Genomic DNA, 57,122 nt, shown 5'->3' with positions numbered 1-57,122 from the left:
TAGTAGTCCTCATGATTTTTATTTCATCATGATAATTTATTAAGCAAAAAAAAGAGCAAGTCAATCATATCTTATTCTTATCTCTATGGTTTTTTCATTGATAACATTGATAACACATTGATAAAACGAGCGTTGACAAACAGGGCTGATTTTAATAAGTGAGAGACGAAAAGAGATTTATGAAGCTGGAGAGTAAGTTAATGGAAGAGTGCATATTCTGCAAGATATTAAAAAAAGAATGCCCGGGACATTTTATATTTGAAGATGATAGTGTCGCCGGATTTCTTGACAATCATCCTCTTAACAGGGGACATACTTTGATTGTGCCGAAAAAGCATTATGACAGCATGATAGATGTTCCTGACGAGGTGCTTTCACAGTTGATTGTCACGACTAAAAAAGTCGGCATACAGGTTTGTAATGCACTTGATGCTGCGGGATTCAATCTTTTTCAGAATAACGGCACTCATGCGGGGCAGGTAGTCCCGCATATTCATTTTCACATAATCCCGCGATTCAAGGATGATCCTTTGCGCTTCAGGCCCGACAGGAAGCAGGCAGACGCAGAAGAGCTTTCTGCGTTAAAGGAAAAAATAATTGCGGGGAACGGGATGGGTTTACTGTGAAATTAATAGACAGCCACGGAAGAAGCATCAATTATCTTCGTGTATCAGTGACTGACCGCTGTAACCTTCGCTGTATCTACTGCATGAAACAGGGGGGGCTTGAGCAGAAAGAGAAGGCAGAGATACTTACCTTCGAGGAGATCGAGCGTATTGTGTCTTCCGCTGTGAAGCTCGGGATATCAAAGGTGCGTCTTACAGGAGGAGAGCCTTTAGTCAGGAAGGGATTTATCTCCTTTGTTGAAAAAATATCGAAGATTCCTGGAATAAAAGATTTAAGCCTCACCACGAATGGAAGCCTCCTTGAGGATTATGCAGAGAGACTAAAGTCAGCGGGTATCATGCGCGTGAACGTGAGTCTTGATTCATTGAAGCCTAAAAAATACAGCGAGATAACCTATGGCGGTGATATTGAAAAGGTATTTAAAGGGATTGAGGCTGCCAGAAGAGTTGGTCTTTTACCTGTAAAGATTAACGTAGTTGTAATAAAAGAATTAAATGATGATGAGATCGCAGATTTTGCAATGATGACAATGAAGGAAGATTTGAATATTAGATTCATCGAGTATATGCCAATCGGTTCAACAGACCTTTGGAATGACAGCAGGTATATGCCGACTGATAAAATGCTTGAAATTTTAAATTCTCTTGGAACGCTGGAGAAAATAGGCTCAACGGGACATGGCCCTGCTGTTTATTACAGGCTTAAGGGGGCTAAAGGAAAAATAGGGCTTATCAGCCCCATATCAAATCATTTCTGTTCAAGCTGCAACAAGCTTCGCCTAACCTCTGACGGAAGGCTCCGCAAATGTCTTTTCTCCGATGATGAGGTGGATGTGAGGACTGTTCTTCGCATTGCCAACGGAAACAGCGAAGAGGAGTTGGAGAAACTTCTGCTCCATGCCGTGCAGTCGAAGCCGGAGAAGTTGAATCTGGATGCGCTGGGGAGGCCCATTGCGCGGGCTATGTCGGAAATCGGCGGCTAAGCAGACAAATTCAATTTTTGGTGTTATACTTCGTCAGTGACCAGCTCGCAAATCCTCATGTACAGAAGAGTACACTCCGGTATTGCTCGCTGTCCACTTCCTCGTCTTCCACACAAAACTTGAATTTGCCAAAAAAATTTGCCATTGATTTTGTTTTGTCATTCCCTCGAAAGAGGGAATCCATTTTTCCTTATTTATAATAGTCTTTTGATAAAAAAGTAATTGATAAGTGCAATATTTCAGGCTAAATTAGTATTAAAATAAAGAGAAAAGTTGATATGAAATCGATTAAACAAATATCTGAAATCCTTGAGATGGATACTAAGGATTTGGAGAGAGAAAGCATTAAATCCTTTTTAAGCCAGAAGCTGAGGAGCATTGAAGTAGAGATATTCAAAATAGCAATGAAGCATGGCGTTAAATCCGTAGAAGAGTTAGATGAAAAATTAAAAGAAGGTTTGGTTGAAGAAGATGAAGTGCTCTCTGATTATCAGGAGCTTGATTACTACGAGTCTCAAAAAGATCATATACTTAAAGCGTTAAATTCACTTTAGTGCCTGATATCCAATCAATTGAAAGAATTATATCAATAGAATTTTCTGATATTGTTGAAGGGACTGAGATAGTCCATAACAAACTCAGAATTTTCCTAAAAGAAAATTCCTTTGTAGATATCTGGTTTTCCGAAAAAATCAAAGGAAGATATGCTTATCACTGGGACAGAAGAAACATAGATGATAAATTTTATCGTTATGACAATATTCCTCATAAAAAGTGGAGAAGCATAAAAACTTATCCGCACCATTTCCATAATGGCAGCAGCAGGAAAGAAGATACGAAGGAAAGTGATATTAGCAATGATATTGCTGGTGTGCGAAGATTTTTTTCTTTTATTAAAAAGAAAATTGAGATTGATTGAAATACGGTGTGCAGACTTAAAACCAAGAGGCTGGCAATAAGACATTGAAAAGAAGCAATATGAAAAAAGTGAGTAGAGATAAAGACACGTTGCCTGAGTATGATTTTAGCAAAGGTGTCCGCGGAAAATATGCAAAAAGATATGCCGCAGGAACAAATATTGTTCTGATTGATGCAGATGTTCTTGAATATTTTCCGGACCAGAAGTCTGTCAACGACGCTTTGCGCAGTCTTGCGACAATACTCCGCAGAAAAAAGAAAACCGAACAGGCTGTTCCACACGGACGCACTGCTGCACGCCGGTGAGAACTGTTTTATATAGAAATTGCTATTTATCTTTCAACCATTCTTTCTTACCTATAATAGTTTTTTGATAATCAAGATTTACTTTTTTCCTTTAGATTGCTTCCCATCCTTTGCTGTGATAACTTATAATTCATTGAAAAATATTGTACCAAGCAGTAGGATTGAGATGGTTCTGTTTAGGATCTTTCTAAGACAAATGAAAATTGAAAATAAAATAGAATATTGGTTAGATATAGCAGAATATGACATGGAAACAGCACGTCATATGCAAGCGAGAGGAAGATATCTTTATACGGTTTTCCTCTGCCAACAGGCATTGGAAAAAATCCTGAAATCTCTTCATATTAAAAAATTTGGTAAAGAATCTTCTTACTCGCACAACCTTGTTTATCTTCAAAGTAATTTAGAATTAGATTTATCAGAGTCTCAGAGAAAACTTCTTGCTGTTTTAACTGCATTTTATATAGAGGGGAGATATCCTTCTTATAAAAAGAAATTGTCATCTTTGGTTGATAAAGCACAGAGTGCAACACTATTAAATAAAACGGAAAAACTTTACCAATGTCTAAAGTCAAAACTAATATCATAAAGCTTTTAAAAGAATATATTACTGAGGTAAATAAAATCTGCCCGGTTGAAAAAGCTGTCCTGTTTGGTTCTTATGCCAAAGGGCTTAATAATAAGGATAGCGATATTGACGTTGCTATTTTTTCCAAGAAAGTAAATGAGAAAAACAGACTGGAAATAATGAGTAAACTAATAATGTTAATCAATAAATTTAAAGTGGACATTCAGCCTGTTGTTTTTCCCTATCGTGATTATCTGAATGATGACAATGATTTTATTTCAGGCGAAATAAAAAAGAGGGGAATGGAAATAAAGATTTAATCCCTTTCATTGTGTTATGAAAAAAGTGAGTAACGATAAAGACATGTTGCCTGAGTATGATTTTAGCAAAGGCGTTCGCGGAAAATATGCAAAAAGATATGCCGCAGGAACAAATATTGTGTTGATCGACGCAGATGTTCTTGAATATTTCCCGGATCAGAAGTCTGTCAACGACGCTTTGCGCAGCCTTGCTGCCATACTACGCAGAAAAAAGAAAACCGAACAAAAAAAGCTCTCTGTTTAAACCCCGTAATTTGTTCAGCATCATTTTAGCCAAATGAATCCTATTATGTCGGGGTTTTGGACATTCACCCCTCGCTTTGTCGGGGAATTGAACAGTTTCTCAGCAACCTCAAGGGAACAATATTTTCCTGTTTACATTTAAATCAATAGCTTATAGCGTGCATTGTCAATTGGCACTTATTTTGCATTTAATTATTAAATTTTCTTAAATTCAGTTTTTCTTATGGGGGTAGAACATGGGTAAATATTGTTTAGCACTTGTTTTTTTGTTATACGCAACAACCGTTTTTGCTCAAGTAATAGTTAATGACCCTAATTTTGAAGTGAAAATATACGCAGAATTTAATGGTTCTGGTACTGGAACCCTTGCTTTTGGAGAAGGGATGTTTGGAAATAAGTTATACAGTGGTTCATTTGATACAATATTAAAAATCCCTATAAATGAGCCAGCATCAACTTTTGTATCAAACTTACACGATTCAGTGGGTGGGCTAACTTTTGGTCCCGATGCAAATGGTGACATTAAGCTTTATCTCCTAAATGCAATTAGTGGCCCAGGAGGAGATGACATTTTAGAAATCGACCATAATGGAAATATTACCAATTTGATTTCAAATGTTGATATAGGTGCAATTGGAATTTCATTTACAAGAGATCATAATGGAGCTTTCATATCTCAAGGTTCTTTTTTTGTTGGGTCTTCATGGTCAAAAAATATTTTGAAGGTAGAGCCTTCAGGGACTGTTTCAAATTTGACGACACCAGGCAGTTTGAAATATCCAATGGGAATGACTTTCGGATACGATGAAGCGGGTAATTCATTTGGGAATGACAGTTTATTTGTAGCAGATTTAAAAAATCCTCCTGAATCTTCTGTCCCTCTTGGAACAAATACGATTGTAAGGATTTCCGCAGTTGGTGCAATAGAAACTTTCGCAACTGATGTTGATAATCCATATTCTTTAACATTTGGCCCAAATAGCTTTTTTGGCAGATTCTTGTTTGTTGGTTCAAGAGGATTAGACGACTCTTCTGGAAGCGGTTCAATATTTAAAGTAGATGAATATGGCAACTCAAGTATCTTTGCTTCGGGGTTCAATACACCAATATCTCTTGCTTTTAATAATGATGGAACAAGTTTGTTTGTAGGAGATGTATTATTTTCAACAGGTTATTTTAAAATATATGAAATCAAGTATGTGGGAGATCCCACTGTAATTGAACTCTCTTCATTTGAAGTTAGCCAGAAAAATAAAAAAGTCATCATCAAATGGCAAACTGGAACTGAAATTGACAACCTCGGTTTCAACATCTTGCGGAGTGAGTCTGAGGACGGAGAATATCAGAAGATTAACAAGAATCTCATAAAGGCTAAGGGCACTTCTACTAAGGGTGCATCATATCAATTCAAAGACAAGAAGGTTAAGGCAGGGAAGACCTACTGGTACAAACTTGAGGATATAGACAGTAATACAGTACCGACTCAGCACGATGCAGTGAAGGTGAAAGTGACGGCAAAGAAGGTTAAGACAAAGAAGAAGTAAAACAAGAAAGATTCTGGATCCCGCATCAAGTGCGGGATGACAGCTTTAGGTGTGTAGGGTCACAGATTTAGTTGTTCTGAATGACAAAGACTAAAGGAGAAAATTATGGATAACATAAAGAACGCTTACAAGAAACCAACCATCAAACAAGTAAAACTCGTACCTGAAGAAGCAGTGCTCGGCGTATGCAAAAGCGACACTGGTTCAGGGCCGAATCAGTCTGTCTGCATAATACCACAGTGCTTCAATCCGGGGAGTTGATGGAGAGCACACTGATTGACTTTTTGCAAAATGCTACTTTAAATGCGAAATAATAACTTGGGGCAGGTCAATATGAAAAGAATTTGGGAAAAATACGACTTAACAATCGAGCAAGTTGACAGGGGATTGCTCATAAGTCAAGGCGGTGATGCTTATGTTGCAAAAGAATGGCGACTTACACAGCAGGTAATAAAAATAATAGAAATTGCTCTACAAAATGGATTAGTCAGCCTCATACAGAATGGTCATCCCCAGCCAAGCAAGCGTGAACCAATGGGAGATGGTGCGGAATATTTATCCTTTGGGCGAGTACCTAATGAATTATGTTTGATGGTACTAAATAAAAATTCACCAACAAATCCAAACTCTCGCACTGATGTAAAAAAAGTTTTATTCAGAAAACACTATCGCCACGTATTAAAGCAATCAGATATTCCGTTTGAAGTAGAAAAATACAGAAATGCAAGCAATATAGAAGTGCCTGTAGACTATGTTGAGAAAGCAATCAAAGCATGTTTGCCATATCTTGATATTCACGCACCACGGAAAGGTCGTAGAGGTCATCCAGAAAAATATCCGGGTTTTAGTGAAGAAGCTGATATAGAAAGATGGCTTATGGAAAACTTAGATGAGCATTCTTTAGGAAGAAAGATTCGCGTGATAGACCGCCAAGTTCGAGTGGAAACAGGATTAATAGATATTCTGCTTCAAGATAAAGTATCAGAAGGTTTAATAATATTTGAGGTGAAACAAGGACGTGCGCAACCAATCCACGTAGAAGAACAGATTGCACGCTACCTCACAAGTCCTTATATACAAAACCTTGCAAACGGAAAGCCAGTGATTGGCTGTCTTGTGGCTGAATTAGTGGAATCAACTGTAAAGAAAGCGGTAGAAAACTCACAACACCCTATAGTTGCATTTGAGATAAAATGGGATTCGCCTAAAAATGTAACTTTGAAGCGAGTTGCAGGTTCTTGGCCTGACATACATTGAAATTAATTTTGAAAATTCTATGCATCTAATTGTTTTTCCAGTTAGTAGGAGGTAATATTTCTGGTTAAGATAATGAATTACCCCGCAGCAAGCTCCGAGGTACCCGAAAACAAAAATTCAATCGAATAGATTGAGTTGAGCACGATAAATTTGGCAATATTCACGTCCCTGATCTTTAACATATTTCTTTATCATTTTCCAATTACCTCTTTTCTGTTTCTGTATGCTTCACCTCGTTCCTGAAGAAGCTGTGCTTGGAGTTTGCAAGAGTGATACAGGGGCAGGACCGAATCAGTCAACTTGCATAATACCACAGTGCTTTAATCCGGGGAGCTGAAAGAACAATCTCTTGCAAAATTAACTGTTCAATCTTGACTATAGGACTGCTAAGAGCGATGATACCCAGATGTTTGTATCAACGACGGCTTTCACGATTTCGCTTTGCCTTGCGAACTTCTTTTATAGCTTCTTCTATATCAGCTTCAATTTCTTCAGGAGAGAATTTTGAAGTTTTACTGTGGATTGCTCTAAGTATCCGGTCAAAATTTTTCAGCCAGTCATCTTCAGAAATTATTTGTAATTGAACCTGTTTTTTATTTTTTAAATTTATTTTCTTTGTTGGCTTAAAAACTCCATTTTCATAAACAGCATCTATCACTTTAAGCATGACAGTACCTCCTTACAGAATAAGATTTACCACATGACTAAACTAACTGTCAAAGCTTAAAAAATTTCTTGAGATTCTTCACTGCATCAAGGGCGTCTTTGGCGTAGACATCGGCGCCGATTTTGTCGGCAAAGCTCTGGGTTACGACTGCGCCGCCTACGGCTACTGGTATGTTGATGGATAAATCCTTCAATGACTTTATCACCTTTTCCATTTCCATGACGGTTGTGGTCATGAGGGCTGAGAGACCGATGATGTCGGCTTTTTCCTTTACTGCTCTTTCTATTATTGTTTTAGTGGGGACATTTTTTCCAAGGTCAATCACATTAAAACCATGGTTTTGAAGAAGCGTTGAAACTATATTTTTCCCTATGTCGTGGACATCACCTTTAACAGTGGCAAGGATTATTTTTTTCCCTGTTACCGTTTCTGAAGCTTTAATTTCCTTTTTTATTCTTTTAAATCCTGCTTCGATTACCTCTGCTGACATAAGTACCTGTGGAAGGAACATTTCATTGTCCTGAAATTTTGTGCCAACTTTTTCAAGTGCAGGGATGAGATAGCGGTTGCTCACATCAACAGGAGCTACACCTTCGCTCAATGCCTGCTCTACAAGAGGGATGATATCGCTTTTGTTCCCTTCCATAACTGCCCTTGCTATCTTTTCTTCAAGGGTGTCTTTGCAAACTTCTAAGGCCTCAAGGGTTTTCTTTTCCGGTGTCTCTGTTTTTAAAACTGTCTTGTTCGCCATTGCATAGGTAATGTATTCCTTCGCACCCCTGTCGAATCCTGAGAGAAGCTTTGAAACTGCCATTCCTTCTTTCATCCTCAAATCAAGAGGGTTTGCAATCGCTGCATCAAGCCCCTGAGCTACGGCCATTGCAAGGAATGTGGCATTGATAGTGGTCCTTGACGGCAATCCGTGGGAAACATTGCTTACGCCAAGTATCGTGGCAACACCAAGCTTTTTCTTTATAAGCCCTATGGCTCTTAGTGTTTCCATTGCAGCTTCAGGCTCTGCCGCAACAGTGGAGACAACGCAGTCAACGATTATGTCTTCACGTCTTATCCCTGCTTTTACTGCTAAATTTACAATCTTGCTTGCGATTGCGAGTTTTCCCTCTGCTGTTTTAGGCACTCCAGTTTCATCAACTGTAAGAGCCAGTATTGCAGCGCCATATTTTCTTGCGATTGGGATAAGTGTATTTAGCTTTTTCTTTTCTCCGCTTATGGAGTTTATTATTGCCTTGCCTGAAAATGCCTTTAACCCTGCTTCCACAGCCTCAGGGTTGGATGAATCTATCATAAGAGGCACATCTACGGCTGACTGGGCTTCAAGCACCGCCATTCTCATAAGATAAGCCTCATCAGCTCCTGGAATCCCCATGTTGATATCAAGGATAGATGCGCCTGCCTCGACCTGCCTTATGGCATCTTCCCTTACAATGGAAAAATCTCCAGCAAGAACTTTTTCAGAAAGGTCTTTGCGGCGCGTGGGATTTATCCGTTCTCCAATTATTGCAACAGGATTGCCGCTCCCAATTGCGACAAGCTTTGTCCTGCTTGCTACAAGGAGATTGTTAATTACCGTTGCTTGCTTGGGTTTCACTCCTTTTACAGCTTTTTTCATTGCTTTTAAGTGCACCGGCGTTGTCCCGCAGCATCCGCCAATAATGTTTGCTCCCACTGATACAAGCTTCTTTGCCCCCTTTGCCATTTCTGATGGAGTCGCAGGGAAAACGGTTTTTCCATCTATCAACTGTGGTAAGCCTGCATTAGGCTGGCAAATGAGAGGTGTCACTGAAACGCTCTTCATCTGTTTTGCGATTTCGACCATTCCATCTATGCCGAGACTGCAGTTTGCTCCTATTGCGGATAGCCCCATAGAGCTAAGAACAACTGCCGCAATCTCTGGCGTTACACCAACGAGTGAGCGAAGATTGGTCTGGAAGGTCATTGTCGCGATTATGGGTTTATTTTGTTTATTGATGAGCAAAGACTTTGCTGCGATTATTGCGGCCTTGATCTCTGAGAGCTCTGACATTGTCTCTATGATGATTATGTCTGCTCCGGCATCAACGCATGGCTTTATCTGTTCTTTGAAAGCCGCCACTGCTTCATCGAAGGTAAGCTCCCCCATAGGATACATGAGTTTGCCCGTAGGTCCTATGGAAGCCGCAATCAGAGCTTTATTCTTTGCAACCTTTTTTAAGAGTTTTACCCCATCAAAATTCACTTTATGGATTTTGTCTTTGATTTTATCTTCAGCGAAAAACTCGGAGAACTTTATCCTGCTTGAGCCGAATGTATTTGTTTCAAGGGCTTCACAGCCTGCATCAATGTATTTTTGCCCGATCTCCTGAAGCCATTCAGGGTGCTCTATGTTTACCATCTCCGGCGGTTTGCTTTTATCAACATCTTTGCCCTGGAGCATTGTCCCTGTGGCGCCGTCAAAAATGAAGATTCTTTTCTTTAATATCTTTTCCAGTTGAGTCATGTTTGATTTCCCGGTGATTATTTTTTCTTTTGATTTTTATTTGTCGTTTTATTTTTTGGGACTGTTTCTATTATGGAGGCAACCTTTAATTTAAAAATAAGGATGAATAGGACAATGGGGACTATTATGAGCGCTACCCCCTGTGATGTGGAGATGACGCTGTCAAAGATGAATCCTCTTTCATCTCCCCTGAAGAATTCTATTATGAATCGTGCTGTGCCGTATAATGCAATGTAGAGAAGGGCGTTCTGTCCGTCAAACTTCTTTCTTTTAAGCGTAAGATTTAAGATTACAAAAATCATGAGATTTGATGCTGATTCGTATAGTTGTGTCGGGTGAATATGCTCGCCTAATACCGGATAGGCAAGGGATTCAGGGTTGGTAAATGTGATTGCCCATGGGACATCGGTTGGTTTCCCGTAACAGCATCCGGCAAAGAAACACCCTATTCTTCCAAAAGCATGTCCAAGCGGAAGAGCTGTTGCGAAAATATCAAGGAATTTCCAGACAGGCATCTTGTTTTTAGTAAGCATGAAATAGCCGACTGCAAGGGCTGCGAGAAATCCTCCGTAAAAAACCAGTCCCCCTTCCCATATCTTGAATATGGCAGATGGGTTATTTTTGTAATAACCGAAGTTTAGGAGAACATAGAGAAGGCGGGCTCCGATTACACCGCTAAGAACAAGATAAAGCGTTATGTCCAGTGATTTTTCGACATCGAGCCCTTCACGCTTTGTCTGTCTTGATATATAAAGAAGGGCAAAACCAATACCTATGGCAATCATTGTGCCGTAGGTTTTTACGCCAAAGCCGAATATTTCAAAAAGTGTTGGATACATAGAATTCCTGCCTTTCTTTAATATTATACAATTGCATTTTTCAAAAACCAAATCAATCAATTTCAGGTTTTTTTATTAATTTAGCCATTCCTCAATCACGTTGACAGTCATGGTTTTTCCTGTTAAAATGACTATGATAAAAGCTATAAATAGTCCAAATAAATATAAAAAAGTAAGGAGAAGTAATGGCTTCAGATTTACCTATTAATCTTATACCTGTAAACATTGAAGATGAGATGCGCAACTCTTACATAGATTATGCAATGAGCGTAATAGTGGGTAGGGCGCTTCCTGATGTGAGGGATGGGTTAAAGCCTGTACACCGCCGTATTCTCTATGCAATGGACGGGCTGGGCCTTGAATATAACAAACCATATAAAAAATCTGCAAGGATTGTCGGAGAAGTTCTCGGTAAATATCACCCTCATGGAGACAATGCTGTCTATGATGCCATGATCAGAATGGTGCAGGATTTTTCTCTTCGCTATCCCCTTGTTGATGGTCAGGGAAACTTCGGTTCCGTAGACGGGGATTCGGCGGCAGCCATGCGTTATACGGAAGTCCGTATGGCGAAGATCGCCCACGATATACTCCTCGATATTGATAAGGAGACGGTGGAATTTGTACCAAACTTTGACGACACTCTCGTTGAACCAGTGGTTCTTCCTTCACGTATACCAAACCTTCTGATCAATGGTTCAGCAGGTATTGCAGTTGGAATGGCAACAAATATCCCTCCGCACAATCTTGGTGAGATTATTGATGCGACTTTGGCAGTCCTTGAGAATCCTGATACAACTATTGATGAGCTGTTAAAATATGTTGCAGGTCCTGATTTTCCGACAGGCGCCTATATCTATGGCAGGGATGGGATTATAGAAGCATACAGGACGGGAAGGGGAAAGGTCCTGATGCGTGGGGTAATAAGTGTTGAGGAACAGAAAAAGTCTGGCAGATCGAGCATAATTATCACTGAAATACCCTATCAGGTCAACAAGGCAAGGCTCATCGAAGCTATAGCAGGGCTTGTAAGGGAAAAGAAGATTGAAGGAATATCAGACATAAGGGATGAATCAGACCGCGAAGGGATGAGGATAGTTATTGAACTTAAACGTGACGAATTCCCTGAGGTCGTTATTAATAACCTCTATAAACACACCCAGCTTCAATCTACATTCGGCATAATCATGCTTGCCATGGTTAACGGTGAGCCCAAGGTTTTAAACCTCAAAGAAGTCATCAAGTGCTTTATTGATTTCAGGAAAGAGGTGGTTGTAAAGAGGACGCGCTATGACTTAAGGAAAGCTGAAGAAAGAGCGCACATATTGGAAGGGTTGAAGACTGCTGTAGAGAACATAGATGAGGTTGTTGCAATCATAAAGAAAGCTGCAAACCCTCAGCAGGCTAAAGAGAACCTTATAAAAAGATTCCCCCTCTCTGAGATACAGGCAAAAGAAATACTCGAGATGAGGCTTTCGAGGCTCACAGGTCTTGAACGTGAAAAGATAATAGAGGAATACAAGGCTCTTTTAAAAACCATATCCGAATACATAGCCATTCTTTCAAGCGAGGCGCTTGTAAGAGATATTGTGCGTAAGGAGCTTAATGAGGTTAAGGACGAATATGCAGACGCAAGACGTACGCAGATAATCGAGCAGACAAGCGACATAAACATTGAGGATCTCATTAAAGAAGAAGAAATGGTAGTTACGATTTCACATAATGGCTACATCAAGAGGAATGCACTCAGCGTTTACAGAAGTCAGAGAAGGGGTGGCAAGGGAAAAACAGGAATGGCAACGAGAGAGGAGGACTTTGTTGAGTACCTCTTCATCGCAAGCACACATGATTATATCCTTTTCTTCTCAACCAAGGGGAAAGTTTACTGGATAAAGGTTCATGAGCTTCCTGAACTGGGTTTAAGCGCCAAGGGAAGGGCGATCGTAAACCTCCTTAACCTTGAGGCGAACGAGAAAGTCTGCGCTTCGCTTCCGGTTAAAACATTTGATTCTGAGCATTACATAATAATGCTTACCCGCCATGGGATTTGCAAGAAAACTACCCTTGATGCATTCAGTCATCCTCGCTCAGGGGGCATTATTGCCCTTTCCCTTGATGAAGGGGACGAACTTGTCTCGGTCGGTCTTACAGACGGCAAGAAGGACATCTTCATAGGGCTTAAAGACGGCAATAGCATCAGGTTTAACGAGGAAGATGTAAGGTCTATGGGAAGAAATGCCATGGGCGTTAAGGCAGTCACACTCAGTAAAGGTGATGCTGTCATTGCCATGGAGGTCCTTGATAATGCGAACACAATACTCACAGTTACTGAAAATGGCTTTGGCAAGCGGACTCCTGTGGAAGAATACAGAGTGCAGTCAAGAGGTGGAAAAGGGATAATCACCATCAAGACCTCAGACAGGAACGGCAGTGTAGTAGGTGTTAAACAGGTAAGCAACAACGATGACTTAATCATCATTACTGCCGACGGAAAAGTTATAAGGATGGCAGTGAGCGATATTTCAGTAATAGGCAGAAACACGCAGGGAATAAAACTTATTGATGCTGATAAGAGCTCCCATGTTGCCGGCATTGCAAAGATAGGTAAGGAAGATTAAGAGCAGTTCAGAGAATCTTCTTGATGTCTTTTTCAGTTTTAAATGTTACGGGAAAGCTTATAAAAAAGGTTTCTAACACGGCTTTGCCTGTAACTAAAACTTTCTCATTGTCCCGAAATAGGGATTTTAAATCATTCAGTGAAAGATTTGCATAGCTCGCCTTGAAAGGAATCTCTATATCTGTTTTCGTGCGTGCCGGAAGATTTATGCTGTCAGTTGTGTTCCCTTTTACAAGAGTGTTGTCTCCCATATTAACTTTGCATTTTAAGGATTTTACATTCAAAGAGAGCCAGTTAGGATTATTTACTGATAGCGTGATTGTACCTTTGACTTTGTTGCTGCCGAAATCCATCCCGTTTATTTCAATATGCTTGAACTGGAATGTGCATTTTTTTAATAAATCTTTAGATGAATAAGAAGTCGCAAAGACAACTATAAGGATTATAAGAACTGCTGCAAGAACATAAACCAGCGGTTTTTTCTTCTGTTTGCTTTCCGGATTAATTGCTGGTGAACCATCGTTTAAACTAGCATCGTTCATCTTGCTTCCTGTGCAGTATCTTCGTCGGTACCAGTATTGGTTTCCGATTTTTTTTGAAGTAACACTTTTATGCGTGGAGGTATGAATACATTGTCGAGATTGACTTTTGAGAGTTCCACTGAGAGGACTTCAACTTTTTCATCAGTATCAAGCTTCTTGTCAACAATGAGTCTTTCTTCGCTTCCTACCCTGCAAAGTCCGCCCCTTGTCTTCACTCCAGCTTTTTTCAGATCATCATACTGGAGTCTGATTGAAAGCTTGGAAACTATATCCTCAAGTTCCTTGAGTATCATTTCTTTTTTCATAGTTTCAGATTTTCGCCTTTCTTGTTTTTTTGTATCTTTGTCTCAACCGGGCGGCCACTGCATCTGTCTTCCGCCGAGCAGATGAAAATGAATATGGAAAACGCTCTGTCCCGCTCCTTCCATGCAGTTAAGCACTGTGCGGAACCCGGAGCTGTCAATCTTCCTTTCCTTTGCCACATGCTTTGCCGCCTGAAAGACTGCTGATAAAATATCCTTGTCATTATCCTCAATTTCCATTGGAGTAGCTATATGTTTCCTTGGTATGATGAGAATATGGACAGGCGCCTGCGGATTTATGTCCTCAATGACTACTACCTTGTCGTTTTCGTATACGAATTTTGCTTTTAACTCTCCCTTTATTATTTTGCAGAATATACAGTCCATTGACATTTCATAATCCTTTTTTCAGGTTTCTGTATTTCTCTTTCAGGCACTTCGATACAACAGTCGGGACCATACCGTCCATTTTGCCGCCGTATTGCGCTACTTCTTTCACAATGCTTGAACTCAAATAAGAATATTTCACAGTGGACATTAGAAAAACAGTATCAACATCTTCATAGAGTTTCCTGTTTGTTATGGCCATCTGGAACTCATATTCAAAATCGCTTACGGCGCGCAGTCCTCTGATAATTACCTTGGCCCCTGCGTTTCTTACGTAGGAGATAAGAAGGCCTTCGAAGGATTCTACCCTGAGATTCTTAAATTTCTTTGTTGCTGCATTAATCATCTTCATTCTTTCATCAACTGAAAAAAGAGGGTTTTTATCGGCACTCTTTGCAATTGCGACTATTACTTCGTCGAAGATCTGATGACCCCGTTCTATTATGTCAATATGTCCGTTGGTTATGGGGTCGAATGTTCCGGGATACACAGCGATTCGTCTCATGATTGTTTTCTCACAATATCAGGGTTTAATTCCTTTGTATTGATATAATACGATATTCTTGTTTCCCCATAAAGTTTTTCCCGTGTCAATTCAATATACCCGAATTTGTGCAGTAAATCCATTTTTTTGAATGATTCTGCTATTAATATTCCATGTGAAATAAGAAGCTCTCCTTCATCAATCAGTCTGATACATCTGTCATAGAAGCCTGACTGATAGGGAGGGTCAACATATATAATGGTAAATTTTATTTTCTGGGAGGAGAGTTTCTTTAATGCATGCACATAGTCAGCCGCCATTATAAGAGACTGTCCTTGAAAGCCTGTAATCACGAGGTTCTTCTTTATTACCTCAACAGCCCTGCGCTCACTTTCTATAAAAGTGGAATGGGATGCCCCGCGGCTTAAAGCCTCGATGCCTGTGCTTCCTGTGCCTGCGAATATATCAAGGAAGCTTGCGTCATGAATAGTGTCTCCAAGAGTGTTGAACACTGCCTCCCTTACCATATCGCGCGTGGGGCGAATGATATTCTTGGGAAATGTGCTGAGTCTTAGGCCGGACTTTTCTCCGCCTGTTATTCTCATAGTCATGGTAATTTACTAACCAGTCGCTTCATCCAAAAGCTCAACCCAGTGCTTTACACTCTGCTTTCCGCCTGCTCTTGCCAGGCCTCTGTTAATCTGCATTATGCACCCTGGACAGCCAGTGAGCACCATGTCTGCTCCGGTTGCCATGATTTTTTCTGTCTTGCGGCGGTTTATCTCGGAGCTTAGTTTCTCATTTTCAAGGCTGAACATTCCGCCAAATCCGCAGCAGTCAGCACTTCCTTCCATCTCAACAAGAGTTACGTTTGAAAGCATCTTGATTAACTTTCTCGGCTCATTTACAACTTCCTGCGATTTTCTCAGATGGCATGGATCATGATAAGTGACTTTCAGTTTTCTCTCTCTGTTATTTTTATTCAGCAGTTCTGTAATTTGTTTTCTTCCGGGTCCTTCTGTAAATTGTGATATGTCAATCACTCTTTCTTTGAATTTGTCCCACTGGGATTTCATAGCGTTGTTTTTTTCAAAGAGTATTGGATATATATTTTTAAAAGCCGCTCCGCAGCTTGCACAGGCTACGACGATATACTCAAAATCATATTTTGAGAAAAGCTCAAGATTCGACATTGCAAGAGTTAGAGCAGTTTCCCTGTCGCCTGAAAAATATGAAGGCAAACCGCAGCAGAATTGTTCCGGAAGAATTAGAGGTGTAAACCCTCCTTTTCGTATGACGCTTACTGTCGCTTCCCCGATATGAGGATATATATAATTTATGGTACATCCCTGAAAAAAAATTGCTGAACACGCACTTCGGCTTTTGTCGCTCTCATGGTTTTCAAATCTTTGATGAAAAGTTTTTGCCGCAATTTCGGGTATGAGCTTTTCTTCTCCTGGCAGAAAAATTCCTCTGTATAAGAGTCCACTTGTTGTCGGGATTTTTTTCAAGAGAACCTTCTGAATAAGTCCTGCTGTTTTAAAAACCGGATTCTTGGATGAGGTTTTTGCTGACAGGATTTTCAGCACTGCCTTTTTTAATGGAGGCATTCCCTTTTTGTTGAGCGCGATCTCCCTTGCTCCGGCTATTATCCTTTCAATCTCGACATTCGCCGAGCATGTTTCCCTGCATGACGTACAAAGGATGCACTGCGACAGGGCCTCGTAAAGGCTGTCAGAAAGCTCTAGATCAGATTTAGATAATGCCTCAATAAGGGCAATTTTCCCGCGGGCTACGGAGCGTTCTGTTTTTAAGATATCATATACAGGACAGACAGCCTGGCAGGCTCCGCATTTTACACAGGTTGAAAGTGCGTCTTTGAGTATCCCGTCAACCGACAAGTTTGCCCTCTTTGATGATTATTTCCCTGTTTCCGTCAGCATATTCAAGCTCGACAGTAGGAGAGAAAAGAACGAAATCCTGATGAAAACTTGTCCTGATTTTTCCTCCGAATGACATGTTATCACCAAAAGCTATATGAATGGTCCCAAGTATTTTTTCTGATTCAAGGATATTGTCCGGTTTTGACGCTTTAGGGTTTGTTCCAATGCCAAGCTCTGCAAGGACAGCGCATTTGGGTTCAATGTCTATCTGCTGACGCATTGCCGAGGCAAATTTATCAAGTCCCTGCAGAATAAAAATAGTGCCTTTTTTTATTTCAAATTTCACAGGGAATTTGAATTTTCTCGTCGGTCCCCACTCTGCTACAAATAATCCTTCGGCGGTATATTCAGGCGGCGCTATGAATGCCTCTCCTGCAGGGAGATTGCCGAATGCCCCTTCTTCCGTAAGTATCCCGGTATCTGCGATTCCCTGTCTCCCATTTAATCCTATGGAGAGGTTAGTGCCGTTCGGTGCAGTAATACTTACCGAAACAGCGTCTGTAAGCTTTTCTGCGATTCTTATTGTGTTTTTTTGAACCTCATTCCAGTCAACATCCATTGGTCCCAAAAACATGTCAGGGTCAAATAATGGCATGCTTGCATATCGTGCACCGGCACAGGTGGTCACAAGGTCGCGGAATTTAGTATGGCTCGTCGAGAAGTTTGAAAGGGCAATTACTACGTCAACTGCTTCATCGCTCCTCTCCATTACAATCTGTTCAGCTTCAAGAATCTGTTTCTTTCCTGCCTTTTTTTTGAGCAATGCTTCAAGGACCCCTGAGTCGCGCAGTGAACCGTAAACATGACTTCCAAAAGCTTCCTTCCATATATAGTCCGGAGGTTCGACTCCATGAGTACCTGTGGCTTCGTATTTCAGGAATACAGTTTCGTTTGTCTTGGAAATGTATTTGAAAATGCTATGGGCAGTCTCTGCCAGCTGCGCACGTCTGCTCCGGTCATCGTCATTAGGGGTTTCATGTTCTGATATTATGTCGCAGAAAATAAGTACCCTCTCTTCTTTTTTTATTCCAAGGTTTTCCTGAACTAATTTTTTTATTGCCTTTACAGTTTTATCCATTTCCCCGTGCCTTGTATGTTGTTTTGAAAATAACGAGTTGCTGTCTTTTACTAATAAATAAGTTTTCCATATTTATCAAGCTGCTATATCATCATACCTTATACCTTGACAGTTAAAAGAATATTCTGTTAAAAAATGATATAGGGAAATGATAAAATGATTACTAAAAATACTATTCCAGTTAAGAATCCATCTATCCTTTGCACTGAATTAGATGAAGAGGCTGTTCTTCTTGATCTCAATACAAAATGTTATTACGGACTCAATGAAGTAGCGCTTGTCATATGGGGTCTTATTGATGGAGTGATTAAAGTGGATGGTATAGTCGAAAATATATGCAGCAAGTTTGATGTAACTCCCCAGAATGCGATGAAAAGTGTCGTAAGGCTGCTGGAAGAGCTTAATGGAAATAAACTTATCAATTTTAAAGCCTCCGTTTGATTTTTTTAGAAATTTTTTAACTTCATTTTATAACTCATAATATGCCTATGATTGAAAAGTCCTATCTGATCTATGGCAATCCGGTTACAGTCACTACTGACCAGGAAGATGTGATTGGTCTTGTTGATGATATAATAGGTTTTTTCTCTGCAACAGCGGCTGATGAGAAGGCAGGCTCTATAAGGATTTCAATCTTAAAATCTGATGGTGAGTCTATTGAAAAAGTCATGAAAGAATTGGATGGGATAGAGCAGCTTTTTGCTTTTGACAGATTAACGGGCTATAGAGTTGGAGAAAGGCTTATTCTTGTTGACGGCCATTCCGCTGCGGTTTGCTATCCGGACAGGGGAATTGCTGATATTTACCTCAACCTCAAGACGATAGAGATAAGAAGATTTTTTTCTTTTATATTTTTTTATATTATGCTTGTTGAGATGTTAAGATACAGAGGGCTATACTATGTCCATGCCTCATGTGTATCTGTTGGAGACAGGGGCGTGCTGATTTCCGGAGATACAGGGGTGGGCAAGTCGACTTTGTGCATAACGCTCCTTCGCGAAGGATGCAAGTATCTCTCAGACGATGGAGTGCTTTTAAAGGATGAAGGGGAAAATGTGAGGATATTGTCTCTGCCAGGGGATTTTCATATAGATCCTGCAATCTCCGAAAGATTTGAGGAGCTTGAGAGGGTAAAGAATGCAAGGAAATACGGGGATGGGCCAAAGCGTTCTTTCAGGGCGGAGGATGTTTATCCGGAACAGTTCGTCCTTGAAGCAAAGCAGGGATTCATTCTTTTCCCGGAAATAACAGGAGAAGAAAAGTCAGCTCTAATTCCGCTTGGCAGGGCCGAGGCTCTGGCAAGATTGATACCCAGCAGTCTGCTTGTGATGATGGACAAAGATATTGCTCCGATGCATCTTGCTGCATTAAAAAAAATTGTGGAGAAATCGAAATCTTACAGGATGAGAAGCGGAGCTGATCTTATAAAGAGCCCGCACTCTGTAGTCTCTATGATAAAAAAAGAACTTTTTGGGGAGTGCTGATATGCCGGATGACATGGCTTTTCTCACGGAACTTGGGATTGAACTTACAAACCGCTGCAATTTTGTTTGTAAACATTGTTTAAGGGACGAGAGGCTTCCCCGCAGGAACATATCATTTAAACTTATAAAAAAGATACTAAAGGAAGCGAAAGTCTACGGTATAAAGCACATAGCCTTCACAGGCGGAGAGCCTACTCTGCATCCTGAGTTTGAGAAAATCATAAAAGAAGTTGTGACTCACGGATTCACTTACCATGTTGTTACAAATGCATGGAATTTCCTCGACGTGCTCCCTATCCTCGAAAGGAACGGTTTAGGAAAATTGAAAGGACTTTCGTTCAGCATTGACAGTCCCCGCGAGGAAGTGCACGACGAAATAAGGGCCAAAGGCTCATATAAACGGGTCATGTCTGCCATCAGCGCGTGTTTCCTTAAAAAAATCCCTTTCAGCCTTCAGATGACTATTTGTAACAAGAATATTGACCAGCTCGATGAGATGGCTTTGCTTGCATCGAAGCTAAAGGCAGAAAGGCTCTTTTTTGCTTTTATACAGCCTACTCCCGGCAATGTAAGGGAAGGTCTTGTTCCGACCCCTGAGGAGCAAACCCGTGTAGCTGCCGAAATTGTAAGAATGGCAGGCGTTTTTTCAATCGGCATTTTCCTCTCGCCGGGCTTTGATGTTCCCGAGCTTATGTTCCAGTGCAGAGCTTTAAGGATGTCTTCTCTGACAGTGGATTTCATGGGAAACCTCATGTTCTGCTGCCAGCTTTCAGGATATGCAGGAGGGGAAGCGAACAAAGATGTAATTGCAAATCTTTCCAAGGTGAGCCTTTTTGATGCGCACAAGATGCTGATAGACAAGATTGCTGAATTTCAGAAAGACAGGGTGTCCCTGATAAGCAGTAAATCCGTAGGCTCACTCGACAGGTTCCCCTGTTTTTATTGTGCAAAGTATTTTGGAAAGCTGAATTGGCTGAAGAAAGACCCCAAGAACCCCTGGAACAGGGATTAAGAGCGAATTGAACCGCCTCTCATTACTGATAACAAATGTAATTCTTTTCTTTAAAATATTCCTGCTTGTGCTTGCTCTTCCGTTATTGTTGAAGAGTCTTAGCCTGCCGCGCTTGCTGAAACTGCTTACCCCTCGAAAAAAAAAGAAGATGGATGACAGGGTTATAGAGAGGATATTGAAGATTACTGATTCCATACTTGGAATTCGGTTTTTTGTTTTTACTCCGTCATGCCTTAGAAAATCTCTTCTTCTTTACCATTTGCTCAACAGATACGGGATGAAAGTGAAAATACATTTTGCCGTGAAGAAAGATGACGGAAAGCTTGATGGTCACAGCTGGCTTACAAAAAATGGAAAAAGAGTCTATGATTACCTCGAATCAGTTGATGATTTCAGCATTACCTATACATATCCTGAGGAAGACTGAAAGAGATAAACTCACCTTTTGAATACTTTCAATCTTTCTGTTGTGCTTTGACTTTTTGCCGTATTGTCGTGGCTATCTATGTAGTATGGTTTTCCGAAGGGATCCGAAGGAATGCCTCTTATCAAGCCTGCTTTGAGAAGGTCATCAATACTTTCAGGATATTTTTTATAAGTAGAATGAAAGTCAGATATCAAATTATTTAGAATGCTCAAATCCCGTTCTATGTATAAAAGATTGAGACGTTTATCGAGTTTTGCCTTCATATCTTCGTCTTCAGTTGTTTCAAGGAGTTTTTTCACGAAGATTATCCCATTTTCAGGCTTTCCAGCACTGCTGTAAAGGCGTGAAGCAAAAAGCTTAAGAAACACAGGAGAGCCGGGAAGCGTTGATGCCCTGTCGATATAATATGCTGCTTTCCCGTAATCCTGCTGTAACTCGAAATAATTATATCCAATCAGGAAATAGAGGAACCAATTATTAGAGGTATTTTTTATTCCTTTTTCCAGTATTTTCACACTCTCCTCTGATTTTCCGGCTACCACTGTAAACATTAACCCTGCGAACTGATAAGCGAGTGTAAAGTCCGGGTCAAGGTCTGTTATAACATCGATTGTATGGCTAAACCATGACCACCCTTTTTCTGTCTGTTTTTTATCGCCCATATACTGTACGACTCTCAGCCAGAGAATATCGCTTATGAAAGCAGTCTGGTTCAAAGATATGGTTTTAATGACATAGGCAGGAGGAAGCATTTCAAGCTCCTCAGATTTCTTGAAATTACCCTTCACTTCGTCAATGCGGCACTGGACGAAGAAAACGATAAATAAGATTGAGACTATTAATGATGCTGCAACTAATGATTTTATTGGTTTATCCATCTCACAGTTTTTGCTTCAACTCAGTTGAGAGTTTTAAAAAAGATTTTTCATAGTCTGACAGATTTTGCTGGTTTTTCAAATCATTAAACTTTTCTTTGATGTCAGCAAGTATTTTTCCGCTTTTATCTTTTTCAGAAGATTTCTCATAAAGCCAGTATAATGATTCCAGCGCAGGAAGAAAATCAGGTTCTATCTTTAGAAGTTTTTGAGCCTCTGCTTCAGCACGTTCTGTTTCACCAACTTTTGCAAATAGTGAGACTATCTCAATACTGTAAAAGGGGTTATAGGGGCTAAGCTCTTTAGCCGCTTCGAAAAAAGTGAGAGCCTTCATCAGATAATAACTGGAATTCTTTTCAGAGGGAAAAGCGGAGATTATTTTGCCTGAATAATAGTAAAAAGAACTGTTCATTTTGTTAAGCGAAATAGCGGTGCTTTCATCAACAAGCGATTTATCGAGATAGTGTACATCTTTAGAATCCAGAAATTTATTGAACCATAAATTCGCCCGTGCATTGAATGTTTCAGAATCAAAGGGCATCATTAATAAGGATTTAGTAAATTGTTCTTCTGAGATTTTGTACTGAGATTTTTTATTATAAGTAATGCCCTGATCCTTATAAAATTGCCCTCCGCAAAACAAAAGGGAAAGCAATATTAAAATAACCAAAGGGAATGAGATTATCCACCGGAAGAGAAAAGATACTTTCAGGTTGAATGTCTTTGGAGGGCTTAGCGTTTCAGCTTCATTAATCAACATTGCAGCGAGTATTGAAAGCATTATACCTGCTGTATAGTCATGAAGTGATGAATCGACCATGCAATGGATAACGATGACCAAGAACCCTCCCAATATACCTGTTTCCAACCCATAGCCTTTTCCCCCTAAACATGTGCTAAAGAATGGTCTTAATTTTTTAATAAAAAGCAGAAAAAGTATGATCAAAATTAAAAGGCCCTGAATTCCCATTTCTGCCAGAAACTGAAGATATTCATTATGGGCAGTAACAGCATGGCGGCCAAACCTTGCAACAGCTCCTTCGACAGGGAAATTGTACTTTGGAAAATAGTATTTATACATTCCGGCACCTATTCCCCATGGATTTTCGGCGAACATTCTGTATGTGCTCTCCCATATTCCTGTCCGGCTGAATCCGAACAAATCATGGGAATAGGATGTTTCAATCCTGGTTTTCAGAGGGTTGGGTACAAAAAAAAGAATAGCTAATATGAGAGGTAGTACTATTAATGCTTTGAATCTAAATCGCAGAAAAGTAAGCAGAATAAGAGTTATCAATAGTGCCATTGCCGCCCCTCTTGAAGCAGAAAATATAATCCCAGAAACAAGGAATAAAAGTATAATTACTGATGATGAGGTTGAGAATATTGTTTTTAACGCTCTATGGCTTATTTGACAGTTATTACTATTCTTAAAAAAAAGGATGCTGATTATAATTGCAGAAGATACTCCGAGATAGAGCGAAAAGAAATTGGGATTGAAGAAACTTCCAACTGCTCTTGGTTCATTCAAAGCTAAATACTTTATGATTCCATAAACAGCTTCTAAGGATGCACTGACTATGATAAGTAAGGCTATCCAGTATTTTCTCACATGGTAGTTTTGCATGTTTCTGCAAATTATGTAAACGCCTCCGTAATTAACAATGCACATTGTCAATTGCAGCGAATCATAAAAAGAGGGAGAAAGAAAAAAAGTTGAAATTATAAATAGGGAAAAAAAAGTCATTATGCAAAAGCTCAATGCTGAAAGATTAAGACTTATAGATTCTTTTTTATTGTCTTCGTTAAAAGCAATAATGATTAGCGCAATGAGCGTAAGAGCTCTTATTCCGGTAACAGATGCGTAAGTAGTTCCACCTGCAATGAATGGTGAGATTAATATTGTAGAAGCTAGTAGATAGAATGTGCAATTTTGAGAAGAAAGATATTTTTTCATCTATGACACTCACAAAATAAAAAGGGAGGATATCTGAGATATCCTCCCTTTTTAAACTTTATTTTTCAACTAATGTCAGACGTCATTATTGGAATTATTGAGATTTTTTACATCATTGATAGTCCACTGATCTTCTGTGGCATCAGAGTCTATGTTTCCTGATGCTCCTGCTGTGAAAGCATTTGTTGCCACTGCCACACCTGTCGGCATAGTCATACCTGTTGCACTGCCAGTACCGGTACCTATCGCTGTTTCTCCACTGGCCAGGAAATATTCATATCTTGTTGTTCCTTCTGGTGCCCAGTTAAGGGTTGCAAAAGTGGCTGCAAATGCATTTCTCTCACCAAAATAACTTACCTGTGCAGTAAATATGGCTGAGAGGTTGTTCTTTGCTTCTGATTGCTTTGCCTTTGCCTGGAACTTCAGGAAGTTAGGTATTGCTATAGCAGCAAGTATACCTATAATGGCTACAACAATCATTAACTCAATAAGTGTAAACCCCTTTTTCTCTCTAAGTTTGCTGAACATATCAGCACCTCCTTTCTTCTTTTAAAGTTATATTTACTATCGCAAATATCATGCCAGTAACACGAAAGATTTCGTGAGAATAGTATAATATTAAATATCAGATAGTTATATGATGAAAAGGCTTTAAAACTGATGACCTATAGGATTGTGACGTTAACAAATTGACAGAAAAAGTCCATAAAAGTGACTTTATTTGTCATGTCTATAATATTCCTGAAGGGAAGTTACATCGAGGCTTCCTGAAAAAAATGATTCAATTCCTGTAACTGCTGCGACTGCACCTGCTATTGTAGTACAATAGGGAATATTTTTTATTAAAGTTGTCCTTCTTAAGGTATATGAATCTTCTACAGTTTCTTTCCCGAATGATGTATTTATTACCATATCAATTTTCCCATCCTTTAGGATATCAACGATATGAGGCCTTCCCTCTTTTACTTTATTGACCAGTGTTGATTTTACACCATTGGCAGCCAGAGTATTATGAGTACCGGTAGTTGCTATTATATTGAATCCAAGAAGTGACAATTTTTGAGCAATGGGAATAACAAGTTCCTTGTCTTTGTCTTTTACACTTATAAAGACAGTCCCTGTTTTTGGCAGTTTTGTGCCTGCTGCAAGCTGAGACTTATAGAATGCTCTCCCGAAGTTCTGATCTATTCCCATTACCTCTCCGGTGGATTTCATTTCTGGTCCCAGTATTGTATCAACACCTGGGAACTTGATGAATGGGAATACAGCCTCTTTCACAGAAATATGGGAGACATGAGTCTCCGATATCAGCCCCATTTCCTGAAGTGTTTTTCCTGCCATAGCCCTTGCTGCAAGTTTTGCAAAGGGGATTCCTATTGCTTTACTTACAAATGGGATTGTCCTCGATGCCCGTGGATTTACTTCAAGTATGTAAACATTCTGGTCTTTAATCGCAAACTGAATATTTATAAGCCCTATTACATTAAGCTCAAAGGCTAACGCTCTTGTCTGTACCTTTATTTCTTCAATAAGTTCTTTGCTAATTGAATAGGGGGGAAGGGAGCAGGCGCTGTCCCCGGAATGAATACCTGCTTCTTCTATATGCTCCATGACACCTGCTATTATACATACCTTGCCGTCGCAAATTGCATCTACATCAACTTCTATGGCGTCTTCAAGGAATTTGTCTATAAGTATGGGATGTTCAGGGGAGACCCGCAAAGCAAACTTCATATATCTTTCAAGGTGTCCCTTGTCATAAACAATTTCCATGGCTCTTCCGCCAAGAACATAAGATGGCCTTAACAGGACAGGGTATCCTATTTTTTCTGCTTCATTTATAGCCTGTTCTAGGGTCATTGCAGTCCCGTTTGGAGGCTGGAGAAGATTAAGTCTTGTGATAAGTACTTTGAATTTCTCCCTATTCTCAGCGATGTCTATGTTTTCAGGAGAAGTTCCGAGGATTCTCACTCCATTTTTTTTAAGCTGTGTCGAGAGTTTAAGCGGTGTCTGTCCTCCGAATTGCACTATAACTCCAAGAGGATTTTCTTTTTCGATTATATTAAGTACTTCTTCAAGCGTGAGAGGTTCAAAATAAAGCCTGTCTGAGGTATCATAGTCTGTGCTCACGGTTTCCGGGTTGCAGTTTACCATGATTGTTTCAAAACCATCCTCTTTTAAAGCAAGGGCTGCATGGACACAGCAGTAATCAAACTCTATTCCCTGTCCTATCCGGTTTGGACCTCCGCCAAGTATTATTATTTTTTCCCTGTTGGTAGGGTTTGCTTCACATTCGCTCTCGTAAGTGGAATAAAGATAAGGAGTGTATGCCTCAAACTCTGCGGCACAGGTATCAACCATCTTGTAAGTTGCTTCCACACCGAGATGCTTTCTTAACTTTCTAAACATGATCTGTTCTACCTTAAGAATTGAAGCAATGTATTCATCGGAGAATCCAAGTTGTTTTGCCTTTCTCAGCAGTGAAGAGATTTCATCTATTGTGTTTTTGGCAGGTTTTTCCTGAGAACATCCTTTTGAAGAATCTTCACAACATGAAAGCAATATATTAACTTCGTTCCTGTATGCAGAAAGAGATTTTTTTAAGAGTGATTCAAATTCTATTATCTCTTTAATGTTGTTTATAAACCAGGGGTCTATACTTGAAAGGGTGTTTATCTCTTTTACTGAAATATTCCTTCTAAGAGCTTCAGCAATAAACCATAGTCTCTGCCAGTTTGTAGACTGGATTCTTTTTTTAATCATTTCATCTGATAAAGACTTTGCTTCATCGTAGATTTCAAGTGATTTAATATCAATCTCAAGAGAGCGCACTGCTTTCTGGAGAGCTTCCTTGAAGTTCCGTCCGATTGACATTACTTCTCCAACTGATTTCATCTGGGTAGTGAGTGTCTGATCTGCCTGTGGAAATTTCTCAAAGGTAAATCTAGGGATCTTTACAACGCAATAGTCTATTGTTGGCTCGAAGGATGCAGGGGTTTTTTTTGTAATGTCGTTTGCGATCTCATCAAGAGTAAACCCAACGGCGAGTTTTGCAGCTATCTTTGCAATCGGGAATCCCGTTGCCTTGGACGCAAGCGCAGACGACCTTGAGACCCGTGGATTCATCTCTATTACCATCATCCTGCCATCTTTGGGATTCACCGCAAATTGAATGTTGGAACCTCCCGTATCCACACCTATTTCCCTTATTATCTTTATAGAGGCATCCCTGAGGATCTGATATTCCTTGTCTGTAAGAGTTTGTGCCGGTGCCACAGTTATGCTGTCGCCTGTATGTATTCCCATGGGGTCGAAATTTTCTATGGGGCATATTATGACAACATTGTCTTTTGAATCACGCATTACTTCGAGCTCAAATTCTTTCCATCCTATGAGCGACTCTTCAATCAGAATCTGGCTGAAAGGGCTTGCTGCCAGGCCCCACCGCACATGCTCAACGTACTCTTCCATATTGTAGGCTACATTCCCCCCGGTGCCTCCCAGAGTGAAAGACGGTCTTATTATGGCAGGAAATCCGATTTCTTTTATTACTTCCATCGCACCTTCTTCAGTTGTCACATAACCGCTTGCCGGAATATCGAGATTGATATTCTTCATGGCTTTTTTAAAGAGGTTCCGGTCTTCGGCTTTCTTAATGGCGTTTACGTTTGCCCCAATGAGTTCAACATTGTATTTCTGCAGGATTCCCTTTTCATGGAGATCTATTGCAATATTAAGTCCTGTTTGTCCTCCGATGGTGGGTAAAAGCGCATCCGGGCGTTCCTTAGCGATTATCTTTTCGAGAGCTTCTGAATCAAGGGGCTCGATGTAAGTGGAATCAGCCATCTCCGGGTCAGTCATGATAGTAGCGGGATTGCTGTTTACAAGTATTGTCTTATATCCTTCTTCTCTCAATGCCTTGCATGCTTGTGTGCCTGAGTAGTCAAATTCGCACGCCTGGCCTATGACAATAGGCCCTGATCCTATGAGCAGGATGCTTTTAATATCTTTTCTTTTTGGCAATTTTTTCCCTCTTTAATACCTGTGTTCAGGTGATATTATCCAATCCTTCTTTGTTATCGTTGTCCTTGACAAAGTAAAGCGCCATTATCAAAAAGCCTGTTCCGATGCATATCGCAGAATCTGCGACGTTAAAGGCAGGCCAGTGGTAAGTCTTCCAGTATACATCAAGAAAATCCCTTACCTCACCCAGGAATATCCTGTCTATAAAATTTCCTGCCGCACCCGCAATTATCATTGAGTATGCTGTTCTTAATGTTGTTTCTTTTTTATCAGTTGTTGCCATAAGATAAGAAAGCATACCAATGGCGCTCAAAGTTATTACTATGAAAAAAGGAGTTCTCAGGGATGAATTCATTTGTGACATTATCCCGAATGCTGCTCCCTTATTCAAAACATATGTAATATTAAAAAACCCTTCTATTACCCTGATGCTTTGGGAGGGTACCATATAAAACTGTATGACCGCTTTAGTAATCTGATCTAAAATTAAAATTCCGGCAATTGTTATAAGTTCCATGTAGCGAAATAATCCTGTCACGTTTTAAGCGTTCCTGCAAGCATGTTTATGCTGCTGAGTTTTTCATCTTTTAAAAATTGAGTCATACCTTTTATTATCTCTATAACTGCGTAAGGGTTTACCATATTTGCCGTTCCTGTTTCAATCGCTGTTGCACCTGCAATTATAAATTCCAGGGCATCCCGGCTGTTCATTATTCCTCCCATCCCAATGATGGGGATTTTAACGGCATTTTTTACTTTCCATACCATTGCCAGAGCAACAGGTTTTATAGCAGGACCTGAAAGTCCTCCAGTTGCTGTAGAAAGTACAGCCTTTTTCCTCTTAATGTCTATTGCCATCCCAACAAGGGTATTGATAAGTGAAACTCCGTCTGCTCCGGCAGACTCTGCAGCTCTGGCTAGCTCAGCTATATCTGATACATTTGGAGAAAGCTTGATAAAAACGGGAACACAGGATACTTCCTTTACTTTCTCAACAAGCCTTGTGATCCCTTCAGAGCTTTTCCCGAATTCCATTCCCCCTTTTTTTACATTCGGGCACGATGCATTGATTTCAATTGCATCTATCCCGCCGGCATCTGACAACTGTTTTGCTGTTTGAGCGTATTCTTCTATTGTGTTGCCGAATATGTTTACTATGATATTGGTTTTAAATCTTCTAAGGAATGGGATCTTCTCTGCAATAAATCTTTTTACACCTACGTTTTCAAGTCCAATGGAGTTAAGCATCCCTGATGCAGTTTCACAGATCCTTACGGGGGAATTGCCGGATTTTGGCTCCAGAGAGATTCCCTTTGTCGTTATGCCTCCGAGACTGTTAAGGTCAATGAATTGAGATATCTCCTCCCCATAGCCGCAGGTTCCTGAAGCGAGGATTACCGGATTTTTAAAAGTGATACCTGATATCTTAACCTCAAGGCTTTTGGCGCTTGCCGCCGTCTCAATAGTTTTATTCTTTTTTAGTCCCATTCAAGTTGTCCGCTGTAAAAAACAGGCCCGTCTTTGCAGGCAAGCTTATATTTTTTCCCATTTGTTTCATTGCAGTTTCCTTTTATCTTCATGACACATCCAAGGCAGACTCCATAGCCGCACCCCATGACTGTTTCAACAGAAATCTGGCATCTCACATTCCATTTTTGAGCTATTATGTCAACCGCCTTGAGCATAGCTGTGGGTCCGCTTGCAAATATCATTGTTTCATCTCTTGCAGTTTGGGAAAGTTTGCCAAGTTTTTCTGAAAGTAAGTCCGTAACAAATCCCTTCTTCCCTTTTGATCCGTCTTCAGTTGCAAATAATATCTTGTCGGTCACACTTGAAAGTTTGTCCTTAAGGACAAGTTCATGTGAAGTTCTGGCTCCGTAAAATAGGGTTATGTCTGTTTTCTTTCCCCATTTTTTATGGATGACTTTTGCCAGTAAAGGGAAGGGTGCGACACCTATACCGCCTGCGACTAAGAATGCATTTTCTAGCTGGTGCTCAAGGATAAAACCATTTCCGAATGGGCCGAGAATATCCAAAGTGTCTTTTTCTTTAAGCTGCGAGATTACCGATGTACCTGCTCCCGTAATCTTGTATGCGATTTCCAGGCTTTGAACATTTGCATCGCTTATACTGAAAGGCCTTCGGAGTATAAGCCCTGAACTTCCCGGTATGCGGCACATGAAAAACTGCCCCGGTATCAAATTCGCGATTCTTTCTCCTGTCTTCAACCTGAGAAGGAATTGAGTTTCGTTAAGCCTGCGGTTGGAAACTATTGTGGTCAGCATTTAGCGGAATTATATACTATTTTGCCGCTCACTATTGTTGTAACGGCTTTACCCTTTAAATCCCAGCCAATGAAAGGTGAGTTCCTGCTTAAAGATTTTATGTCTTTTTCTTCAAAACGGAACTTCAGATCAGGGTTTATTATTGTTATATCAGCATCACTTCCCTGAGTGAGAGAACCTTTTTTAAGGTTCAGTATCTCTCTTGGAGCTTTTGTAAGAAGTCTTATTATATCGTTTAAGGTAAGTTCTCCGCCATGATAGAGCTTAAGAGCAAGTGGAAGCGCTGTCTGCAAGCCTATCAGTCCGAATGGGGCAAGGTTGAATTCCACGTCCTTTTCTGCAAGATGATGCGGTGCATGATCGGTTGCTATGGCGTCGATGGTCCCATCTTTTAGCCCTTTAATTATGGCTTTCACGTCGCTCTTTTCCCTTAAGGGCGGATTAACCTTGAAGTTTGAATCGTAACCTCTCACTGATTCATCGGTCAGGCTGAAATGATGAGGTGTTGCGTCGGCTGTGACGGTCAAGCCTTTCTTTTTTGCATTTCTTATAAGTTCCACTGTCCCGGCAGAACTGACATGAGTTATGTGAAGTTTTACTCCCGTCATTTTAGACAGGATTATATCGTGCGCCGCCATTATTTCTTCGGATTCTCTCGGTATGCCTGCAAGACCGAGCTCTGTAGAGATAAACCCCTCATGCATCACTCCGTTTCTGCTCAGCGATTTGTCTTCACAGTGGGATATTACGGGAAGATCAAACATCTTAATATATTCCATTGCCCTTCTCATCATATCCGAGTCTTTAACAGAGTATCCGTCTTCAGTGAATCCTACGCAGCCGGCATGCGCCAGTTCCCCAAGCTCACTCAACTGTTCCTGCTTCATTCCTTTTGTTATGGAGCCTGTACAAAACACGTTGACTATGGCTCTTTTTTTTGCCTCATTATGGATAAAATCCGTGATTGCTCCGTTATCATTGACAGGGTCGGTGTTAGGCATTGCCACAATGGATGTAAAGCCTCCCGCTGCTGCTGCAAGAGATGCGGTTTCTATGGTTTCTTCATCCTCGCGTCCCGGCTCCCGCAAGTGCGTGTGCATGTCAATAAGCCCGGGGGATACGATAAGCCCTGACGCATCGATGACTGTGATGTCTTTTCCTTTGGATGAGATTTTGTCTCCGATCTCGCGGATTTTCCCTCCTGATGCAAGGATATCTTTTTTACCATCCAAACCCTGTGAAGGGTCTATGACCCGGCCGCCTTTAATCAGTAAATCCACTTTTCCCTTTTCCTCCAAGAAGAAGATAGATCATTGCCATTCTCACTGCTATTCCGTTTGTTACCTGGTTTAATATGACTGAATAAGGTCCGTCGGCAACTTCAGGGGCAAGCTCTATTCCCCTGTTAATTGGCCCTGGATGCATTACCATAACATCTTTTTTCGCCTTGCTAAGCCGCTCAAGATTAAGGCCAAAAAGCCTTGAGTATTCTCTTAATGAAGGGAATAAATTTGCCTGCATCCTTTCAAGCTGGATTCTGAGCATAATGATTACATCCGATTCAGCCACTACTTTATCAAAATTATATGAGATATTTACTCCTAATTTATCTGCCTCAACAGGTATGAGTGTCGGGGGACCGACGATAGTCACTTCCGCTCCCATGGTGGTGAGAGCATAAATATCAGAGCGTGCCACCCGGCTGTGAGTTATATCTCCTACTATGCAAACCTTAAGCCCCTCTATGCGTTTCTTTTTTTCTTTTATGGTAAAGAGGTCTATCATTGCCTGTGAAGGATGTTCATGTGAACCGTCCCCTGCATTTATTATTGAAGGCTTAAGACAATTTGCAAGCATATGGGGGGCACCTGAATGAGGATGTCTAATTATGATTATATCAGGATTCATCGCTTCAAGGTTTTTTGCAGTGTCTTTGAGTGTTTCCCCCTTGGTTGTACTGCTTGCGGAGGTGGCAATGCTTATGGAATCTGCACTTAACCTTTTTGCGGCAAGTTCAAAGGAAGTTTTTGTCCGCGTGCTTGCCTCAAAGAAAAGATTTATTATTGTCTTGCCCCGAAGCGCCGGAACTTTTTTTATGTCCCTTGTAGAAACCTCTTTTAAGGCTTCCGCAGTCCTGAGAATAAGCTCTATATCCTCTTTGGAAAGATCTTTAGTTCCAAGGTAATGTTTCCTCGTGCCGGAAGAAGCTATTACTTCGTTTTTCTGCATAGAAGCACCCTGTCTATACCGTCAGTTTCCTTAAGCAATACATTTATCATTTCTTCGCGGGTTGTCGGCACAGTCCTGCCAACAAAATTGGCTTCAATCGGCAGTTCCCTGTTTCCTCTGTCTATCAATACGGCAAGCCTTATGAAATTGGGCCGTCCGATGTCCATTATGGCGTCAAGCGCCGCCCTCGTGGTTCTTCCTGTGAAAAGCACATCATCAACAAGAACTACTGTTTTCCCCTCAAGCGGGAAGTCCAGTTCTGTCTTTCTAAGCTCAATGCTAGGTCCTTTAATTCCAATATCGTCCCTGTAAAGAGTGGCGTCTATTATTCCCTGCGGTACTGCTATTTTTTCGGTCCGTTTAATGAACTGTGCTATGCGGTTGCTAATGAAAACACCCCGTGTCCTTAACCCAACAAGAACAAGATCTTTTGCGCCCTTGTTTTTTTCCAAAATCTGATGGGTTATCCGGGTGATTGTTCTCTTCAGCCCTTCAGCGTCTAGTATCTCTATCTCTTTCACAGTCGTCATCGCATCATTGGTGGGTTTGCTAGTTAACACTGTAAAAATTCGAAGGCAAAATATCACACTATCTTTTTAAAAGGCAAGGCTTTTTAAAAGGCAATGAGATTTTCTATTTTCAACAGGATATGCTATTGACTTTTTCATTTGAAATCACAAAATGGTAACAATATTACAACCTTCACGTTAAAGAATTTAAAACTGCATATCCTGTTAATTTACTGGAGATAGTTTTATGCGAAAAGTAAAATCAATTTTATTATTTTGTATTATTGCTGTTTTACTGATGCCTTTTATCTGTTTATCTATTTCAGAAGCAGGAGGAACAATTGAGCTTCCGCAGACAGGACAAACGACAAGTTATGCAACAGGGGACGATGGAGATATTCAGACAGGCACAGCATGGCCCAGTCCCCGCTTTACCGATAATGGCAATGAAACCATAACTGATAACCTCACCGGATTGATGTGGACAAAAGATGCGAACCTTTCCGATATAGCCACATGGCAGGGGGCTCTTGACTATGTAGCGTCACTTAACAGCAGCAGCTATCTTGGGTTTAATGACTGGCGTCTGCCTAATGTTAATGAACTTAAAAGTCTTGTCAATGCTAATGAGTCTTCTGTATCTGCATGGCTTACTGCACAGGGTTTCAACAATATACAGCCTAGCTACTACTGGACGTCCACTACTTATTCATACGATACTTACAATAGATGGTATGTCCATATGTTGACTGGCTTAGTCGGCAGCAGCGGAAAGGGCAACTTCTATGATATCTGGCCTGTTCGTTCCGGCTCCGGGTCTTCGACTATATCTCTTCCGCAGACAGGGCAGACAATAAGTTATGCAACAGGAGACGATGGAGATATTCAGGCAGGTGCAGCATGGCCGAGTTCCCGCTTTACTGATAATGGCGATAGTACCGTAACTGATAATCTCACCGGATTGATGTGGACAAAAGACGGGAACCTTTCCGTTGGAACAACATGGCAGGGTGCTCTTGACTATATAGCATCGCTAAACAGCAGCAATTATCTTGGGTTTAACGACTGGTATCTTCCAAATGTTAATGAACTTAAAAGCCTTGTAAATGCTAATGAGGATTATACATCCAATTGGCTTAATTCGCAGGGTTTCAGCAATGTACAGTCTGTCAAATACTGGTCGTCTTCTACTTATGCAAACAGTACGGACAGCTCCTGGTATGTCAATATGTGGTATGGCGATTCGGGATTCAACGATAAGGGGATCTCCAACTTCGTGTGGCCAGTTCGTTCCGGTCAGTCGTCCGGGCAATGTGTTTATACAATATCAGTTTCAGATGAAGAATTTGATCATACCGGCGGTACAGGGAATCTGGTTATAACGACAACTAATGATTGCGACTGGACGGCTTCAAGTGATTCAGGGTGGCTTGTCATAACCCCCACTATCAGCGGAATCGGCAGTGAAACGATTACTTACACGGTTTCTGCAAACACAGGCGCGGATTTACGTACAGCGATTATTTCTGTACAAGGCGTTACGCATACGATTACACAAACCGGTGTGGTGGCAGAAAGTTTTCCCGATCTGACGACGATATCAATCAAGTGTCAAAAGACGGTCAAGAAGGGCAAAAAATTAAATGTTAGTATAACTGTAAAAAATATTGGCACAGTAAAAAGCGATAAATCAAGATTGAGTTTATATTTATCAAGCAGCGATAGTCTGTCAGTAGGGGATGGGGAAAAATCTATTGTTTCTAAAGTAATAAATAATCTGAATAAACAGAAAGCCCTGACAATGACTTTTAAATTTAAGATCAAAAAAGCTAAAGGAAATTATTATGTCAAGGCATTCTGTGATAGCGATAATACTATAACGGAATCTGATGAGAGCAACAACATAGCCGTGAAGAAAATTATTGTAAAATAATTTGTGACACTTTAGACCAGAGCTTTCTTAGCGGCATTACCTCAACTTTACCTATTGCTGCAAATTGAAGCATTCTCAAAACCCTTGACATATTAAGGTTTTGTAATGTATTAGGAGCATCTTTAAAGCAGGTTAACAATGAGGGATGTTTCTAATATTCTCTTTAGTATGAAAAAAACATTTTCACATAATATTTTTTTACGCGCAGTACTTGTCTTTCTTATATTTCTAAGTTCCTGCCAGATATTTGCTTCAAGGGAGAGTGTCCTTTACAATCAGGGTGCCAATGCCGTAAACGCAGGCGACTTTGAAACAGCAGAGAAGATATTACGCAGTTTTGAGGCAGAACTTCCACGCAACCAGAGGCTTTATGAACTGAAGCTTCTCGTTTCTTCAGCCTATCTCGAAAAAGGAAATTTTGAAAAGGCACAGATTCTTGCAAGACAGGTTCCAATCCAGGGGACGGAAAATCATATCCTTGCCAAAAAGTTTGAACTTCTGGGAGATGTCTCTGCCATGACAGGCAATATATTCAAGGCTGCCGGCGAGTATGTCACAGCCTTGGAATATACCGAGACTTCTGCCGGAGAATCAGAGCTCAGGGGAAAAACCGGCAAGATTTTTCAGGAAAAGGCAAAGCCTGTTGATCTTGAAAGGGTTATTGACAACTATGGCGGGAAATTCCCTGCTGACGAAGCACTCTTTGCACTGGGTAAAATGAGGGTTTTGAAAGGTGATATTGGAGGAAGCAGGAAGATACTTGAAAAATATAAGGAGAAATTCCCGAAAGGTGACAAAGCGGAAGAGTTAAGCAAATTAATCGATGAAGCAGAAAAATCTGCGCTAAGTGTTCCGGTGATCGGCTGTATAATTCCTCTTTCAGGTGAATATGAGGGGCTTGGCGAATACGTCAGGAATGGGATATTGACGGCCCAGGTGATATATAATGAGAAATCCGGTAAATCCCTTGCGGAACTTATCTTCAAAGATTCAGAAGGGAGTCCTCAGAAATCGGTTGCAGCATTAGACGAACTTGCAAAGGACAACAGGGTAATCGCCATATTGGGTCCATTAAGGAGTCAATCGCTTAAAGCCTGCGCTCCTTCGGCAGACAAGAACCGCATCCCGGTTATATCGCCCACGGCAGACGCAGATTACATAACAGGGATATCTGATTACATTTTCCGCAATTGTCTTCTGCCCGAGCAGGAAGCCATACATATGGCGGATTATGCTGTCAAAAAATTAAATAAACGGAGTTTCGCGGTACTTTACACTGATGATTATTACGGCAGGAAACTTGATCAAGGATTTTCCAGAGAAGTTGAGAAGCAGGGAGGAGAAGTTAAGATAAGAATAAGTTATTCCGGCAAAGAAGGAGACTATGCAGAGCAGATAGGGCAGCTTAAGAATTATATTAATGGTGGTGGTAAATTTGATGCCATATATCTTCCGGGAGATTTTGATAAGGTTTCTCTCATGATCCCGCAGCTTGCATTCAATGGAATAAAAGAGATTCAGCTTTTAGGGAGCAGCGGATGGGATTCAGGGCGGATTTCATCTGATGGGAATCCTGAAAAGCTTTTAGATCTCATTGATGAGACTGACCTGCTTGAAGGGGCAGTGTTCACTGATTCATTTTATCCATGGTCAAATGACAAGGAAGTGAAGGAATTCATAGAGCAGTACAAGGATATGTTTTCGGTCATGCCTAATGCTTATGCGGCGCAGGCTTTTGATGCCTTTTCAATTATTGCAGAGCAGGTAAAAAAAGGTACAAGGACACGCGAAGAGATGGGGAAGGGTATTTCGGGTTTGAAGAAGTACAAGGGTATTTCAGGATCGATTACTATTGGTGACAAAGGGAAATCAGGTAAAGAACCGTTTTTTATAAGGATAAAGAACGGGAAATTTGAATTGATAAACGTGGAGATATAGAAAATGCCGGAAATTAAAGCTTTCAAAGGATATGTCTACAACAGCAGCATGGTTGAACCTTCAAAAGTGGTAGCCCCGCCATATGATGTTATAAACTCTGAGGAGCAGGATGCGTTATACCGTCTTGATCCCTGCAATGTAGTAAGGCTCATATTGGGAAAGGAAAATCAGGGAGACAGCGAAAATAACAACAAATACACCCGTGCAGCTGCGTTCCTTAGAGAATGGGTAGATAAAGGGATAATCACTCAGCAGTCAGAAAGCTCTATTTATTTGTATGAACAGGAGTTTACCCTTCCCGATGGTTCAAGAAAGGTCAGGAAAGGTTTTATAGCTCTTGTGAAGCTTGACGAGCCGGGAAAGGGGAGCATATTTCCTCATGAGAACACTCTGGCAAAGCCCAAGGAAGACAGGCTTAATTTAATGAGGGCATGTAAGGGGAATCTCTGTCAGGTTTTTTCTCTTTATACTGATTCAGAAAGAAAGGTAGATAGACTTCTTGAGAAAGGAAAACCTTCAAAACCTGTATTTGATTTTATCGACCCCAGTGGTCTTGTTAACAGGCTCTGGCAGGTAAGTTCCCCTGAGGTTATTGAAGAGGTGCGTAAAACCATGGCTGAGAAAAACCTCTTCATTGCTGACGGTCATCACCGCTATGAGACAGCAGTGAACTACAGGAATGAGATGAGAAAAAGCACAGGCAAAAATAACGGAAATGAACCTTTCGATTATGTGACCATGATGTTCGTAAACACTGAAGATGAAGGGCTTGTGGTGCTTCCCATTGACAGGCTTATTCACTCGGTTAAAGATTTTAGCTCAAAGAATGTGCTTAAAAAAATGGGAGAGCTTTTCAACATCACTCCAGTTGCAGAGGGAACTGATGCTGAAACCCTTTCAAAGCTTGTCGCGGAAAAGGGGAAGGAGACTCCTTCTTTCGGAGTTGCCCTTGAGGGTGAGAAAGGCTATTTTATTGCAGGCTTAAAATCAAGGGCTGTTGCTGACAGCTGTTTTGAGCCTGGTTTTCCTGTTGAATTGAAAGAGCTCGATGTCTCAATCCTCCACAAGCTTATATTTGAGAAGGTGCTTGGCATAGATGAAGAGAGCCTTAAAAACCAGACCAACATCGAGTATGTTAAGGGAGGCGGGCTTACAATAAAGCATTTCAAAGAGGGTAATTATCAGGCGGCTTTCCTTCTAAATCCGACACCTGCTGATGGAGTGAAAAGGGTGGCGGAAAAGGGTTTGAAGATGCCTCAGAAATCTACCTTCTTCTATCCGAAACTGCTGTCAGGGATTGTGTTTAATCTGTTTTAATTGACCGGCATGACATTATGTGGTAGTAATAATTCATACCGTGATTGGAGATAATCAAATGGGAACAGCAGTAAAAAAGACAATCTCACTTCCACCTGATTTGGCACAAGAAATTGAACTTATAGCAGAAGAGGAAGGGAAGACCCTGAGTGCAGTTATTCAGGATGCTTTGAGAAGGGCCAGAAAGGAAAGACTCAAAAAAAGTTTCTATCAAATTCAAGGTTATTGGAGTGGTAAGGCAAAACAAAAAGGCATTCTCACTGAAAAAGACCTTGAAAAATACCTTCAAAAGTGAAACTGGTTTTTGATACCAATATATTTATTTCTGCAATTGTAATTCCACACTCACAAGCTGAGAAGGCAATCCTTAAAATAATTAATTGTGATGACTCACTGATTATTTCTAAGGTAATTATTGATGAAGTCCTATCCGTGCTTTCCAGAAAATTTCAATATGACAGGGAGGCTGTCAGCCATGTTGCTTTTTACCTTTCAGAGCTTGCCAAAGTGGTTAATCCAACAAGGAAGATTAAAATACTTAATGATGAGCCTGACAACAGGATTCTTGAATGTTCCCAGTGCGGCAAGGCTGACGCAATAGTTACTGGAGATAAAAAAATGCTGAATCTGAAAGAATTTGATGGCATAAATATTATAAGTTTGAAAGAGTATCTGGATATTTAGACAACTTACAACCTCCGGAAACTGTGAAGCGTATTGAAATGCTAATGCAAAAAAAAGCAAACCAGAGGAAATGAATCCGCTATACGAGTTTGCCGGATAATTTTTTTTTATGGCAATACTTATGAAAACTATATTTACCATTATTGGAATCATTGTATTCTTTTACCTTGTGTTGCTTATTTCTAATTACTGTGAACGGAAGCGACAAGAGAAACTCATAAAAAAGCTTGGTCCAAAACTTGATAACTTACTAACACGGGTTGAAGCAATAGAAACGGTGGTACTAGTGAAGGAAATCAACCATATTAAACAACGCTTTTTTAAGACATTGGCAAAATTGAAAGAAGAAAATGGCGAATATATAAATATCTGTCCTAAGTGCGGAGATACTTTGGCTGTAAAAGATACTGCTTATTATGGTAAAATTTTTGGTTGTCCTAATTATCCTAACTGTCGTTATCTTGTAAAAGTTGCGGATAAAAATGCGAATACCTTTGATTTAATAACAGTGGATTAAGAAGGCACTGATTAAACCATGACACTTGATGAATTTCAACAAAAGCTTGCACTTTTTGAAGTTAAAGTTACAGAAATAGAGCGCTTAAAAAAAGATCTACAGGACTTCAACGCAAGCATTGATAAGCGGATACAACGAAATGAAATAAACAGCAAGAAGATTATCGATGAGTACCTTTCAAAAAGAAAAAGTGAATTACAAGAACAAATAAAGGCATTTGACATCCAGAAATCAGAATCAGAGAAGCAATTGACTGATATTGCCGAGAGGATTGAAAAGGATAGAAAGTTTTTCGAATTAAAACAATTACAGGATCGTGAAGCGATTAAAAAAATTTTTAAAGAAAAAACTTTGGGGTTCCCATGGTTAGCTAAGGCATATGGTGACTATTTAGACCTTCGAGATAAGCAAATTGGAGACTATCTAGAAAACAAAAGACCTCCAGCCCTAAAGGGTGCGGAAGCTGTCAAACTGCTGCGTAAAGAGAAAAATAAACTTGAGAAAGAATATCGAGTATCAAAGTATTTACTACAATACTATGAAAACCTGTTTCCTTGGTTGTTAGATTTTAGAGGTGAGGAATTAGACGATATCATTAAGCGAATATTAGAGCCAGACGGAAGAGAGGAATCTATCAGAGATAATGACGATCCAGCAAGAATTTGGCTGACCGATGCAGAGTACAAAAACTTATCATCAGTAGAGAAATATCAGTTAGCATTAGATCGGTATTGGGAGAAAAAGAAGTCCTCATGGGAAATAGGAAGAGACTATGAGAGGTATATTGGCTATCTATATGAATCAGAAGGATTCGAAGTTTACTATCAAGGAATCGTTAAGGGATTTGAGGATCTCGGGAGAGACTTGATTTGTACGAAGGGAAATAATGTTGAAATAGTACAATGCAAGTGTTGGTCTAAGAATAAAACCATACATGAAAAGCATATTAATCAGTTATTTGGTACAACAGTTATGTATTGGATACAAAAAGTTAAAGATAAAAGTGTTCAGTTTGATTTATTTCCTTCGTCTATACGAGCTGCACAGATTATGCCTTGTTTTATTACATCAACTGAGCTATCTGATTCAGCAAGGCAATTCGCGAGTGCGTTAGGAGTTAAGATCAAAGAGAAATTCCCTTTTGTGCCATATCCCTCAATCAAGTGTAATGTATCTCGAACAACTGGGGAAAAAATTTACCACTTACCATTTGACCAACAATATGACAAAACACTAATTGAAGAAGAGAGAAGTGAATGTTATGTTGAAACTGTTGCAAAAGCTGAAAGCTTGGGATTTCGAAGAGCTTTTCAATGGCGGGGAGATAAAACAATGCAATGAATTCGACTAACACAAAAGATAAGAAAAAGAATAAGATGAATGGTTCTATTTAATATGTTGATGGCGACGACATATAAGATTTCTGAAAAGGTGAAGCAATTTAGGCATCAAAAGAGATGGAGGAAAAATAAAGAGAACCGTCCCCTTTAATTGTTTAAGGGTAATAAATGGGATGGTTAAGCCCTTTTACTTTAACAGCAAAAAGGTAAAAGAATAATAATGAATATAAGCCCATATTCCCTCGCTCTTATTGCTGGCGGTTTTGCGATTGTAGGAACTATGACAGGCTCTTGGCTCAATCATAGACTTTCTATTATCCGATCTCAGTACGATATTAAGCAGCTTGCCGGAATGAGGGTGAGAGAGGCTTTTGCTAGCGAGTTGGCTACTCTTCAACTAGATTCTGATCCTGCCTTGAATGTCTCAAGCTTCCTTAAGGATGCTTTTATTAAGCATAAAATTGCAGTAAATGAGTTCATGCTTTTCTTAACAAACAAAGAACTCACAGTATTCAATAAGGTGTGGCATGAATATTATAGCTCTCCAGAAATACCAGATACACATGAAGGTCTTTTTTTTGAAAAATACTCTAAAATAATCGACCCAAAAGGAAAAGAAAAAGCAATAAAAAATATTGAAGCACTTCTTCGCTTTGCCGCACCACCAAAGCTTAAGCTATATCACAATCTTTTTAAAAGAAAATAGGGATAGCACCCATTTTTTATTAACGGTGATATAAACATTAAAAAATAGATAGGACATTATTTCTTACTACAATGATCAACATAGAAGAATATGAGCATTTTCAACATGAGCGTGAGCTTTTGTGGCTTCTTGCTCAAGGAGAAAAAGAAATCGAAACAGGCGAAGGCTCCGACCTTGACGTTGATCTTTCGGAAGCAGATAAGTTGTTAAGAGCCCTGTATAGGTGAAAAACATTTTTCAAACGTAAGATTTGAATGATAGACGAGAAAGCAGGTGGTGAGAAATACGGAGCATACTTTTTCTGTATGTGAGCAATTGCGAGCTGCCTGCTGACAAAGTATAACAACAAATATTGCGCTTGTGCTATTCTGCGCACTCGATTACTTCACTGGTTGTTATTTCTCTGCTTCCTGAGAAATACCCGTACCACTTGTGCAGCATATCAAAAAGAGAGACTGCGGCGAGAACTGCCATCATGGTTACCAGTAGGCATCTATCTTAAAGGAGAGTGCCTCTCCTGCTGCTGACGCACTTGCCGCCTTTTCCATGAACATCCCGACAAGTTCATAGGAAGCGGTGAAGGTCAGAAAAAGAGGGGATGCACCCCTTTTAATGCCTTCAATCCAATTTTCTTGATAATTTAACAAAAATGTTAAAAGCTTATGTCATAAAATTTGGTTTTTTTATTGAAACTCCTATGAGAAAGGGAGGATACAATTCTTAATATGCATCCAACTGTCAAAGCTTCTTTAATAACCTTATAATCTTTTTTTCTTTTTCACGCTTTATCATTCTTTTATTATAAAATATATACATGCTTAATTATTAATTTTAATAAAGTTTAAGTAATTATTTTAGACTTTTCTTTCTTGACTGACTATCTGCGAGAGAGGTAAAACTAATTGAAAAAAAATATATATATAAATGTTAAACGAGGGACAATGAAATGAAAATATTGCTCATAATCTTGGCTTTAGCCATAGCCGTGATTGGGCTCTACAAAAAGGATTCATGGCCTATTTGAGTAAGTATTTTAATTTCAGTGTTTTTGATTGTCGGTGCAATTGTTCAGACAGTTGTAGAAATTCGAGCCTCGAAGGAGGAAGCAAAATCGAAATATGTAGGGATAATCAAGCCACCATCTAAAGTTTTATTCTCAGCACAAGAGAATACGGTTCGTAACCTCGAGTTGGGTGATAGCGGCGCGATACTTGCCTTTAGCGGACAGCAGGGTGCACCATTATTTAAAATCTTTGGCGACAACGCATTAACTATTATCTCCGACAAAGGTACGCTGAAGGTTTCAACAACTATCAGAAATAGAAAGGGAACTATAGTTGCAGAACTCATCAATAATGAGTGGAAGGTAAATAAAAATAACACATTTGATAGAAACTATTCAAAAAATGCAATAGAAGTAAAAGATGATTCAGGGGACATTGTTTTGCAAGTCAAAGTATTGGAAGACAGAATTCAATTTCAAGGTAAATTTTATGATGGCCAAGGAAATGGTGTTGGGATTGGAAAAGCTCCTAGTGGTCAAGGTGGCATCATAGTGCGATGTGCGCCAAATGATCCAGGGCTTGACCTGAAAATAGAACCAATGTTTAAGTATCCTAGTGACAATCATATTGGTGAGTTTCGAGAAGAATAAAAAATTAATCGTTCCCTTTGAAGAAATGGAGTTTTTAAATGTTTCATATTATATATGAAGGAAGAATAGATGGCGAATTTGAGGGTTTCGATGATGAAGTAATATTTAAAATGACAAACGACACATATTGGATTCAAGATCAATACAAGTATTGGTATCACTATGCGTATAATCCACAAGCAAAAATTACAGAAGACAATGGCAGGTTCATTTTATCAGTAGCTGACAATTCCATTCCCGTGAGACGTGCTGATAATATCATTGAAAGTTGTATTGATGGTGAATTTAATGGATGGATGGGAGAATCAGTCTATAAGTTAGTAAACGGTCAAAAATGGCAGCAGTCATCTTACAAATACCAATATAAGTATTCTTATATGCCTCAAGTCATAATTTATCAAACTCGTAGTGGTTATAAAATGCTTGTGGCTGGAACAACGGCGTACGTCAGAAAACTTGGCTAAGCGAATAAAAAAATAACCGCCCCATTTAGTGTGTGCTTTGAAAAAATATTTATATTCAGAAATCTATACGTTTTAACTTTTTCTTTTACCGTCTATCTTTTAAAAGCTCCGAAAGTTCTTAATTGCAAAAAATTGAAATGTGAATTATTTTTAAGTATACAAGATATAATTAAAAGGAGAATGATGATATGGATATTTCATTACCTTTGGATAAAATGACAAATTTAGATAAGATAGCAATGATGGAAAAGCTATGGGATGATCTCTGTCGAGATCCCGAAGCCATCCAATCACCAATCTGGCACAAGGATGTTTTAGAGGGAAGGGAAAAAGAGTTAAACGAAGGTAATGCAAAGTTTACATCCTTTGATCAAGCAAAAGACAGAATCAGAAATCAGATTAAATGAAAATTGAACTTCTTGATTCTGCGGAGAAAGATTTACTCGATGGTTTCGAATTTTATGAACGTAAATCAAAAGGTCTTGGTGGTTACTTTCTCGAATCACTATTTTCAGATATTGACTCACTCTATATTTTTGCCGGTGTTCACGCCCTCCATTTCGGATATCATCGGTTGCTATCCAAAAGATTTCCCTTCGCCATTTATTATAAGGTAAATATAGAAACCGTACAGGTTTATGCCATTTTAGATTGCCGCAGGAATCCGGCCTGGATCAGAAAGAAACTCACATAAAAAGAGTGCATTCCCTTTTTTACACTTCGCTCACAACGACCTCTTTTAACTGTCTTAAATTATAAGAAAGATGATAGTAAAGAAATAAGACGGTGTACTTTAATTCTTTTTTCAAGCGCAAGATTTGAATGATAGACAAGGAAGCAGGTGGTGAGAAATGCGGAGCATACTTTTTCTGTATGTGAGCAATTGCGAGCTGCCTGCTGACAAAGTATAGCAACAAATATTGTGCTTGTGCTAGTCAGCGCACTCAATCACTTCGCTGGTTGTTATTTCCCTGCTTCCTGAGAAATATCCGTACCATTTATGAAGCATATCAAAAAGCGACACTGCGGCGAGAACTGCCATCATGGTTACCAGCACTGCATCTATCTTGAAGGAGAGTGCCTCTCCTGCTGATGCCGCACTTGCCGCCTTTTCCATGAACATCCCGACAAGTTCATAGGAAGCGGTGAAGGTCATGGTGAACATAAATATCATTGGGACGGCTGTTGTCCATGCGTACTTTGATTTTCCTGATTTTATGATAAGCGTTGTCCCAACTCCAAGGGCTATGGCGGCAAGAAGCTGGTTAGCAACTCCGAACATTGGCCATATTGTTGATATATTCCCTGACGAGATGAGATAACCCCATGAAGCGACTACTGCTAAGCTTGTCCCTAAAATACCAGGCATCCAGTTATGTCTTGCAAGGGGTTTGTAGATATAACCTCCAAGCTCCTGTATGAGAAACCTTGCTACTCTTGTTCCTGCGTCCACAGTGGTTAATATGAAAAGAGCTTCAAACATAAGTGCGAAGTTGTACCAGTAAGGCATAAGCGATTTCATGCCGGGAAGCCCGGAAAATATCGAAGCCATTCCGACTGCCAGCGACACTGCACCGCCCGGGCGCCCCTCCACATTGGTCTGTACCATAGCGGAGAGTTCTTTTATCTTGTCTACGTTAAAGCCGAGCGCGGCAATCTGGTCAAAGGTGAGTTTCGTATTGATAGCGAAATAATCGCCGGGAATAAGTATCGTTGCTGCTATAAGAGCCATCGCGGAAACGAAGCCTTCTGCCAGCATTGCCCCGTAGCCTATGAATTTTATGTCTTTTTCTGACATTATCATCTTTGGTGTTGTGCCTGATGATATAAGCGCATGGAATCCTGAGATGGCGCCGCAGGCTATGGTAATGAACATGAAAGGGAAAAGTTTACCGGGAATTATGGGACCTCCTCCATCAACAAATCTCGTAACAGCCGGCATCTGGATATCAGGTGCAATTACGATTACCCCAATTGCAAGAAGCGATATGGTCCCGATTTTCATATAAGTTGAAAGATAATCCCTTGGGCAAAGCAGAAGCCATACTGGCAGAACAGATGCTATAAATCCGTAAACAGCAATTGATATGACAAGCGTTTCCCTTGAGAGATTGAAAAAAGGCTCAAGGAAAGAGCCCGGGATGTAATGCCCTGAAACGACTGCGATCACGAGAAGGCTGACCCCGATTATTGATACTTCAGAAACTTTGCCCGGTCTTATGCGGTAAAGGTAAATACCCATAAGAAGCGCTATGGGAATTGTAAGGCCTATAGTATAAGTTCCCCACGGACTGTGTGTCAGCGCATTTACCACAGCGAGCCCGAGTCCCGCAAGGGCAACTATTATTATAAAAAGTATTGCTATTGATGCGGCAAATCCTCCGACCGGACCAATCTCATCCTTTGCTATCTGTGCAAGGGAACGTCCGTTCCTTCTTACCGATGCAACAAGTATGACCATGTCATGGACAGCCCCACCCATCGTTGCCCCAATCAATATCCATAAGAATCCGGGAAGGTAGCCGAACTGCGCGGCAAGCATGGGACCGATTAAAGGGCCTGCTCCTGCAATTGCCGCAAAATGATGTCCAAAAAGAACCCAGCGGTTTGTGGGATCGTAGTCTATGCCGTCTTTCATTCTCATTGCCGGGGTTATATTTTTTTCGTTAATTGAAAGGACTTTAGTTGAAAGGAAAGCGGCGTAAAACCTGTAGGCGATCGCATAGGTGCAGCCTGTTGCTACAACTATCCAGAGGGCATTTACCTTTTCCTGCGGATTGAATATTCCGGCAACTATGGCAATTGCCACAGCCGCAATGAATGATATTAAAAGCCAGATAAGTTTCTTGAACATAATCTATTAAATAGCCTTGAAGGGTGTTTATGTCAAATCTAAATTAAAATTTCATCTCTGAAACTGAATAGGCTTGGCAGTCCCGCTCTGGCACTGAACAGCAGGTGTCTGCCGCGGGAGCTGCCAAACTTAAAAACGTTAGTTACAGTGAAATAGATTCATGATAACCGCTGAGTTTGTTTTTGAGAGAGTCTCTTCCAATATATTAATTGACCTTATACTGATATTATTAATAATAAGAGTATGAGGTTTTTGACTGCTAAAAAACATTTTATGGGATTTAAATTAGATGGCTGAAAAATTATTTCTCGATTGTTCATCTGGTATTAGCGGGGATATGTTTTCTGGGGCGCTTATTGACCTTGGATTTGATATAAATGTTTTGCGCAAGGAACTTTCCAAGCTGAATCTCGATGACTTTAAGGTCTCAACAAGGGAAGTCAGTAAGAAGGGGGTAAGAGCTCTTAAATTTGATGTCCACATTCACAAACACCAGCATCACCACAGGACATATAAAGACATAGAGGCAATCTATAAAAAATCATCTCTCGATAAAAAAATAATAAGCAGAGCACTTGATGTATTTAAGGCGTTGGCTGATGCCGAGGCTCTGGTGCATGGAACAACCCGCAACAAGGTGCATTTCCATGAGGTAGGCGCGGTTGATTCGATAGTTGACATTACAACTGTTGCGGCGGGTATTCATTATCTTGGCATTACAGATGTTGCCTGTTCTCCTCTCAATCTTGGTGGTGGCATGATCAACATGGAACATGGGAGACTTCCTGTTCCTGCTCCTGCTACGGCAGAACTTCTGAAAGGAATACCTGTTTACAGCGGCACCAGCGAAGGAGAATTGACTACACCAACCGGCGCTGCGCTGGTCAAGGTTCTTTGCAATGAGTTTGTTTCATTTCCTTCTGGTGTTATTAGCAAGATAGGATATGGAGCCGGTGAGAAGGAACTTCATTCCACACCCAATATACTGAGGGCCTTCCTGCTGGAGTCTGAAGCAACGCCAGGAAGCGACTACGACAAAGACACTGTCATCATAATAGAAACCAATATCGATGACCAGAACCCGCAATGTTTTGAGTATATAATGGAAAAACTTTTTGAGAAGGGAGCGCTCGATGTATATCTCACTCCAATAATAATGAAGAAAAGCCGTCCGGCAATTATGCTTTCGGTTATATCCGGTAAGGAAAAATGTCTTGATTTGATCGAGAGCATACTTACAGAGACCACGTCTTTCGGCGTAAGATATTATGAGGTTCCGAGAATAATCCTTCAACGTGAGATACGGAAAATTAAAACCAGGTTCGGGATGGCAGATATAAAACTTGGGACAGCTGCGGGAAAGATTCTTAAAATTTCTCCTGAATATGATAACATTAAGGAGCTTGCCCGTAAAAGTAAAAAACCAATCCTTGAAGTTATGAGGGAAGTTCAATCAGCTATTGAAAAAGCAGGAATCAGGAAAGAGCGCTAATTGGTTATTTTTGCCGCGCTTTATGGAGTTTGTCTTTAACTGCTGTATTTTTTGGATCCTCTTTCAATGATTTTTCCCAGCTTTTTATGGCATTCTCCTTTTCTCCCTTTGCCATGTAAATATCGCCGAGATGTTCATTTATAATCGGATCGTCTGGTTCTTCTTTTATTGCCTGCAATATATGTTTTAATGCCTCGTCTATATTTCCCTTTTTAAAATAAGCCCATGCAAGGCTGTCTAAAAAGAAGCCATTGTCAGGTTCATTTTCCAATGCTTTTTTTACAAGGCTTATTGATTCATCGAGGTTTATCCCTTTATCAGCAAAAAGATAACCAAGGTAATTATAGGCAGTTGCGAAATCCTCATCAAGCTTTATGGCAGTTCTCAGTTCTGAAACTATGTCATCAAATTTTCCGAGTTTTTCGTAAACTGTTGCCAGATTGAAATGATAGTCCGGATTGTCGGGGTCTCCTTCAATGGCTTCCTTGAAACTTTTTTCAGCTTCGTCAAACTGCTCGGCCTTGAACTGTGCAAGTCCCAAGTAAAAAGCAAGCTTCTTGTTGTCAGGATCCGCTTCGCGTGCCTTTTTAACTACGTCAATCGCTTTTGAATATTCCTTAAGCCCCTGGTAAATGAGACTTTCGTGAAGCAATGCTGTCGTTGAATCAGGATCTTCATCAAGTATTTTTTTCACCTCGGAAAGAGCCAGTTCAAACTGTTTTGATTCTTCGAGTGCGGCAATAAGATAAAGTCTGCTCTGATTGTCAAAGGGGTTAAGTTTTAGAGAATTTCCGAAATATTTGATTGCATTCGTGAAATCTCCAATTGTGTAATAAATCATTCCAAGAGTTGAATGCACTGTTGGATCGTCAGGCTGGGAATATTCAAGTTTTTGATAAAACTGCAAGGCGGTTTTATAGTCCTTCTTATCAATATAAAGCTCGCCAAGTGCTTTCTGCACGGCAGTGCTGTTAGGATTGAGTTCAAGGAGTTTTTTAAAAAGTGTTTCTGACTTTTCAGCAGAGTTGATATTCGAATAAAGCTTTGCAAGGTTAAAAAGCGCTGCTTCGAAATCCGGGTTGAACTGAATAGCTTTTTCAAGAGCCTCAATAGCTTCATCGTATTTTTTCATATTTGAAAGAGCTAAGCCAAGATAATAATATCCGAGAGCCTGGTCCGGGACCTCTTTTACAAGTTCTTTGTATAGGTCAACCATTTTTTCATTCTGGTTAGTGCTCCCGTAAATCAAACCTAAGATAAGATAAGCCCTCATGTCCTTTGGATAAAGTTTGATTACCCTCCTGTAAACCTCCTCAGACTTGTCCATCTGGTCCATGCGTGAATATATTTCTGCCGCAGCTAAAAGGGCGTCCTCTGATTCAGTGTTTGATTCTGCCACTTTATCAGCTTCTTCACGCGCCTTGGTCAAATTCCCATTTTCCATGTAAAGATAGGCCAGCCTGGCATGCAGGTAGATAGCTTTCGGGTCGTATTTCAGAGCGCTGATAATGCTCTCTATTGCCTTATCTTTCTCTCCGTTCTCTGCATATATCTCAGCACGAAGAAAATCCGTTACAGCTTCAGGTTGTACAATGGTTGATTTTTCTGTTTTCTGACCGTCTGTTAAAGAAACTTTTTGTTTCCCTGTCGAGCATGCTGACATTAATAAAGAAGCCGTAATTAATAGCGCGGTTGTGGTTATTAATATTTTTTTCATCATTTCCTTATAAACAATTTGATTAATATGATGCTTAGCTCATACAGTAAATACATCGGTATTGCAACAGCAGTTTGTGTCACAAGGTCCGGCGTGGGCGTTATTATGGCAGCAAAAACAAAAATAAGGAGGATGATATACGATCTCCCTTTTTTCAGTGTTTCCAGTGAGACTATTCCCATCTTTGCAAGAATTAAAATGACAACCGGAAGCTCGAAAGCCATACCGAACGCAAACAAAAGCCATGTCACGCTGGAAAGAGCATCATTTATTGTCAGCATTGGAGTGAAATCTGAGCCATAACCTATCAGGAATTTATAGCAGTACGGCAAGACCATGGAATAACCGAAAAGTGCACCGCCAACAAAAAACACAATAGTCATTGTCAGGAAAAGGAGTGTATATCTCCTTTCATTTTTATAAAGCCCGGGTGCAACGAATTTCCATGTTTCATACAATATTCCCGGGAACGTGAAAAAACATCCCATTATCATTGCGACTTTTATGTAAATGGCAAAGGGTTGATAGGGGCTTGTAAAAACCAGCTTTTTATCCTGAGGAAGGGCTGATAAAACCGGATTTACCAGAAAATGGAATAACTGTTCTGAGAATATGTAACAAACTACAAATCCCGCAATTATCATGATAAGAATATGTATTACTCTTTTGCGGAGTTCTTCGAGATGCTCCAGAAAAGTCATTTCCCCCGGAGCAGTCTCATCCTTTTTTTTCTTTTCCATTTTCCTTTGCTATGGCTTCCTTGGATGGGGGATAGGGATATTCGTTAAGATTGGACATGTCAGCTATTTTTTTTACGTCTGCTATCTCATCAGAGAAAATTTTTGTTTCCTTGTTGACTTCCTCGTTGACAGTGTCTTTTACTTCATCCATTGCACGTTTTAATTCTGCTAGCCCCTTGCCTAACATCCTTGCAACTTCCGGGAGTTTTTTTGGGCCTATTACAATAAGGCCAAGTACAAGTATAACTAACAGTTCCTGAAAACCTATATTGCCGAACATAATATTTACTTCTCCTGAATCGGCCCATAACTAACGGGCTTTGTTATGAAATGAGCTATCTTAAACACTCCCATTTGTCAATATAGATGAAGAACTTATGAGCATTACAGACGCTATCAGCTTTGTTGGTAAAATGTTTCATTGGGGATATTATGATTTCAAAAAGATGTTATTTGCAAATATTAAAAGCATATTAAGCAAATAAGCGATTTTTTACTAATAACTGCCAAATTTCATCTAATTTTACCTAAAATACCTGTTTGAACTTTTCTTGCCAGTAGCTATAGTGTTAGCACTTAACTTAAGAGAGTGCTAAAAGCAACTTGGTAGGAGGTGATGGGTTTAAGGTTTCTTGCTTAATTAAATTGGCTGATTAGTTGGTAATTAATAATTTAATTAAATTTATAATTTTTGTTTTGAAAGGAGGGTTAGTATGAAATTTCGTCCATTGCATGACAGGATCGTTGTTCAGAGACTTGATGAGGAAAAAAAGACCAAAGGCGGTATTATAATCCCGGATACCGCGAAAGAGAAACCGCAAGAGGGGAAGGTAATCGCAGTAGGTAACGGAAGAATATTGGATGATGGTAAGGTCAAAGCCCTTGATGTGAAAGCTGGCGACAAGATACTTTTCAGCAAGTATGCCGGAAATGAAATAAAGGTTGAAGGTGAAGATTATATCATAATGAGAGAGGAAGATGTCCTCGGAATTATTGAAGGCTAATCACAGACATTATTAGGGAGGCGAATATAAAATGGGAGCGAAACAAATACTTTTTAGCGAAGAAGCGAGAGCAAAGATACTGAAGGGTTGTGCCACTCTTGCAAAAGCAGTTGCAGTAACTCTTGGACCAAAGGGAAGAAACGTGGTCCTTGATAAAAGCTTTGGTTCCCCAAATATAACCAAAGACGGAGTAACCGTTGCAAAAGAGATCGAACTTGAAGATAAATTTGAGAATATGGGCGCACAGATGGTTCGTGAAGTTGCAAGCAAAACAAGCGACATCGCAGGTGACGGTACAACTACTGCTACAGTCCTTGCGCATGCTATTTTCCGCGAAGGCATGAAGAACGTAACAGCAGGTTCCAATCCGATGGCCCTTAAAAGAGGTATAGAAAAGGCTGTTGCAGTTGTTGTTGAAGAACTTAAGAAGATGAGCAAGCCCACCAAGGACAAGAAAGAAATAGCCCAGGTAGGGACAATTTCAGCAAACAATGATTCAACTATAGGAAATCTTATTGCTGAAGCAATGGACAAGGTCGGCAAGGACGGCGTTATAACAGTTGAAGAAGCAAAGAGCATGGAAACCTCACTCGAAGTTGTAGAAGGTATGCAGTTTGACAGAGGGTATCTCTCCCCATACTTTGTGACTGATGCAGAGAGAATGGAGTGCATTCTTGAGGATCCTTATATACTCATACATGAAAAGAAAATCAGCAACATGAAGGATCTTCTCCCGCTTCTCGAGAAGATAGCAAAGACCGGCAGGCAGTTCTTAATCATATCCGAGGAAGTTGAAGGCGAAGCACTGGCAACACTGGTAGTTAATAAACTCAGAGGGACATTGCACTGCTCCGCTGTAAAAGCCCCGGGCTTCGGCGACAGAAGAAAAGCAATGCTCGAAGATATAGCAATTTTGACCAATGGACAGGTAATAGCTGAAGACCTCGGACTTAAACTTGAGAACGTAGGTCTGGATGATCTCGGAACCTGCAAGAAGATAGTCATTGATAAGGACAACACGACTATCATTGAAGGAAAAGGGGATGCGTCGAATATCCAGGGAAGAGTAAAACAGATAAAGGCTCAGATTGAAGAGTCAACATCTGACTATGATAAGGAAAAGCTCCAGGAAAGGCTTGCAAAGCTGGTTGGCGGCGTTGCAGTCATCAACGTTGGTGCCGCAACTGAGACCGAGATGAAAGAGAAAAAAGCAAGGGTTGAAGATGCACTGCACGCAACAAGAGCTGCCGTTGAAGAAGGTATAGTTCCCGGCGGCGGAATTGCTCTGCTTAGAGCTTTGCCTGCGCTTGACAAACTCCAGATCTCAGGTGATGAAAAGATAGGCGTCGCTATAGTAAGGAAGGCACTTGAAGAGCCTATCCGTCAGATATCCAACAATGCAGGAGTTGAAGGCTCAATCGTAGTTCAGAAGGTTAAAGAAGGTAAAGATGCCTTTGGCTATAATGCTGATACAGATGTTTATGAAGATCTGATGGCAGCAGGAATTATAGACCCCACAAAGGTAACAAGGACAGCGCTTCAGAATGCTTCAAGTATTGCATCACTGCTTATCACAACAGAAGCTCTTATCACAGACAAGCCTGATGATAAGAAAGAATCAGGCGGAATGCCTCAGATGCCCCCGGGCGGAGGAATGTATTAATTTAAAAGATTCATTTCCAAGTCATTACGAAGGCGGCAGGTTTTCCAACCTGCCGCTTTTTTTATCTCATTCAGATTCCTTCCGTTATTTGTCCTTTTGATATTGGCTCATAATGTGCTATTAATATTCTAAATATATTTCTTAAGACAAATAGGTTCTATCAGCTTTAATAAGGCAGCTCTAATAAGGGAGGTGTTGCAATGGGGATTGACGCTTCTCAGATGAATCAGGTTGTTAAAGATAACATGGAAGTTCTGTCCAAAATCAGGGGACAGATTGGGAAAGTCATAATCGGCCAGAAATACATGGTAGACAGGATACTTACAGGTATCCTTGCCGGAGGGCATATCCTTATTGAGGGAGTTCCCGGTCTTGCCAAGACAACCATAGTAAAAGTATTATCAAAGAGCCTTGATTTAAAATTCCAGAGGATTCAGTTTACTCCTGACCTTCTCCCTGCTGACCTTATAGGGACTCAGATTTTCCTCCAGAAAGATGGCGCATTTTCAACAAAGAAAGGACCAATTTTTACAAATATTTTACTTGCCGACGAGATAAACAGGGCTCCGGCAAAGGTGCAGAGTGCCCTGCTTGAGGCAATGCAGGAAAAACAGGTTACCATAGGTGAAACTACATTTAAAATAGATGAGCCCTTTTTTGTCCTTGCGACACAGAACCCGATCGAGCAGGAAGGGACGTATCCTTTGCCTGAAGCCCAGGTTGACCGGTTCATGATGAAGCTCAAGATATCCTATCCTTCTATCAAGGAAGAAAAGGATATAGTAAAACGCATTAATGAAATAAACGAATATATTCCAACACCTGTAGCCGGACCGGCTGATATCAGGAAGCTCCAGGAAGTGACAGATAAAATCTACGTAGATGACAAAATATATGACTACATTCTTAATATTGTTTTTGCCACGAGGGAGCCGGGTGGTTACGGAATCGATATCAGCGAATGGATAGAGTACGGGGCATCTCCAAGGGCATCTATCTACCTTCTTCAATGTGCGAAGGCCAATGCCTTCCTTGAAGAGAGAGGATATGTGATACCAATGGATGTAAAAGCTGTATGCCCCGATGTCCTGCGCCACAGGATAATTGTTTCCTATGAAGCCGAAGCAGAGGACGTGACAAGCGACGATGTTATAAAAAAGATTTTAGAGCGTGTCACCGTTCCTTAAACACACGTTAACTTATGATTGACAAGAGCCTTTTTGAAAAAATCAAGAGAATCCACATACGGTCTAATAAACTTGTAAATACCATTGTTGCCGGTGAATACGAATCCGCATTCCGCGGGCGCGGGATGGAGTTCCAGCAGGTAAGGGAATATGTTCCCGGCGATGATATAAGGCTTATTGACTGGAATGTCACAGCCCGCACAGGCGGTGCCTTCATCAAGGAGTTTAAAGAAGAGCGTGAGCTTAATATCATGGTAGCCGTTGATCTCTCAGGTTCAAGTATCTTTGGAAGCTCAAAAGAGATGAAGCGTGATGTTGCTGCAGAGCTTGCTGCCTTGTTTTCCTGCCTTGCTGTGAAAAGCAATGACAGGGTCGGCATGCTCCTTTTTACTGACAAGATTGAGAAATTCCTTCCTCCTAAAAAAGGCCGTTCAAATATATGGAGAGTTATAAAAGAGGTGTTGAGCTTTGAGCCTTCTGGCACAGGCACAGACATAGCAATGGCTCTTAATTTTTTAAGCAAGGCGCTTCCGCGCAGAGCCGTTTGTTTCATTATCTCCGATTTTTTTTCTTTCGGTTATGAAAAAGCTTTAAAATTAATTAACAATAAACATGAGACTGTAGCCGTTTCTGTGATGGATAGAAGAGAATATGAGCTTCCATCTGTAGGTTATGCGGAACTGCAAGACGCAGAGACCGGAGAAACAATGCTTGTAAATACATCGAATGAGAAGATTCGGAAAATTTTTCGCATAAGGTCTCAAAAGCGTCTTGAAATAATGCATAAATTTTTCATTTCTAATAATATTGACCATATAGATATATGGACTGATGCCCCTTATATCTATCCGGTTTTACGCTATTTCAAAATGAAGGAAAAGAAACACTGATTCTCATAAGGCTCTGGGATGCGTTTTTTCTCTGCCACTGAAATTATTTTCCGGCTAAAGCTAGTCTTTCTGCTGCTGAGCATTTTGCAGTTTAATGCCTGTAATAGTTCAAATGACACAGGTATTAATAGTTCGCAGACTGAGGCTTTCACTGTAATTGCTGACAGCCATGTTGACAGGACAAAAATCCATCCGGGTGAAGAGATACGGTTTGAAATCGAGTCAGAATACAGCAGTGGAACAATAATAAAATTCCCTGATATAAGCAAAGATATAAGCGGATTCGGGATTCTTGATTCCGGTGAAATCAATACAAAGCTTCCGGCAGGTGCTACAAAGCTCTCAAAGTGGTACAGCTTGTCTGCAGGAGGTGCAGGAAGCTATCTACTCCCGGAGGTTTCGGTAACATATATTGCGGTGGATGGGAAAACAGGAGAAATAAAAACACCTGCAATATTGGTTGAAGTTATCCCGGGATCCCAGCCCATTACGGCTGATAATATAAAAGATATAAAACCCCTTGAGGAAATAAACGGCTCGGGAAACTTTATCTGGTATGCCGCAGCAGCTCTTATTGTCATTGCAATAATGATAATTTCTGTTTTTATTTTCTTTCGTTCAAGAAAAGAGCCTGTCACCGAAATGCCTGCTGTGTATCGTCCGGACAAGGGGGCTCTGTCAAGCTACAAGGCTTTAAAGGATAAGAGGCTTATAGAGAAAGGGAGAGTCAAGGAATTCTATTTTGAGTTATCAGCGATTTTCAAGCGCTATCTTTCAGAAAGGTTTGGGATAAAAACTGCTGAGTGTACCACTGAAGAGATAATTCCTCTTTTAAACCGGATAAAAGATCTTCACTCTGATTCCTTCCATTCAGGGAAGTCATTTCTCGTTGAAACCGATATGATTAAATATACATCCCTTGGTGCTACTGAGGAATTATGCAGAACCATCGAAGGTCTCTTTGTGAAATTTATTGAAGAGACCAGGAATGAGACAGAAGGGGATGAACTTGGAAGAGCTTAGGTTTGATTCACCATATTTTTTACTGCTCATTGTTTTTGTACCTTTTATGGTATGGAACTACACCCGGGACAATGAGAAAAAAGGGATTCCATTTTCTTCCATAGAACTTCTTAAAGAGTTTAACAGGCCCGGTAAAATAACACCCGGACTCGTAAAACTTCTATTAAGGTCGCTGCTTATAATCATCATTGCTGCTGCTCTGGCGCGTCCGCAGCTCGGGACTTATTCAACTGAAGTGGAGTCAGAGGGAGTTGATATAATGCTTGTCCTCGATACATCGGGGAGTATGAGCGCAAATGATTTTTCGATGGGTGGAAGCAGGGTGACGCGCCTTGAAGCCGTAAAAAGGGTGGTGCGGGATTTTGTCGAAGGAAGAGAGGGGGACAGAATAGGGATGATAGTGTTTGGCGAAGAAGCTTATACGCAGTGCCCCATTACTCTCGATTATGCCATGCTCCTTTACTATCTGGAAAAGCTTGAGGTTGGAGTTGCCGGAGATGTGACTGCGATAGGAACAGCACTGGCTCTGGGTGCAAAGAGGATGAAAGACCTTCCCGGCAACTCGAAGTTAATGATCCTTCTTACAGACGGAAGAAATAATTTCGGACGCGTGACGCCTTCGATGGCGGCTGATATTGCTGCTTCATACGGGATAAAAGTCTATACCATAGGAGTCGGAAGAAAGGGAGAAGCCCCGCAGATGATGAATAGTGAATACGGAGAAACTCTTCTTTACAGTCAGGTTGATCTTGATGAACCCTCATTAAAGAATATAGCCAGTGTCACAGGCGGCATGTATTTTAATGCCAAGGACACCCGAAGCCTTTCAGAGATTTACAAGCGGATAAACAGCATGGAGAAAATAAAGTTTAAAGTAAAAACATATTTCAAGTCCCGTGAAATCTATCAGTACTTTCTTATGGCGGGGCTTTTTGTGCTTATTTCTGAAATTATAATTATGAATACCTTATACAAGGTTATCCCGTGAGAATCGGTCTATGAAATTTTACAGCCCCCAATATATGTGGTTAATTGCGATTGTTTTTCTTCTCATGGTTTTTTTCATTTGTTCCCACA

Annotated in this window: 63 protein-coding genes (2 of these 63 cut by a window edge); 37 read left to right on the top strand and 26 right to left on the bottom strand. The window is 40.4% G+C overall.

Annotated elements, in window-relative coordinates:
- Window position 1, bottom strand: partial view of an aldehyde ferredoxin oxidoreductase family protein gene (locus HZA77_13385; protein ID MBI5376420.1) — a 1-nt sliver only. Its footprint begins 1,820 nt before the window's first position; only 1 of the gene's 1,821 nt is visible here; its start codon straddles the left edge of the window (only 1 of its three bases is visible, at window position 1); its stop codon lies beyond the left edge, outside the window.
- Window positions 2-200: 199 nt separating this feature from the next.
- Between HZA77_13385 and HZA77_13380 the strand changes: the two genes are divergently transcribed.
- The 11 genes from HZA77_13380 (at window position 201) to HZA77_13330 (ending at window position 6,765) form a co-directional block, all read left to right on the top strand.
- On the top strand, window positions 201-626 hold the full coding sequence (locus HZA77_13380) for an HIT family protein (GenBank protein ID MBI5376419.1): 426 nt from the start codon (window positions 201-203) through the stop codon (window positions 624-626).
- Entirely contained in the window at window positions 623-1,609 is a 987-nt protein-coding gene (moaA, locus tag HZA77_13375; protein ID MBI5376418.1) for a GTP 3',8-cyclase MoaA, read from the top strand. The genes HZA77_13380 and moaA overlap by 4 nt, the downstream gene beginning before the upstream one ends.
- Before the next feature lie 314 nt (window positions 1,610-1,923).
- Window positions 1,924-2,163, top strand: a complete 240-nt coding sequence (locus HZA77_13370) for a hypothetical protein (GenBank protein MBI5376417.1) — start codon at window positions 1,924-1,926, stop codon at window positions 2,161-2,163.
- Window positions 2,163-2,528 carry a hypothetical protein gene (locus HZA77_13365; protein MBI5376416.1) on the top strand — a complete coding sequence of 122 codons (366 nt, stop codon included), beginning with the start codon at window positions 2,163-2,165 and terminating at the stop codon, window positions 2,526-2,528. The genes HZA77_13370 and HZA77_13365 overlap by 1 nt, the downstream gene beginning before the upstream one ends.
- A gap of 59 nt (window positions 2,529-2,587) precedes the next feature.
- A complete protein-coding gene (locus tag HZA77_13360; protein MBI5376415.1) occupies window positions 2,588-2,833 on the top strand; it encodes a hypothetical protein in 246 nt (81 codons plus the stop codon).
- Window positions 2,834-3,029: 196 nt separating this feature from the next.
- Window positions 3,030-3,422, top strand: a complete 393-nt coding sequence (locus tag HZA77_13355) for a HEPN domain-containing protein (GenBank protein ID MBI5376414.1) — start codon at window positions 3,030-3,032, stop codon at window positions 3,420-3,422.
- Complete coding sequence (locus HZA77_13350) at window positions 3,395-3,721, top strand: nucleotidyltransferase domain-containing protein (GenBank protein ID MBI5376413.1); 327 nt, start codon at window positions 3,395-3,397, stop codon at window positions 3,719-3,721. The genes HZA77_13355 and HZA77_13350 overlap by 28 nt, the downstream gene beginning before the upstream one ends.
- Before the next feature lie 16 nt (window positions 3,722-3,737).
- Window positions 3,738-3,965 carry a hypothetical protein gene (locus HZA77_13345; protein ID MBI5376412.1) on the top strand — a complete coding sequence of 76 codons (228 nt, stop codon included), beginning with the start codon at window positions 3,738-3,740 and terminating at the stop codon, window positions 3,963-3,965.
- 235 nt (window positions 3,966-4,200) lie between these two features.
- Window positions 4,201-5,508 carry a hypothetical protein gene (locus tag HZA77_13340; protein MBI5376411.1) on the top strand — a complete coding sequence of 436 codons (1,308 nt, stop codon included), beginning with the start codon at window positions 4,201-4,203 and terminating at the stop codon, window positions 5,506-5,508.
- Window positions 5,509-5,613: 105 nt separating this feature from the next.
- The gene (locus tag HZA77_13335) at window positions 5,614-5,769 is read left to right on the top strand and encodes a hypothetical protein (GenBank protein ID MBI5376410.1); all 156 of its coding nucleotides are present in this window, start codon (window positions 5,614-5,616) and stop codon (window positions 5,767-5,769) included.
- 72 nt (window positions 5,770-5,841) lie between these two features.
- The gene (locus HZA77_13330; GenBank protein ID MBI5376409.1) at window positions 5,842-6,765 is read left to right on the top strand and encodes a DUF91 domain-containing protein; all 924 of its coding nucleotides are present in this window, start codon (window positions 5,842-5,844) and stop codon (window positions 6,763-6,765) included.
- Between the two features lie 415 nt (window positions 6,766-7,180).
- Here HZA77_13330 and HZA77_13325 read toward each other — a convergent pair whose 3' ends face one another.
- Genes HZA77_13325 through lgt form a run of 3 tightly spaced genes read right to left on the bottom strand, consistent with a single transcriptional unit; the run spans window position 7,181 to window position 10,768 of the window.
- Window positions 7,181-7,432: an antitoxin family protein gene (locus HZA77_13325; GenBank protein MBI5376408.1), complete on the bottom strand. Its 252-nt coding sequence runs from the start codon at window positions 7,430-7,432 to the stop codon at window positions 7,181-7,183.
- Window positions 7,433-7,481: 49 nt separating this feature from the next.
- On the bottom strand, window positions 7,482-9,929 hold the full coding sequence (locus HZA77_13320; protein MBI5376407.1) for a homocysteine S-methyltransferase family protein: 2,448 nt from the start codon (window positions 9,927-9,929) through the stop codon (window positions 7,482-7,484).
- Window positions 9,930-9,946: 17 nt separating this feature from the next.
- Window positions 9,947-10,768, bottom strand: a complete 822-nt coding sequence (gene lgt / locus HZA77_13315) for a prolipoprotein diacylglyceryl transferase (GenBank protein ID MBI5376406.1) — start codon at window positions 10,766-10,768, stop codon at window positions 9,947-9,949.
- Between the two features lie 185 nt (window positions 10,769-10,953).
- Here lgt and gyrA point away from each other — a divergent pair, with 185 nt between their 5' ends.
- Window positions 10,954-13,386 (top strand): DNA gyrase subunit A, encoded by a 2,433-nt coding sequence (gene gyrA / locus HZA77_13310; protein ID MBI5376405.1) that lies wholly within the window; start codon window positions 10,954-10,956, stop codon window positions 13,384-13,386.
- Window positions 13,387-13,393: 7 nt separating this feature from the next.
- On the opposite strand, the gene HZA77_13305 is transcribed toward gyrA, so the two are convergent.
- From HZA77_13305 to HZA77_13275, 7 genes are read right to left on the bottom strand one after another with little or no spacing between them, the layout of a single operon-like run.
- Entirely contained in the window at window positions 13,394-13,927 is a 534-nt protein-coding gene (locus HZA77_13305) for an LEA type 2 family protein (GenBank protein MBI5376404.1), read from the bottom strand.
- Complete coding sequence (locus HZA77_13300; GenBank protein MBI5376403.1) at window positions 13,924-14,232, bottom strand: hypothetical protein; 309 nt, start codon at window positions 14,230-14,232, stop codon at window positions 13,924-13,926. The genes HZA77_13305 and HZA77_13300 overlap by 4 nt, the downstream gene beginning before the upstream one ends.
- A gap of 42 nt (window positions 14,233-14,274) precedes the next feature.
- The gene (locus HZA77_13295) at window positions 14,275-14,616 is read right to left on the bottom strand and encodes a histidine triad nucleotide-binding protein (protein ID MBI5376402.1); all 342 of its coding nucleotides are present in this window, start codon (window positions 14,614-14,616) and stop codon (window positions 14,275-14,277) included.
- 7 nt (window positions 14,617-14,623) lie between these two features.
- Complete coding sequence (coaD, locus tag HZA77_13290; protein MBI5376401.1) at window positions 14,624-15,121, bottom strand: pantetheine-phosphate adenylyltransferase; 498 nt, start codon at window positions 15,119-15,121, stop codon at window positions 14,624-14,626.
- Window positions 15,118-15,711, bottom strand: coding sequence for a 16S rRNA (guanine(966)-N(2))-methyltransferase RsmD (gene rsmD / locus HZA77_13285; GenBank protein MBI5376400.1), 594 nt, complete (start codon window positions 15,709-15,711; stop codon window positions 15,118-15,120). Before rsmD ends, coaD begins: the two co-directional genes overlap by 4 nt.
- 9 nt (window positions 15,712-15,720) lie before the next feature.
- The gene (locus HZA77_13280; protein ID MBI5376399.1) at window positions 15,721-17,001 is read right to left on the bottom strand and encodes a (Fe-S)-binding protein; all 1,281 of its coding nucleotides are present in this window, start codon (window positions 16,999-17,001) and stop codon (window positions 15,721-15,723) included.
- Window positions 16,991-18,121: an aminopeptidase gene (locus HZA77_13275; GenBank protein ID MBI5376398.1), complete on the bottom strand. Its 1,131-nt coding sequence runs from the start codon at window positions 18,119-18,121 to the stop codon at window positions 16,991-16,993. The genes HZA77_13280 and HZA77_13275 overlap by 11 nt, the downstream gene beginning before the upstream one ends.
- 156 nt (window positions 18,122-18,277) lie before the next feature.
- Between HZA77_13275 and HZA77_13270 the strand changes: the two genes are divergently transcribed.
- Genes HZA77_13270 through HZA77_13255 form a run of 4 tightly spaced genes read left to right on the top strand, consistent with a single transcriptional unit; the run spans window position 18,278 to window position 21,044 of the window.
- Window positions 18,278-18,562, top strand: coding sequence for a PqqD family protein (locus tag HZA77_13270; GenBank protein MBI5376397.1), 285 nt, complete (start codon window positions 18,278-18,280; stop codon window positions 18,560-18,562).
- 47 nt (window positions 18,563-18,609) lie between these two features.
- Entirely contained in the window at window positions 18,610-19,605 is a 996-nt protein-coding gene (locus tag HZA77_13265; GenBank protein ID MBI5376396.1) for a hypothetical protein, read from the top strand.
- Window position 19,606: 1 nt separating this feature from the next.
- A complete protein-coding gene (locus tag HZA77_13260) occupies window positions 19,607-20,617 on the top strand; it encodes a radical SAM protein (GenBank protein MBI5376395.1) in 1,011 nt (336 codons plus the stop codon).
- Window positions 20,618-20,624: 7 nt separating this feature from the next.
- Window positions 20,625-21,044, top strand: a complete 420-nt coding sequence (locus tag HZA77_13255; protein MBI5376394.1) for a lasso peptide biosynthesis B2 protein — start codon at window positions 20,625-20,627, stop codon at window positions 21,042-21,044.
- 11 nt (window positions 21,045-21,055) lie between these two features.
- On the opposite strand, the gene HZA77_13250 is transcribed toward HZA77_13255, so the two are convergent.
- From HZA77_13250 to pyrR, 10 genes are all read right to left on the bottom strand, one after another.
- Entirely contained in the window at window positions 21,056-21,922 is an 867-nt protein-coding gene (locus HZA77_13250) for a hypothetical protein (protein ID MBI5376393.1), read from the bottom strand.
- A 1-nt stretch (window position 21,923) separates the two neighbouring features.
- Window positions 21,924-23,876 (bottom strand): O-antigen ligase family protein, encoded by a 1,953-nt coding sequence (locus HZA77_13245; protein ID MBI5376392.1) that lies wholly within the window; start codon window positions 23,874-23,876, stop codon window positions 21,924-21,926.
- Window positions 23,877-23,951: 75 nt separating this feature from the next.
- Complete coding sequence (locus HZA77_13240) at window positions 23,952-24,404, bottom strand: prepilin-type N-terminal cleavage/methylation domain-containing protein (protein ID MBI5376391.1); 453 nt, start codon at window positions 24,402-24,404, stop codon at window positions 23,952-23,954.
- Window positions 24,405-24,593: 189 nt separating this feature from the next.
- Window positions 24,594-27,899, bottom strand: a complete 3,306-nt coding sequence (carB, locus tag HZA77_13235) for a carbamoyl-phosphate synthase large subunit (GenBank protein ID MBI5376390.1) — start codon at window positions 27,897-27,899, stop codon at window positions 24,594-24,596.
- A gap of 25 nt (window positions 27,900-27,924) precedes the next feature.
- On the bottom strand, window positions 27,925-28,416 hold the full coding sequence (gene lspA / locus HZA77_13230; GenBank protein ID MBI5376389.1) for a signal peptidase II: 492 nt from the start codon (window positions 28,414-28,416) through the stop codon (window positions 27,925-27,927).
- A gap of 17 nt (window positions 28,417-28,433) precedes the next feature.
- A complete protein-coding gene (locus HZA77_13225; protein MBI5376388.1) occupies window positions 28,434-29,387 on the bottom strand; it encodes a dihydroorotate dehydrogenase in 954 nt (317 codons plus the stop codon).
- Window positions 29,378-30,184, bottom strand: a complete 807-nt coding sequence (locus HZA77_13220; protein MBI5376387.1) for a dihydroorotate dehydrogenase electron transfer subunit — start codon at window positions 30,182-30,184, stop codon at window positions 29,378-29,380. The genes HZA77_13225 and HZA77_13220 overlap by 10 nt, the downstream gene beginning before the upstream one ends.
- Window positions 30,178-31,464: a dihydroorotase gene (locus HZA77_13215; protein MBI5376386.1), complete on the bottom strand. Its 1,287-nt coding sequence runs from the start codon at window positions 31,462-31,464 to the stop codon at window positions 30,178-30,180. Before HZA77_13215 ends, HZA77_13220 begins: the two co-directional genes overlap by 7 nt.
- Entirely contained in the window at window positions 31,448-32,413 is a 966-nt protein-coding gene (locus HZA77_13210) for an aspartate carbamoyltransferase catalytic subunit (GenBank protein ID MBI5376385.1), read from the bottom strand. Before HZA77_13210 ends, HZA77_13215 begins: the two co-directional genes overlap by 17 nt.
- Complete coding sequence (gene pyrR, locus HZA77_13205; GenBank protein MBI5376384.1) at window positions 32,395-32,943, bottom strand: bifunctional pyr operon transcriptional regulator/uracil phosphoribosyltransferase PyrR; 549 nt, start codon at window positions 32,941-32,943, stop codon at window positions 32,395-32,397. The genes HZA77_13210 and pyrR overlap by 19 nt, the downstream gene beginning before the upstream one ends.
- Before the next feature lie 226 nt (window positions 32,944-33,169).
- Here pyrR and HZA77_13200 point away from each other — a divergent pair, with 226 nt between their 5' ends.
- The 9 genes from HZA77_13200 (at window position 33,170) to HZA77_13160 (ending at window position 41,584) form a co-directional block, all read left to right on the top strand.
- Window positions 33,170-34,855: a DUF1566 domain-containing protein gene (locus HZA77_13200; GenBank protein MBI5376383.1), complete on the top strand. Its 1,686-nt coding sequence runs from the start codon at window positions 33,170-33,172 to the stop codon at window positions 34,853-34,855.
- 138 nt (window positions 34,856-34,993) lie between these two features.
- Entirely contained in the window at window positions 34,994-36,793 is a 1,800-nt protein-coding gene (locus HZA77_13195; protein ID MBI5376382.1) for a penicillin-binding protein activator, read from the top strand.
- Window positions 36,794-36,796: 3 nt separating this feature from the next.
- Entirely contained in the window at window positions 36,797-38,110 is a 1,314-nt protein-coding gene (locus tag HZA77_13190) for a DUF1015 domain-containing protein (protein ID MBI5376381.1), read from the top strand.
- 58 nt (window positions 38,111-38,168) lie between these two features.
- Window positions 38,169-38,405 (top strand): ribbon-helix-helix protein, CopG family, encoded by a 237-nt coding sequence (locus tag HZA77_13185; protein ID MBI5376380.1) that lies wholly within the window; start codon window positions 38,169-38,171, stop codon window positions 38,403-38,405.
- Window positions 38,402-38,794, top strand: a complete 393-nt coding sequence (locus tag HZA77_13180) for a putative toxin-antitoxin system toxin component, PIN family (protein MBI5376379.1) — start codon at window positions 38,402-38,404, stop codon at window positions 38,792-38,794. Before HZA77_13185 ends, HZA77_13180 begins: the two co-directional genes overlap by 4 nt.
- A 109-nt stretch (window positions 38,795-38,903) precedes the next feature.
- Window positions 38,904-39,311 carry a topoisomerase DNA-binding C4 zinc finger domain-containing protein gene (locus HZA77_13175; GenBank protein ID MBI5376378.1) on the top strand — a complete coding sequence of 136 codons (408 nt, stop codon included), beginning with the start codon at window positions 38,904-38,906 and terminating at the stop codon, window positions 39,309-39,311.
- Window positions 39,312-39,329: 18 nt separating this feature from the next.
- On the top strand, window positions 39,330-40,652 hold the full coding sequence (locus HZA77_13170) for a restriction endonuclease (GenBank protein MBI5376377.1): 1,323 nt from the start codon (window positions 39,330-39,332) through the stop codon (window positions 40,650-40,652).
- 219 nt (window positions 40,653-40,871) lie between these two features.
- Window positions 40,872-41,357, top strand: coding sequence for a hypothetical protein (locus HZA77_13165; protein ID MBI5376376.1), 486 nt, complete (start codon window positions 40,872-40,874; stop codon window positions 41,355-41,357).
- Between the two features lie 71 nt (window positions 41,358-41,428).
- Window positions 41,429-41,584 carry a hypothetical protein gene (locus HZA77_13160; GenBank protein ID MBI5376375.1) on the top strand — a complete coding sequence of 52 codons (156 nt, stop codon included), beginning with the start codon at window positions 41,429-41,431 and terminating at the stop codon, window positions 41,582-41,584.
- A 252-nt stretch (window positions 41,585-41,836) separates the two neighbouring features.
- On the opposite strand, the gene HZA77_13155 is transcribed toward HZA77_13160, so the two are convergent.
- Window positions 41,837-42,004, bottom strand: a complete 168-nt coding sequence (locus HZA77_13155) for a hypothetical protein (GenBank protein ID MBI5376374.1) — start codon at window positions 42,002-42,004, stop codon at window positions 41,837-41,839.
- A 401-nt stretch (window positions 42,005-42,405) separates the two neighbouring features.
- Between HZA77_13155 and HZA77_13150 the strand changes: the two genes are divergently transcribed.
- From HZA77_13150 to HZA77_13135, 4 genes are all read left to right on the top strand, one after another.
- Window positions 42,406-43,011, top strand: a complete 606-nt coding sequence (locus tag HZA77_13150) for a hypothetical protein (GenBank protein ID MBI5376373.1) — start codon at window positions 42,406-42,408, stop codon at window positions 43,009-43,011.
- 38 nt (window positions 43,012-43,049) lie between these two features.
- A complete protein-coding gene (locus HZA77_13145) occupies window positions 43,050-43,475 on the top strand; it encodes a hypothetical protein (protein MBI5376372.1) in 426 nt (141 codons plus the stop codon).
- 188 nt (window positions 43,476-43,663) lie between these two features.
- A complete protein-coding gene (locus tag HZA77_13140) occupies window positions 43,664-43,882 on the top strand; it encodes an addiction module protein (GenBank protein ID MBI5376371.1) in 219 nt (72 codons plus the stop codon).
- A complete protein-coding gene (locus HZA77_13135; protein ID MBI5376370.1) occupies window positions 43,879-44,169 on the top strand; it encodes a type II toxin-antitoxin system RelE/ParE family toxin in 291 nt (96 codons plus the stop codon). The genes HZA77_13140 and HZA77_13135 overlap by 4 nt, the downstream gene beginning before the upstream one ends.
- A 237-nt stretch (window positions 44,170-44,406) precedes the next feature.
- Here HZA77_13135 and HZA77_13130 read toward each other — a convergent pair whose 3' ends face one another.
- Complete coding sequence (locus HZA77_13130; GenBank protein ID MBI5376369.1) at window positions 44,407-46,329, bottom strand: carbon starvation protein A; 1,923 nt, start codon at window positions 46,327-46,329, stop codon at window positions 44,407-44,409.
- 289 nt (window positions 46,330-46,618) lie between these two features.
- Between HZA77_13130 and larC the strand changes: the two genes are divergently transcribed.
- Window positions 46,619-47,821 (top strand): nickel pincer cofactor biosynthesis protein LarC, encoded by a 1,203-nt coding sequence (larC, locus tag HZA77_13125; GenBank protein ID MBI5376368.1) that lies wholly within the window; start codon window positions 46,619-46,621, stop codon window positions 47,819-47,821.
- Window positions 47,822-47,825: 4 nt separating this feature from the next.
- Here the strand turns inward: larC and HZA77_13120 are convergent, their stop codons facing one another.
- From HZA77_13120 to tatB, 3 genes are read right to left on the bottom strand one after another with little or no spacing between them, the layout of a single operon-like run.
- Window positions 47,826-49,541, bottom strand: a complete 1,716-nt coding sequence (locus HZA77_13120; GenBank protein MBI5376367.1) for a tetratricopeptide repeat protein — start codon at window positions 49,539-49,541, stop codon at window positions 47,826-47,828.
- The gene (tatC, locus tag HZA77_13115; protein ID MBI5376366.1) at window positions 49,538-50,278 is read right to left on the bottom strand and encodes a twin-arginine translocase subunit TatC; all 741 of its coding nucleotides are present in this window, start codon (window positions 50,276-50,278) and stop codon (window positions 49,538-49,540) included. Before tatC ends, HZA77_13120 begins: the two co-directional genes overlap by 4 nt.
- A complete protein-coding gene (tatB, locus tag HZA77_13110; protein MBI5376365.1) occupies window positions 50,256-50,558 on the bottom strand; it encodes a twin-arginine translocase subunit TatB in 303 nt (100 codons plus the stop codon). The genes tatC and tatB overlap by 23 nt, the downstream gene beginning before the upstream one ends.
- A gap of 433 nt (window positions 50,559-50,991) precedes the next feature.
- Between tatB and groES the strand changes: the two genes are divergently transcribed.
- From groES to HZA77_13075, 7 genes are all read left to right on the top strand, one after another.
- Window positions 50,992-51,282, top strand: a complete 291-nt coding sequence (groES, locus tag HZA77_13105; GenBank protein ID MBI5376364.1) for a co-chaperone GroES — start codon at window positions 50,992-50,994, stop codon at window positions 51,280-51,282.
- A gap of 31 nt (window positions 51,283-51,313) precedes the next feature.
- Window positions 51,314-52,945: a chaperonin GroEL gene (gene groL, locus HZA77_13100; protein MBI5376363.1), complete on the top strand. Its 1,632-nt coding sequence runs from the start codon at window positions 51,314-51,316 to the stop codon at window positions 52,943-52,945.
- A gap of 200 nt (window positions 52,946-53,145) precedes the next feature.
- On the top strand, window positions 53,146-54,132 hold the full coding sequence (locus HZA77_13095; protein MBI5376362.1) for a MoxR family ATPase: 987 nt from the start codon (window positions 53,146-53,148) through the stop codon (window positions 54,130-54,132).
- 14 nt (window positions 54,133-54,146) lie between these two features.
- Window positions 54,147-55,022 (top strand): DUF58 domain-containing protein, encoded by an 876-nt coding sequence (locus HZA77_13090; protein MBI5376361.1) that lies wholly within the window; start codon window positions 54,147-54,149, stop codon window positions 55,020-55,022.
- Window positions 55,023-55,040: 18 nt separating this feature from the next.
- Entirely contained in the window at window positions 55,041-56,045 is a 1,005-nt protein-coding gene (locus HZA77_13085) for a hypothetical protein (protein MBI5376360.1), read from the top strand.
- Window positions 56,011-57,033 (top strand): VWA domain-containing protein, encoded by a 1,023-nt coding sequence (locus tag HZA77_13080; GenBank protein ID MBI5376359.1) that lies wholly within the window; start codon window positions 56,011-56,013, stop codon window positions 57,031-57,033. Before HZA77_13085 ends, HZA77_13080 begins: the two co-directional genes overlap by 35 nt.
- 10 nt (window positions 57,034-57,043) lie before the next feature.
- On the top strand, window positions 57,044-57,122 hold the 5' portion of the coding sequence (locus tag HZA77_13075; protein ID MBI5376358.1) for a VWA domain-containing protein. 1,667 nt of this gene lie beyond the right edge of the window; 79 of the gene's 1,746 nt are visible here — the first part of the coding sequence; its start codon is at window positions 57,044-57,046; its stop codon lies off the right edge, out of view.

Source organism: Candidatus Schekmanbacteria bacterium, from assembly GCA_016219965.1.
Classification (GTDB): domain Bacteria; phylum Schekmanbacteria; class GWA2-38-11; order GWA2-38-11; family J061; genus JACRJM01.
Note: the sequence above shows the minus strand (reverse complement) of the source record. Positions and strands in the feature narration are given on the sequence as shown.

Bases quoted from the DNA above. Each gene is read 5' to 3' on its own strand.
- HZA77_13270 (MBI5376397.1), top strand. From the start codon at position 18,278: ATGATTACTAAAAATACTATTCCAGTTAAGAATCCATCTATCCTTTGC.
- HZA77_13275 (MBI5376398.1), bottom strand. From the start codon at position 18,121: ATGGATAAAACTGTAAAGGCAATAAAAAAATTAGTTCAGGAAAACCTT.
- HZA77_13360 (MBI5376415.1), top strand. From the start codon at position 2,588: ATGAAAAAAGTGAGTAGAGATAAAGACACGTTGCCTGAGTATGATTTT.
- HZA77_13240 (MBI5376391.1), bottom strand. From the start codon at position 24,404: ATGTTCAGCAAACTTAGAGAGAAAAAGGGGTTTACACTTATTGAGTTA.
- HZA77_13210 (MBI5376385.1), bottom strand. From the start codon at position 32,413: ATGCAGAAAAACGAAGTAATAGCTTCTTCCGGCACGAGGAAACATTAC.
- HZA77_13355 (MBI5376414.1), top strand. From the start codon at position 3,030: ATGAAAATTGAAAATAAAATAGAATATTGGTTAGATATAGCAGAATAT.
- HZA77_13335 (MBI5376410.1), top strand. From the start codon at position 5,614: ATGGATAACATAAAGAACGCTTACAAGAAACCAACCATCAAACAAGTA.
- HZA77_13145 (MBI5376372.1), top strand. From the start codon at position 43,050: ATGTTTCATATTATATATGAAGGAAGAATAGATGGCGAATTTGAGGGT.
- HZA77_13225 (MBI5376388.1), bottom strand. From the start codon at position 29,387: ATGGGACTAAAAAAGAATAAAACTATTGAGACGGCGGCAAGCGCCAAA.
- HZA77_13095 (MBI5376362.1), top strand. From the start codon at position 53,146: ATGGGGATTGACGCTTCTCAGATGAATCAGGTTGTTAAAGATAACATG.
- rsmD (MBI5376400.1), bottom strand. From the start codon at position 15,711: ATGACTATGAGAATAACAGGCGGAGAAAAGTCCGGCCTAAGACTCAGC.
- HZA77_13260 (MBI5376395.1), top strand. From the start codon at position 19,607: ATGCCGGATGACATGGCTTTTCTCACGGAACTTGGGATTGAACTTACA.
- HZA77_13185 (MBI5376380.1), top strand. From the start codon at position 38,169: ATGGGAACAGCAGTAAAAAAGACAATCTCACTTCCACCTGATTTGGCA.
- HZA77_13350 (MBI5376413.1), top strand. From the start codon at position 3,395: ATGTCTAAAGTCAAAACTAATATCATAAAGCTTTTAAAAGAATATATT.
- HZA77_13295 (MBI5376402.1), bottom strand. From the start codon at position 14,616: ATGGACTGTATATTCTGCAAAATAATAAAGGGAGAGTTAAAAGCAAAA.
- HZA77_13370 (MBI5376417.1), top strand. From the start codon at position 1,924: ATGGATACTAAGGATTTGGAGAGAGAAAGCATTAAATCCTTTTTAAGC.
- HZA77_13130 (MBI5376369.1), bottom strand. From the start codon at position 46,329: ATGTTCAAGAAACTTATCTGGCTTTTAATATCATTCATTGCGGCTGTG.
- lspA (MBI5376389.1), bottom strand. From the start codon at position 28,416: ATGGAACTTATAACAATTGCCGGAATTTTAATTTTAGATCAGATTACT.
- HZA77_13160 (MBI5376375.1), top strand. From the start codon at position 41,429: ATGATCAACATAGAAGAATATGAGCATTTTCAACATGAGCGTGAGCTT.
- HZA77_13200 (MBI5376383.1), top strand. From the start codon at position 33,170: ATGCGAAAAGTAAAATCAATTTTATTATTTTGTATTATTGCTGTTTTA.
- HZA77_13265 (MBI5376396.1), top strand. From the start codon at position 18,610: ATGATTGAAAAGTCCTATCTGATCTATGGCAATCCGGTTACAGTCACT.
- pyrR (MBI5376384.1), bottom strand. From the start codon at position 32,943: ATGACGACTGTGAAAGAGATAGAGATACTAGACGCTGAAGGGCTGAAG.
- HZA77_13340 (MBI5376411.1), top strand. From the start codon at position 4,201: ATGGGTAAATATTGTTTAGCACTTGTTTTTTTGTTATACGCAACAACC.
- HZA77_13120 (MBI5376367.1), bottom strand. From the start codon at position 49,541: ATGATGAAAAAAATATTAATAACCACAACCGCGCTATTAATTACGGCT.
- HZA77_13250 (MBI5376393.1), bottom strand. From the start codon at position 21,922: ATGGATAAACCAATAAAATCATTAGTTGCAGCATCATTAATAGTCTCA.
- HZA77_13175 (MBI5376378.1), top strand. From the start codon at position 38,904: ATGGCAATACTTATGAAAACTATATTTACCATTATTGGAATCATTGTA.
- HZA77_13140 (MBI5376371.1), top strand. From the start codon at position 43,664: ATGGATATTTCATTACCTTTGGATAAAATGACAAATTTAGATAAGATA.
- HZA77_13165 (MBI5376376.1), top strand. From the start codon at position 40,872: ATGAATATAAGCCCATATTCCCTCGCTCTTATTGCTGGCGGTTTTGCG.
- HZA77_13305 (MBI5376404.1), bottom strand. From the start codon at position 13,927: ATGAACGATGCTAGTTTAAACGATGGTTCACCAGCAATTAATCCGGAA.
- HZA77_13170 (MBI5376377.1), top strand. From the start codon at position 39,330: ATGACACTTGATGAATTTCAACAAAAGCTTGCACTTTTTGAAGTTAAA.
- HZA77_13190 (MBI5376381.1), top strand. From the start codon at position 36,797: ATGCCGGAAATTAAAGCTTTCAAAGGATATGTCTACAACAGCAGCATG.
- groES (MBI5376364.1), top strand. From the start codon at position 50,992: ATGAAATTTCGTCCATTGCATGACAGGATCGTTGTTCAGAGACTTGAT.
- HZA77_13085 (MBI5376360.1), top strand. From the start codon at position 55,041: ATGCGTTTTTTCTCTGCCACTGAAATTATTTTCCGGCTAAAGCTAGTC.
- HZA77_13220 (MBI5376387.1), bottom strand. From the start codon at position 30,184: ATGCTGACCACAATAGTTTCCAACCGCAGGCTTAACGAAACTCAATTC.
- groL (MBI5376363.1), top strand. From the start codon at position 51,314: ATGGGAGCGAAACAAATACTTTTTAGCGAAGAAGCGAGAGCAAAGATA.
- HZA77_13245 (MBI5376392.1), bottom strand. From the start codon at position 23,876: ATGAAAAAATATCTTTCTTCTCAAAATTGCACATTCTATCTACTAGCT.
- HZA77_13090 (MBI5376361.1), top strand. From the start codon at position 54,147: ATGATTGACAAGAGCCTTTTTGAAAAAATCAAGAGAATCCACATACGG.
- HZA77_13345 (MBI5376412.1), top strand. From the start codon at position 3,738: ATGAAAAAAGTGAGTAACGATAAAGACATGTTGCCTGAGTATGATTTT.
- HZA77_13300 (MBI5376403.1), bottom strand. From the start codon at position 14,232: ATGAAAAAAGAAATGATACTCAAGGAACTTGAGGATATAGTTTCCAAG.
- HZA77_13195 (MBI5376382.1), top strand. From the start codon at position 34,994: ATGAGGGATGTTTCTAATATTCTCTTTAGTATGAAAAAAACATTTTCA.
- HZA77_13380 (MBI5376419.1), top strand. From the start codon at position 201: ATGGAAGAGTGCATATTCTGCAAGATATTAAAAAAAGAATGCCCGGGA.
- HZA77_13135 (MBI5376370.1), top strand. From the start codon at position 43,879: ATGAAAATTGAACTTCTTGATTCTGCGGAGAAAGATTTACTCGATGGT.
- gyrA (MBI5376405.1), top strand. From the start codon at position 10,954: ATGGCTTCAGATTTACCTATTAATCTTATACCTGTAAACATTGAAGAT.
- tatC (MBI5376366.1), bottom strand. From the start codon at position 50,278: ATGGAAAAGAAAAAAAAGGATGAGACTGCTCCGGGGGAAATGACTTTT.
- larC (MBI5376368.1), top strand. From the start codon at position 46,619: ATGGCTGAAAAATTATTTCTCGATTGTTCATCTGGTATTAGCGGGGAT.
- HZA77_13330 (MBI5376409.1), top strand. From the start codon at position 5,842: ATGAAAAGAATTTGGGAAAAATACGACTTAACAATCGAGCAAGTTGAC.
- HZA77_13325 (MBI5376408.1), bottom strand. From the start codon at position 7,432: ATGCTTAAAGTGATAGATGCTGTTTATGAAAATGGAGTTTTTAAGCCA.
- HZA77_13080 (MBI5376359.1), top strand. From the start codon at position 56,011: ATGAGACAGAAGGGGATGAACTTGGAAGAGCTTAGGTTTGATTCACCA.
- tatB (MBI5376365.1), bottom strand. From the start codon at position 50,558: ATGTTCGGCAATATAGGTTTTCAGGAACTGTTAGTTATACTTGTACTT.
- coaD (MBI5376401.1), bottom strand. From the start codon at position 15,121: ATGAGACGAATCGCTGTGTATCCCGGAACATTCGACCCCATAACCAAC.
- HZA77_13320 (MBI5376407.1), bottom strand. From the start codon at position 9,929: ATGACTCAACTGGAAAAGATATTAAAGAAAAGAATCTTCATTTTTGAC.
- lgt (MBI5376406.1), bottom strand. From the start codon at position 10,768: ATGTATCCAACACTTTTTGAAATATTCGGCTTTGGCGTAAAAACCTAC.